This window comes from Roseomonas gilardii, assembly GCF_001941945.1.
Classification (GTDB): Bacteria; Pseudomonadota; Alphaproteobacteria; order Acetobacterales; family Acetobacteraceae; genus Roseomonas.
In genome coordinates, this window is sequence record NZ_CP015583.1 from 2,085,448 (window position 1) to 2,140,725 (window position 55,278).

Genomic DNA, 55,278 nt, shown 5'->3' on the forward strand with positions numbered 1-55,278 from the left:
GGACATCCGACCCGGCCTCTGGGGAATAGTTTAACGGTAGAACTCCCGACTCTGACTCGGGCAGTCTTGGTTCGAATCCAGGTTCCCCAGCCACTCCCAAATCCTTCAAAGTCTTCGAGTGCCACCGCCCGGTATGCGGACCACAAGGTCCACATGGCCGGTCCACCCTTTTGCTGGGCAGGACGCGGATGGCACCCATGGCCATTAACCTCCAGTTACGCGGCGCCGTGTATCGATTCAGGCGACGCGTACCCGACTCCCTCGTGGAGCGGATTGGCCGCAAGGAGATCATCCGCTCGTTGGAAACCTCTTCCCGGGCCGAAGCCGGTCTCCGGGCGCGCGTCGCTTGGTTGGCGACGGAGAGGGTCTTCGGGATGGTTCGCGCGAACAAGTCCTTGGAAAGGGCGCAGATTGATGAGTTGTTGCGCAGGCTGACCGATGAGGCGGTCCAGAACTCTCCTACTCGAGCGGAGCTATCCAGGGATTTCGAGCGTCTAGAGCCCAGGTATGTGGATCTGCTCTTCGGCGACGAGGGGCGTAGAGCCATCCTCTCCCATCCTGGCAAAGAGCAAGACCTAATCCTTGAGCACCTCGAACGCCTATTGGATGGCGCCGAGATCGCGGTCCTCAAGGAAGCCACCGAGACGGCTCAGACAGAGGCGCGGGTCCACGAGATCCGGCGGACGATGGCTGAGCGCGAACGGCGGGATATGCATTGGATGGCCTTGGCTGCCATGCTGATGCTGAAGGAGGAGCGCTCGGCCAAGGTCCCGACGTCCGCCGCCCTCCCGGCCTCAGAGGCAACGGCAGAGCCTAAGGATGCAGGCCGGAAGGAATCTGCGCCCGCCGCTCTGATGACCACAGGGGCATCGAGCCTCGCATTCCTTGCGCACCGCGATGCCTACCTAGCCAGCCGTGTGCTTGCCACCGACGACTTCCCCGCCCTGAAGCCTAACTCCATCAAACAGGCGACCAAGACTCTTGAGCTCTGGGCCGAGTTGATGGGGGACCGGCCAATTGCTGTGATCACCAAGGTCGAGGCCCGCCGCTTCCGCATCCTGCTTCGGACCCTGCCCGCCGCCTACGGCAAGGCGGTCCGAGCCGGACCCGTTTCGCTGGAGGCTGAGATCCAGCGAGCGCGGGCTCGGCAGGCGGAGGTCGATGGCCGAAACGCGTCCCTGGCACCTGACATGGAGCGCGAGGCGGACATCGCACTGGTCGGTCTCAGGACGGTCAAGCGACACTTCAGCGCGTTGAGCGCCTACTGGCAGTGGCTGGCTAACCATGGCTACGCGCCAGAGGACGCCAACCCGTTCATCGGCTTCTCGTGGCCGGGCGTCCGCAAAGGCCGCAAGGGGCGGGACATGTGGTCGGAGCAGGATCTCCGGACCCTCCTCACCTCCCCCCGCTTTGCCTCCGGCTCCGAGCGCGGCTCCTTCTGGTGGATCACCATCATCGGGATGTACTCGGGAATGCGGGTCGAGGAGATTGCCCGGCTCCGTATTCGCCAGGACATCCGGGACCTCCACGGCAGGCTTGCCTTTGTCGTCCAGGAGCAGTTGGGTGTTTGGAGCCCGAAGACTGAGGCAGGCGCCCGAATTGTTCCGGTCCACCCTGTACTGCTGAAGCTCGGCTTCCATGACTTCGTGGAGCGACGGGCGGCTCAAGGTCATCAACGACTGTTCTACGACCTGCCGCCGCGGGGGAAGGAGCAGAGCTACGGCGCCGACTTCTCCCGGGAGTTCTCCAAGTACAAGGCGGCGCTCGGCATCGGACCCGGAACAGTCTTCCACAGCTTCCGGCACTCGGTCCGCACGATCCTGACCAATGCGCCCGCGGACCAGTTCCGCGACGCCTGGATCGACGCCTTCATGGGGCATAGCGCTGACGAGGATGCTGACGAGGGGCGGCCAAAGCGTCAGTCGGTCGGCGTGACCGTCTACCTCAAGGCGGTGGACATGGAGAACCTCTGCAAGGTCGTCGAGGCCATCCGCTACCCTGTCGAGCCGACGCCATGAGCCGAGATCGCCATCGACCTGGCACCGGTCGGGCGACTCGAATCGGCCGCCAGGAGGCGCCACCGAAGGAGCCATGTAAGGGAGAAGCGGACGCCGCGCCGTACCGCTTGGTTGCCTCGACTGCTGACCTGGTCGTCTCTGGCGAATCCTTTCCGGGCCTTCCCCTCTTCAAGCCCAGGGACGCTCTTATTGATGCTGTGCCCTCCTTGTGGGTGCTCGCGGGGGTCAGGGAGCGGAGCTACAGCCTGAACACAGTGGAGGCTTACGCCACGGGCCTGCTCCTCTTCCTGAACAGCCAGGAGGTGGCTGCTCCCAATATCGGCTGGCAGCGCGCGACCAAGGACGACGTTGTCCGCTTCAAGCGCGAGCTTGCAGCACGCGGAAACGACGCCGACACGATCGCGCTGCGTCTCGCAGCCGTCGAGAACTTCTATGCGTGGGCAGAAACCCACGGCTTCGTCCGGGTCAGGCCGTTCAAGGTCAATCCGAAGGGTGAAGGACCCGCGCCGGTCGTCAAGGCGCCTCCAAGCACCCGGGCCCGCAAGGAAGTCTTCACGGAGGAGCAGTTCGAGCGGATCAGGGCCTGCATCGTCATGGACGACCCCATTTTGAGGCGGCGCGTCGACCTGATGTTCCGCTGGGGTTGGGGCGTAGGCCTTCGGGTGGCCGAGGTCTGTGGCCTGTCGGTGCGGAACCTTCGCCGGTCAGTCGAGGCCGAGGCACCCCCGCGCGCCCGCGGCAGGAGCCTCGGGGAAGCGTTTGCCGCCACCGCCGCCGAAGGATTTGTTCTCGACCTCGTTCCCGCCGCTACCAAAGGGGCAAAAGGGGGTGCAGTGCTGGTGCCCCGCGCCCTCATGAAGCCCACAGTGGAGTGGATCGACGGATCCCGCACTGAGTTTGCCAGAGCGGACGCGGACTGGGTTTTCGTCACCGAGGGCGGGAGGCCGCTAACCCCGGAGACGCTGGGACGATACTTCCTGGCAGCCGTCAAAGCCGCGAAAGAAGTGGGTTCTTTCCACTCCCTTCGGCACTCCTACGCGACGCGGGTGCTGTCGGAGTTCAATCGCCTCGGCCACCCCGAACTCGGCGCTCTCTTTGTCCAGAAGCAGTTGCGGCATGCCTACCGGGAGACGACCGAGCAGTACACGCACATGGTGCATATGCGGGACCATGCCATCACCGCTGGGATGGCCGTCAACCGTGCATTTGGTGGGAGGAACTGATGACGACACATGATCGCCTACCTTCCCGGCGCGCGAAGCTTCATGCGGAGAAGATCGCGTCTCTGTTGTCCCTCGGTCCTATTGGCAAGGTACTGGCCTCGCATTTCGAGGAGCGGGTATCCGCTGCTCCGCAGTCCACTGGCCAGACCGTCTGGACGCATGTTTCGGTGATCCGGGACGTCCTCTCAGAACGCGGCGGAACCATTGACGGCCCGATGTTCGATGCCTTGTACACGAGGCTTGAGGCCTCAGGCATGGCGCCCTTGTCGAAGGCTACGCTCTACGGAGGTGCGATGGGCATCGCCAAGCGGTTGATGGATGACGGCGCGATCCCCGCATTCAAGGTGCCGCGTCGCTACGCACACAAGGCGGTCCTCGCTGCAACGCCACCGCCGCGTCGCATGACCGATGGCATCGACCCCGACACGTCGGTTTCAGACCATCAGTTTCTGGAGGCTGTGGTCGACTTCGCCTATGCCGAACTCGAGACGTGGAATAGGAAACGCGCCCTTGCCGCCGAGATCGCGGAGGCGGGGCGGCTGGCCTACCAAGACATGCTCCCCCGGCTGGATGAGAGCCTCGGAAACAAGATGGACTCTGGTTGGGCCGGAGCATTGATTCGCGACCGCAGGGCTGAACTGGCGCGGGACAGCTTTCCAGTGGACGCGATGGGTCTGGCCTCCTTCACCTACTGCTACCTGTTCGCTCAGGAGGCCCTGGACGGCATTCCCTTGACGGCGAATGCGATGGCCCGTGACGGAGGACTGACACCTGCCGAGCGCAGATATGCTCGCAGGATGAAGTTCGTCTCGGGCAGCTACCCCGGGCTCTTCCCTTCGGTCCTGTGCCCGAGCCAGGATGAGGCGGCGGCTCTGGCGGTGCTACTTGCGGCCGCACACGTGAACGCCTTCTCGATTGCCGAACTACGTGCCGGTTGCCTGCGCCCAACCGAGAACCCGAATGTCTACGTCCTGGCCTGGCATAAGCGCCGGGCTGGAGGAGCCATGCACGGTCTGGCGTTCCCAGAAGGAGAAGACTTGGCAGCGGACCGCCAGTACGACGAAGTGGCCGATCCCAGCATCACGTATGACTCAGCCACAGGCGAGGTATCCCGCATTCTTCCTGACCGCGGACGTGCTGTCAGGGGACGCTCTGTCCCCGCTGTCATCCGGCTCTACAAGGACGGCGCTACTGCATTGCGTCGTGCCATGGGGTACCGCGAGGACGACCCCGAGGCGCCCCTCCTCCTGACACGGCCCGACAAGATGTACCCGGGCGAAAAGGCGGGCAACGTTTACCAGCCGAGCCTCGCCACGCTCACGCGTGCTGTCGAGGAATTCCGATTGCGCTTCGCTGAGGCGCGAACCGATGACATCCCAGGCGTGGCGGAAGCGCGATTCACCTTGAAGTCTATTCGTGTGTCCGCGATCCATCAGCATCTACGCGCCAGGCGGGATCCGGCAGCCGTCCAGACGACAGCGCAGCACAAAGGCCCAAGGGCGACGGCCTACTATCTCCGCCACCGGGAAAGCATGCAGATCCACTCCGAGGAGACGCGCCGGATTGTGGATGCGATGGAGACGGCGGTCCGTGAGAACAACCTTGTTGTCGGCTTGGCTGAGGCACCGCCAAATGTCCAGGACATTGGCCACGGTGCGGCCTGCCGGGACCGGTACACTGGCCAAATGCCGGGGCAGCGTGAGGGTCGCCCATGTGACTTCTTCATCGGCTGCCTGACCTGCGAACGTGCCGTGGTCGTTGCCACGCCCTTGAATTACGCACGCATCCTCCGTTGGCGCGACCATCTTCTCTCGTCGCGGAGGCGGCACGATGAGGCTCCTGCACGGTGGGAGCGCTGGATCGCACCACAGTTGCGGGTCATCGAGGATGCATTGGCCGACTTCCCTGCGGACGTGGCACTCGCGGGCAAGGAGATGGCATCGCGCCTTCGTCTTGATTTCGGAGCCGTCTGGTGATGCTGAGATCCCCGCAAGCGACGGTCCCGCAGCACGTCGACCTATTAGCCGATACTGTGGGCGCGACGATGCGCCTGCCGCCATGGGTCAGCGGCGAGGCATACCCGGATTGGCTTGTGCCGGTGCCGAACGAGACGCTCGTCTTTGTGGTGCATGTGCAGAACAAGGCAACCACCATGCGGCCAAGGCTCGACTTCTCGACTTTTTTCGAGGTCGAGGGGGCTCGCTGCACAGTTGCCGAGATCGGGCACCTGACAACGATTGCCCTCTGGACCATCTGGCTGCTCGGCACCGAAGGGCTGGGAAGCAAGCCGTGGAAGCCATCTTCTCTGCCGAATGCCTTCTACGTGCTGCGCAGGGCAAGCCAGTGGATGGCGCGCGAAGGCTTCGGGCGATGGGATATGCTCGGCCCCGATGACATCGTCCGCCTGAAGGAGCACCTCTATGCAGGCGGTCAGCGGAGCCTGCTTGGTCGGTGGGGTCGGCGTTATGCGCTGACCATTCTCAAGGTGCTTCATACCCTGCATCGGCGCTGGAGCTTGATTCCGGACGGGATCACTTTCGACCCTGAGGTGGACGACAAGGTCGTTGTGCGCCGCGTAATCCGGCGTGCGCGCGTGGACAACCCTGACCTGGTAGACAGTGGTCCAGGAGGTACGCGCTCTATTCCTTGGGATACGGCACAGGCGCTTCTCTCGACCGCTGTGACCATGGTCGAAACCATCGACGCCGATGCCGTGAATGACCTCGTCAACGAAGCACAGCAGGCTCTTTATCAAGCCAGAAGGGAGTTACCCCAAAAGCGTGTCGCAGCGTTCGTTCAAGCGCACCTTCGATGGTTTGGAGCAAGGCACCCTGTGGCCGGAAGGCTCATGGAGGCCTATGAGCTAAAGGGGGCTGGGGCCGCGATCGATCTCCATCGCGACTTGATGACCGCCTGCTACATCCTTCTGGCTTCCTTTGGCGCCCTCCGCATCTCAGAAGCGGCAGATCTACCGGCAGTTGGCTGCATCAACGAGCGTCCCGATGGCCCCTGGACGAACACGGTCATCATCAAGACGTCGGACGAAATCCTTGGTAGTAACGTGGCCCGGGTTGTTCCCCCGGTGGTCCGAACTGCTGTTGATACCGCACTTCGTCTGACGGCACCTCATCGGTCTGAAGAACGAACTGAGTTGCTGTTTTCCTATGACCATGACCGTGCCCTGGTCTCGCTGTTCAAGGCCAGGGTTGCCAAGGAGAGGCTGATCCAGTTCGCGAAGCGCAGGATGCCGGGGCATCCTGAATGGGCATACGCGACCCACCAACTCAGGAAGCTGTTTGCCCAACTCTATGTCCGGCGCTTCGAGGGTACACTCCCCGCTCTCCAGCAGCATGTGGGGCATATCTCAAACCGCATGATCGAGGCCTACCTGGACGACCTGGAGATCATCAGGATGATCCGGGACGACCAGAAGGATTTGACCTCGGAAATCATGGCTGGGGTCATGCTTGGCCGGTCGGCGGCTAGCGGGAAGCATGCTGAGGGGTGGCGGGCTGCGGGCATAGAGTACCGGGCGAAGAACATGACCGTCGCCGAGGTTTCGAAGGTAGTCCGCAGGCGCCTTGACGGAGAGCAGATGCACCTCGAGCCGACTGGCATCGGATACTGCGTCAGTAGCCCGGTCTCGGCCGCCAGCGGGCTGTGCGGCCAGAACTCTTTGGGCCTGCCTGACCATGCCAACCGCCAGGACGGCATGTGCTTGGCATGTGTCAACAATGTTAGCACTGAGGCGAACGAGAGCCAGTTGAAGGCAGAGTACGTCCTGCACCGGCAGATGGCCGAGAGCCCGGACGCGGCACCGCCTCTCCAGGAGGCCTCGCGGAAAAGGTGCCTACTCATCCAGCATCGTCTCCGGGAGCTCCAAGAGACACGGCAGGCTGCTCAGCCGGAAGCCTGCGCATGAAGTCCATGGACGCCCTCGTCCTGTCTCTGGACGACATTCTTGACAGTGAGCCGACGGACGGTGCTGCGGCCCCTGGTACCGCGCTGCCTGATGCGGCGGATGCCATCACGGAACCGCCGAGGAATCCTGAATGGCTCCGGTTCGAGGTGGATCTCAGACGTGGTCTCATCGCGGTGAAGCGCCAAGTCATGGGGATCATTGCTGCGGGAGAGCAGCCCAAGAAGATCACTGTTGCTTGGGTGCTGCGCGAGGCTGGGCGCGGACGGTCTCAGTTCTACGCGAAACATGCGGCGTTCGAGGTTCGTATTCTCCGCGCACAGCGAGCGGCCGAGCGGGTCGTGGCACTTCGAGCCAAGAAGGCGCAGCGCCAGCCGGGGAAGACCGAGTTGGCCCAGGAGAACAGACGCCTCAAGGTGAAGATCCAGGAGCTTGAGGCTCGCGAGATCTCTAAGCTGGCGGCGATCGCCTTCGAGCGCGCCTTCCCTCGAGATCTCGTCATCCTGAATGCGGAGAACGCCGCCCTGAGGGCGCAGGTCAGTCGGCTGGAAGAGGAACTCGCGTCTCTCCGATCTTATCTGAGGACCTATGACCGCCATCAAGGCCGGTCGGTGACGCGGGTTGGTAGGCTACATGAGGTCCCACTGCTGGGCAGTGACACACCGACCGAAGGCTGACATTTCTTGGCTACGTAGGGGACTTGGCGCCATCCTCGCCGCTCAACTTGCTGATGAGCTCTCCTCCCGCAGGCGTTCAAAGGCTCAGGTGGTATTCCAGTTAGGGCAGGCCGGACATCCGGGGATCTTCCACAGGCGGCCCTGAGCAATTTCGAGCGTATCTGCTGCCATCTTGGACTCCGAGGCAGACCGGACACTTTTTGAATCCGGGTATTTGCTATTACCCCGCCTCTGAAGCTCCCAGGCATTTCTGTCCGGACACGTATGCCGAGGACGGTGCTCCTGGCCGCCACGCAGCCGCCCATGGGCGGCTGCGTGGCGGCGCGACGAAGATGAGACGGCTCCCTTCCGCCTTCTCCCATCGTCGCACCGGCCAGGAACAAAGCACATGACTACCGTCCTCCACCAAGCGGCCGAGCACGCTCTCGGCGCCGCCTTGATCTCTCTCGGTCTCCAAGATGTTCCCGCGCGCCTACTTCCCTGTCCCAAGCCCGAGCTCGGGCATGCAGCCATCGGTAGCGCGCTCCAAGGCGCCAAGCTGCTGAAGCGGTCCCCCATGTCCATCGCCGCCGACATCGCAGTGGCCATGTCGGGTGCATCTGGCATTGCCAAGGCAGAGGTGGCGCCGCCCGGCTACGTGAACCTCACCTTCACGGACGACGCGATTGCCGCGGCTCTGGAGGCGCAGGCGGCCGACCCAAAATGCGGTATCCCCGGCGTCCCCGCCCCCGAAAAGGTGGTCATCGACTTCGGTGGGCCAAACATCAAGCCCATGCACGTGGGCCATCTCCGGTCGCTGGTCATCGGTGAGGCGTTGCGGCGGATGCTCGAGGCTATCGGCCATGACGTGGTGTCTGATATCCACCTCGGAGACTGGGGCCTGCCGAGTGGCATGATCCTCGCGGAGATCCGGCATCGGTTCCCGGAAGCTCCCTGGTTCGATCAGGCGGCCCAAGGTCCGTTCCCTGAGGAACTCCCGGTCAGCGTGGATGACCTGTCCTCCCTCTACCCACAAGCGGCGGCCGCCTGTAAGGCCGACGAGAGCCGGATGGAAGAGGCCCGGGCCACCACTGCTGCACTCCAGGCAGGCCAGCCCGGGCTGTCAGCCCTCTGGCGGTCCATCGTGGCGCTGGCCAAGGGCCGTATCCTCGAATCCTGTGACCGGCTCGGCGCCCACTTCGATCTCACCCTCGGAGAGTCCGACGCCCAGCCGGAGATCCCAGCCCTGCTTGCCTACTTGGAGGCCACCGGTGCTGCCCGGCGGGATGGAGCCGCCCTGCTCATGGACGTGGTGGCCTCTGAGGACCGGCACGAGGTGCCTCCACTCGTCGTGAAGAAGGGCGATGGAAGCGCGCTATACGCCACCACAGACCTAGCGACCATCCTGATGCGGCGGCGGGACCTCAATGCTGATCGCATCCTCTACGTTGTCGACGGACGGCAGCACCTGCACTTCCTTCAAGTCTTCCGGGCTGCGGTGAAGGCTGGCCTGTCCGGGGAAGCTGCTCTCGAGCACATCGCCTTCGGCACCGTGAACGGTCCGGATGGCAAGCCCTTCCGGACGCGGGCGGGGAATACGATGGGCCTCGTTGAACTTCTTGACCTCGCCAAGGAAAAGGCGCTGGCACGGCTAGCAGAGGGCGGGCGGTTGAAGGATTCCTCGTCGGAAGCACTGGACGATGCAGCCGACGCGATCGGCACTGCCGCGCTTCGCATCGCCGATCTCTCCTCCCATCGGACGACGGGCTATATCCTGGATCTCGACCGTGCCGTGTCCTTCGAGGGAAAGACAGGTCCCTACCTGCTCTACGCCCTCGTCCGGCTGCGGGCCATCCTGGCCAAGGCCGGGGCGGCTGGCGGGCACATTGTGCTCCAGCATCCGGCTGAGCGGCGCTTGGCGATCGCGTGTCTCGGCCTTGGGGATGCAGTGCATCGGGCCGTGAAGTCTCGGTCGCCCCACGAACTCACGGCCTGGACTTTCGACCTGGCTGCCGAGGTCAGCCGCTTCTATGCGGATTGCCCCGTGTTGGGGGAGCAGGCACCGGAGATCCAGGCCTCACGGATCACCCTCTGCTCCGCCGCCGAGACGGCACTGGGGGCATCGCTGCGGCTGCTCGGATGCCGGGTGCCCCCCGCGATGTAACGCAAAGCCTTAGCCGACTGGACGGCCTGCGGGTCATCGCCAACTCGTCGGCTGTTGCCTCGTATATCTTGTTGCCCCAAGCCACCGGCCGCGTCTCAGCGAAGCATCTGCGACGCCCCGTGCTCCATCTCCTCCGCCACCTCACTGCGGTGGAAGAGCCCCCCATCATTGACCAGGTACTCGAGCTCGCCGTCCGGAGCATGGATCCGGATGTCACCAGTCTCGTAGTCCGGCGCCAGATATCCTTGGCCCTCGATCCGGTCGGAGGCGGACGTCTTGATGACGTACCGGCCGCCCGATTCCTTGACGCCGACAAGGCCGACCTTGTGGACGAGCCAGGGGTCCTTACCCTCCTGGGCGCACCAGGAGAGATTAGGGTGTCCGGCGGAGACGGTCGACTGGAGCTTACGCAGCGCAACCCAGGACCAGCCTGGTATGGCTTCCAGCGCACGGATCCTGTGAGAGACGAGTTTGTTCTGGGCATAAGCTTTCCGACGGCCGCGCACCCAGGCTCCTAGTGAGAAGCCATCTTCCGCTTGGCCCGTTCTCTCTCGCTCAACGCAGCGGGGACACTTCCGGCCTGAGGTACCAGCGGTGGGGAATCGACGAGGCCCGTCAGCAGGCGCATGTCCTCAACCTCCACTGCGAACCCAGGAAGGCGGAAACTCTACCAGGGGGCGATACTCTCCCCGGAACTAGGTCGTCGGTGGCCGCGCCAGAAGGCTGAACCCTTGTGGCGGACCTGGGCCGCCCGGCTGGGCTGACCGATGGCTGGCGGGCCTACCCCTTCAGGGCTGATGCTTTGAGCTTTAGGGAAGCTTTAGCCAAGCCGGGCTCGCTCGCAACCGATGGTGGTCGCGGCCGTCGAGAGCTTCTAAAGGTAACCTACTGAAAACATTAGTTTTAATTTTAGAGGCACAGCGATCACGCGAAAAACTTTGTCGCCAGCATGGACAGGACCTACTGTTTAGTGGCTTGTATAGTTAGATGGATAGTCGAAGGAGGAGGGACACGTGATGGAACGGTTGAAGTTCGCGCCACTGCGCTACTCCCTCGCTATCGTCAGGTTCCCGCGCTTGCTCAACATGGAGCCGCATGTCGGCAACTTCCAAGAGCAGATCCGGCACCAGTACCCCCTGCCAGACACCTATATGAACCAGGGCCTGGTGGCTGAGGTCGGCCCAGAGGGAGTCCGGTTCAACCAGGTCCTCGACAAGCTGTGGCAGTTCGCCGACCCGGAGCGCAAGTATGCCTTGGTTCTGGGCTCTGACTTCCTGCTCATCCATGCTGGTGCGGCCTATGAGGGGCACGGACCGTTCCTGGACCGGCTCCGCGATGCGGTCTTCGCGCTGATGCAGACCCCGGGGATGGGAATCACGCACGCCACGGCCCTTGGACTGCGAGTGATCGACCTGGTTGAGCCGCGTTCTGGGAATGAGGAAACAGTCGCCCAGTACCTATGCCCCTGGGCCTTGCCCACCGCCGCGGCCGATATGGGGGATGGTGCAATCGAGATGCGCGAGGGGGCCTATATTGCCTCTTTCTCGACGCCTCATGGTGGGCTGCGCTTCCAGGCGTTGAGACGTCCGGGAGGGTCGTTCCCGGCCGACTTGGCCACTCCCTTTGTCCAGAACAACGGCTGGCTCCCGCAGGTGACTGCCGAGGATTTCGTGATTCTGGACATCGACCACTTTGCTGCCCTTGAGCCGCCGATCGCGCTGAATCCGGTCGAGCTCCGTGAAAAATTCGAGGGCTTGTACCTTTCCTCGCGAAAGGTGTTTGAATCCGCAGCCACTCCGTTCGCATTCGAGGTCTGGGGAAGAACAGGATGACGCTCGTTATCGCACAGGGATACAGCCCCGCCTTGAGGCTTCCGCCCGCCTTTTCTCCCAGCATCGCGAAGCTTCAGGCCGGAGGCAGCATGGCGAACTGGTTTGCCGGAGCCGTGGCTAATGCCGCCTTCCAATTGGCCACAGTCTTCGTCCCGTCCGTCGCTGCGCCCTTGCCTGCGCCAGTGCCGGTGCGGGCGGCAGCGCCAGTCCTCGCAACGCCCAAGCTGGCGGTCTCCACTGCCAGGGACATGGCGGGCATCCTCGTCAACAAGCTCGACTTCCCGATCACTGCCCTGTCGGACGTGCTCGATGTCGAGCGCAAGACGATCTACGACTGGCTGAAGAAGGGGTCCGAGGCCGGACACGAGAACGCGGAGCGCCTGCACCGCCTTGTGGAGGCCTTTGCCCAGGAGGAGCCTGGCTCCCTGCGCGTCTTTCACCGCTTTTGGAAGCGCACGCTGCCGGATGGCTCATCATTGCATGAGGTGCTGATGGCGCCGACCCTGGAGCCTGAGCGGATCCGGTCGGCGCTGGAGGCCCTCCGGCCCGCCGTGAACGCTGCCATCTCTTCTGATCGGGCGCGCGGTCCGGTATCCTATGAAGCGCCTCATCCAGCGGATCTGCTGTCCGAGTACCTGGAGGTTGGCTCCAGGTAACAGGCTGGCAGGGACTTCCGGGAATGGCGGACGCGGAATCAACGGCGGGCGAGCCGGACGGCGGGATTGAACAGGTCGACTGGCGGCAGTGCAGTCTCTGCACGCCGTCCGACCCCGCGATCCTGCCAGAGATCCTTGCCTACGAACCGGACAAAGATCTGCTCCTGATCGCCACGCAGACCTGCTCACTGGTTGGCAAGGGTGCGGAGCCTGCCTTCGAGGTCGTGGCTGTCCGCCTGATTGAAGAGTTCAACCCAGCGGCTCCTGAAGCCAAGGGGAAGATTACCCGCTTCCTCCAGCTTCCCTTGGAAGGCGGCGCAACAGGGCGCGGCATCCGTCTCGATGTTTCCCGCCGCGTCATCCTGCCGAGCGCGCATCTTCAGCAGATGAAGCCCGCCCAGGCCCAGGTTTCGGAAAGGGCGCTAAAGGCGTTCCAGGGCTGGATCGCTCGCTACTATGCCCGCATTGCTCTGCCCGACGAATTGGACCGCCGCCTGCGCAAGCGACAGTTCCATAAGAAAGTCGAGAAGGCCTTGGGCCAGATGCTGATGGATGGCACTGAGGCCTACAAGGTGCACACCGACGTCGACAGGATCTACATTGCCTGGAGCCCCGACAGCGAGCTTTCGGGGGATGATGTCTACACGGTCAAGGTGCTGATCGTGTGCAGGCGGCCCGGCACCAGGGACCACCTGCTGGACGAGTTATCGGGGCTGGCCAGCGGGGTGAAGAAGGCGCCGCTCGTGAACGGAGTGCGCATGGATGACCCTGACGTGATGCTCGCCAAGGAGGTCACCGTTGAGCACACATCCAAGATGACCAGGTTCACTTCCTTCGACGAATTCAGCGCGCTGGCGGAAGTCGCCAGAGCCATGGGCGACGAGTAGCCAAGCCGACAGCACCGGCTGTCCTGGAGCGCCGCCGACCGCACTGGGGAGAGGCCATGAGTCTGTACACGAAGAACGGTCGGCCCCTCCAGGTCTCTGGCAATACCGTCTACAGCCGCTCGGGTCAGGTCGTCGGCCGCATCAGTGGTGACAAGGTCTTCGGTACAAACGGACGCTACGTTGGGACCATCACGGGTGACCGCCTTGTCTATCGCTCTACCGATAGCGCACGCATCAGTTCACCATTCGCTGCGTCTAGCCGCGCCGGGTCGGCCACGGCAAACAGCGCGGGATCGGCTGCCTGGGGAGATGAGCCGGACATCCCGGACTGATAAGGCAACCGCCCGTCTGCATGCCGTACGCTGCCGTGAGTTGACACCGTGAAGTTTGTTGACCGCATGGCCAGATTGGCTTCTACGAACTAAGTTTTTTTCAAGCTTCGTACGTCAGAGGCACCCGCGGGCAAAGGCTTGTAGCCAGCATAACCAGGGTAACCTGGATACCCAGGGTATCCCGGATATCCAGGGTAACCGGGATACCCGCGGAATGGGCGGTTGAGAGCTACCAAACGATTCCCAACGATGGTGCCCAGATAGTTCCCATCGGTATCTGCGACGTCAGTATCACCCCAGGGAAGCCAGCCTACCCAATCACCGTCATCGTTGAAGACGAACTTGTCTGTGGGGCTGCGTCGAAAAGCGATCCAATCACCAGAAGAGTTGAACAGGAACTCAGTCACGTTGCTCTCCGGATTCCTTGTGTGTGGCAGAGGGAGTAGGCGTTGAAGACAGCGACCCTACCTCAAGGAATATATCGTGAGTTCATGCTTCAATTGGAAGTAGAGCAGTGCACGAGATTTTCCGTCAGGATGTCTCGATATCCGCCGTCGCCTCCAGCCTGCCGACCCTCACCTCCGGCTCCCGCCAAGTCACATGGAAGTCCGCGCGCCTCGCTGGCTGGCGCTCCCTCAGGTAGGCGTCGACCTCCTCTGACAGGCACTGCGGCGCCCCCCCTGTCTTCGTCATCTTCCTCAGGATCGGCTTCCAACGCCTCGTTGGTGACGAAGATGAGGTAGTCCGGCTGCACCCCGAGGAGCTCCAGTGTCCGCAGCATCATCACGCCTTCGATGATGACAGGGCGGTCGCGATGATGCCGGGCTCGCATGACCTCTCTGATCTCTTCGATCCGGTGGGTCACAGGCGACGTCGAGGACAGCCAGAGATCCGTCTCCAGCACCGGCATACCAAGCTGCCACGCCAGATAGCGCGCCACCGACGTCTTGCCCGCGCCATTCCGGCCATCGATGGCGATGGTGAGCGCCCGCCAGGGCAGGCAGAAGGAGCGCAGATGGGCAAGCAGGTCGCCTACGCCGGGTATCGGCTGCCTCGTTGGGATCATCGTTGTCTCCGTAGTGCTATGAATGGCCTTGGTGCTGTCATGACCGGCGCCGCCATTCATCGCCGGGCACATGAACGACCCGCCCGGCCTCCTCGGACCAGACAAGCCAGCCATCGACCTTGGCCTGGAGGTGGCGCAGGCGCTCAAAGAACTCTGGCGTCACGATCCGCATGCCGTCGCTGAACGGGCGGGCAGCGAAATCGCCCGAAGCGACCCAGTCGTAGATCCCGCGCTCCCAGCCATAGGGCCAACTGGCGGCGTCATGTGTTTCCGCGCACCAGCGCATGGCATCATGCAGGTCGAGCCTGGGGTTCCGGGTCAGCACGGCGGGGTAATCCGCCTTCCACTGCATCCAGCGTGCGACGAGCTCGGGAGCGACCAGGGGGTGCTGCCACGTCGTCCGCGCCCAGCAGAAGGCGCTCGACGGGGCAATGTAGAAGGGCACCACCAGACGAGCATCTGCCGCCAGTAGGGCATCAATGGTGTCGGCCGCCATCTCCTCAAAGCGGCGCCGTGTCTCAGCCTCGCCGTCCGTAAGGCTGAAGATGTCGTCCAGGTACTCGCACTGGTGCGCCAGCAGGTCGGCCCTGCTCCTCATGTTTGGCGCTCCGCCCGCACAATGGCTTCGACCTCGGCACCGGTCAGCACCTCCCGCTGGATGAGCTCAGCCGCCAGCTTGTTCAGGGTGGCCCGATGTTCCCGCAGCAGGCCGCAGACCTCTGCGTAGGCGCCTGCCAGACGCTCCTCAGTCCGTTGAGCAAGCTCGGGCCTTGTCAGCAGCAGGGTTGCCAAGTGCTGGTCATCCCAGAGGCCAAGCCAGAGCAGTGGCCGCCGCGACATGCCCATGGCCGTGTCCGCATTCACAGCCAACCAGGTCGCGCGGGCCAGATCACTGTTGATAGGGCCACCAGAGCCGCCCGTGACATGCCCCAGGACCACTTCCTCGGCGGCTCGCCCGGCCAGGAAACGGCGTAGATGCATGCTGAGCCAGGCTTCCGTAAGGTCGTCGCTGACGGTGTCGACGGCCACGTGACCGGCGCTCAGCGCGTCCTCGCGGATGGAGACGTACTTCAAAGTGCCGGGCTGCTCGAGTTCCTGGATCAGGGCATGCCCGGCTTCATGGACCGCCGGGACCACACGACCGCCAACCGGGCGCTGCACTGAAGTGCCCCGAATCTCCACCATCAGGTCATCCAGCACCATCGGGCGCCTGCCGTTGCGTGCCCGCCGCCGAGCACCGCGGACCCACTTCTCGCAATCCGCTCCAGTGCTGCCCTGGGCATACAGAGCAGCCTGGGTCAGGTCAGCGCCCGCCAAGTCCGCTCCCAGGTGGATCCTGAGGATGGCGGCCAGCGCCTGCCGGTCGGGCAGCGGGATGGTGATGGTGCGGTCCAGGCGGCCTGCCCGCAGGATAGCCGGGTCGATGAGCTCCGGGTGGTTCGTGGCGCCAACGACGACGACACCCTCGCGGCCCTGAAGGCCATCAAGCTGCTCCAGCAAGGCGCCGATAACGGCAGTCCACCAGTCCCGGCCTCCGGCGCCTCCTTGCCGTGTGTGCAGGCTGTCGAGCTCATCGATGAACATGATGCAGGGTGCGGCCTTGCGGGCCTCGTTGAAGGAGGCGGCCATCGCCCGAAGCAGGTCGCCGAGATGACCGTCCTTGGTCGACTGCCAGCGTGCATAGGAGGTGGCGACCAGCGGTACGCCGCAGGTTGCGGCCAGCGCCTTGGCGAAGGTCGTTTTGCCGGTGCCAGGAGGCCCTGCCAACAGGCAGCCGCGGTCGACGTCACGCCAGAGCAGCCGCCCGGCCGCGTAGTCCTGGAGGTCACGGGCGAGGTCCAGTCCCCAGGCTACCGCTTCATCCATGCCGGGCAGGCTGTCGAGGGAACCGCCAGGAGCGACTGCCGCACTCTTGCTGCGTGCGGCGATACGGGCGGCACGCTCCAGGAAGTCATCTGCCGACTGGCCAGAGCGGCGGGCCAGCCGCAAGGCCAGCGGCGAGATCAGCGCGCAGTTCTCTCGCGATGGCAGGGATGTTGGATGGCCGTTCGTGACCCACTGGGCGACCACCTTCAGACCCTCAGCATCCAACGGTTCCAGCACCAGGCGCAGGTCAGCCGCACGAAGCAGGTCAGGCGGCAGATAGCGTTCTGGCGCCTGGGACACGCCGAGGACGTTCTGCCCCTGCCATAGGCTGGTCGCGATGAGGTCATTCTCGTAGCTGGGTGGCTGACGGCGCTGGGATCCACCGCCACCCTCGAAGACCATCCACTCACCTGGCCGGACAGCGAGGTCGCCCAATCTGCCGCCGGAGCTCTTGCTGCTGGGCACGCTGACCACGTCGGTCCAGGCGCTGCTGACAGGCTCAATCCAGGCGGCCTCGGGCACCTCGATGATGACAGCACCCTGAAGGGTGGCGGCATCAACCTGATGGGCGGCCAAGGTACGGCGGAGGGCAAGGAGAGAAGCCGCTCGCGCCGGGTCTACCTGGCGGGCGGGGTCTTCCGAGTCCGGCTCGTCACCGAGCCGTTTGACGTGGATCTCGAACTCCGACTCGTCGAAGTCCTGATGGGGGTTGGGCATGCTGAACCCTGCTGGCGTGAGTGCGGGATGGCGGCACGGCGGGGCCGGTCGCTATTCGCAGGGGCGCAGTCCGGGTCAGGCACTCGGCCAACTCAGGCCTCCTCATCTCCAGGTAAGAACATTAAGAGAACGCTTGGGGCCCGACAAGGAAGATCGTGCGACGCCGCCAGGAGCCCTGGAACTTCAGGTCCGAATCGGCGCAGAGGTCCCATTGACCCCCGCGTTCACGCTGCCCTCCTTCCGGAGAACGGCGTGACGCATAGCGATTACTCGGGAATAGACCGCTTCATCGCCCTGCGCAGGCGCAGGGTTCGCAAGCTGTCTTCCATTGACCTCTGAAGGCTCGCCATCGAGTGCTCCTGGTGCAGCCTATCGCTCCTCGACGCTGTGTAGACGGCCAAGGAGCACCAGACGAGGAGGCCGATACCTATGGCAATGCAGAGGACGTCGCTGGTGGCAGGGGCGTAGGTTTCCATGGCTGACTCCCATCGCTCGGGCACCCTGGACTTGGCGGCTGAGCAGCGTCGACCGAGGCATCCAAGGTGGACCTGGGTCCTGACTAGGGCAACTCCAAGAACGCTTTGTCGCTTCAAAAGATGACAAGGTGCTCGGTAGCGGCGCCTCTATGTGAGGAGGGCCTTATGGCCAATCCCTGGACCAAGAAGAACCCGTTCCTGAGCATCATGCTGAGCGGCGCCAATGCCTGGGCCGGAGCCGCCCGCGGCATCATGACCGGCCAAGCCAAGCGCCAGCAGGCGGCTGCGACGCGTCAGAGCGCCAAACAGGTCACAGACTTCTGGACGGCAGCGATGACCGGCGCGGCGCCGAAGAAGCGGACCAGAAAGAAGCGGCCCTGAGAGACGGTCGATGTGCAATCTCTACTCGATGACCAGCAACCAGCGGGCCATCCTCGACCTGACGCGAGCCACGCGTGACAGCACCGGCAACCAGCCGCCGTTACCCGCCATCTATCCGGACAGCATGGCGCCTGTCGTGCGCCAAGCCGAGGATGGCGAACGCGAGCTCACAATGATGCGCTGGGGATGCCGGGGCCAGAGCAGTATGGCGGCCATCCCGTGACCAACATCCGCAACACCCGCAGCCCGCACTGGCGCCGGTGGCTCGGCCCGGCGCACCGTTGCCTGGTGCCGGTCACCTCCTTCTCCGAGTGGGAAGATACGAAGCCCAAGAAGACGCCGGTGTGGTTCGCGCTCTCGGAGGAGCGGCCGCTGTTCGCCTTCGCGGGCATCTGGACCCAGTGGACTGGCACCCGCGGCCCAAAGTCAGCCCCTGTTGAGGGAGAGCACGAACTCTACGGCTTCCTGACCTGCGACCCGAACGAGACGGTGGGTGCCATCCACCCTACGGCGATGCCGGTTCTGCTAACCACGCCGGACGAGATGGACACCTGGCTGGAGGCGCCGTGGGAGATCGCCCGGGAGCTTCAGCGGCCCTTGCCGGATGCCGATATGCTCATCGTGGCCAAGGGCAACCGAAAGGATCCGGCATAAGGGCGTTCTTAGACGCCCGCGGCTTGAGACTCGAGGTCACCGGGGTAGGAACAGGCCCTTGATGCAGGTGTCATTGCACACTGCAATCTGGGTGTGGGACTTCAGATAGAATCCGCCGTCTGGATAGACAGGCTCGCCTTCAGTAAACAGGCCGCGGACTGTATCGAAGGGAGCCAGTGCTTCGGTGCCGGGAGGCAGGTCGTCCTTCTGCTCCAAGATGGAATGGAGGCGGCGGATGACGGCGCAGTCCAGATTGCGAAGCAGCTTATCGTTGGTCGTGCTGCCCTTGATGTCCTTGTTACGCGGCAGCGCTAACCCGCTCTTCTCGTGCGAAGCTGCAAGGCTCTCATAAGCGATCTTCAGCCAGTCAAGGTTCTCGCGGACCAGAAGATCCAGGCAGTTGCCCAAGTCAATGACCGCGCCGAGAACGAACGGCTTCTCGTAGGCGCCGCGGGCGACCTTCTCCTCGGCCCACTCGCGGGCTCGTCCGGGATCACCCTCCCAGAAGTAGACACCCGGACCAAGCCAGTCGTAGTCCCTCTCGCTGCGCAGCAGGTTCACTTCCCCAGCAAGGGCTTTCCTGCCCACCTCTTCGTCGCAGCCGTGATAGCCGAGAACGAAGGAAGTAGCGTACCGGCTCAACTACGGACTGCGGCTGGCTTCTTCGCTGACTTCTTCGACGCTGTGCCGCCGTATTCAGGAGCAAGACGGCCATCAGCCAGCCGGATACCCTCGCGAACCAAAGCGGCCCGGGCAACATCACGGGTAGTCGTGTTCACCTCAGTGTACCGCCTGGCCATCATCTCGAAGGTCTTGCGTTGAGCTTCCGTCATCTACCGCTCCTGTCACCCAACAACCTAGTGCGCCTCGGGGCTGGAAACAACGCCTCCCTAGCCTCTCAGGAGCTTGGTTCCTGAGTGAGGCACTTCGTCGCGCATCTAGTAACTTATTGTTATGGCTTCACCTTCAATGACATGGAGGCGTTCCGTAGCCTCGCGCCACGGCTGATGAAGAGCTTGATACCTCCCCTCCAAGCATAGCCTTCCGGTAGGTCCAAGCAGCCCGCCATCCAGGCCAGGTCACTGAAGCCGAAACGTGGTGCCCTGTGTACAGGGCGCCGGGCGCTCAGCGGCGGACGAACTGCGCTCGCGCGACCATCCTGCGCCAAACTCCGTGACTCTGATGATCGCGCAGACCGGCTTGGGTCTGCTGAGCGAGGTCCTCCAGCGTCTGGCGCGCCTCCCCCGAGGCGTTATCAAGCTGGAGCAACTTGGCTTGGGCGTCGCTCGGGGCGCGATCAAGCCGCAGATAGCGACCGCCTCCGAGGCGGGCTTTGGCCTCTGCGATCCCATGAGCTTCCTGGACAGCCATCATCAGGTCGACAATGCCGCGGCCGCCCAGGCGCCCGAGAGTTCCCGGCACGCCGAAAGCGGCTGGAGTAAGAGTGCCGACCCCTCCCTGTGCGGGGGCACAGGTTCCTACCGAGAGGATGGCGAGCCGTTCCTCCGGCAAGCCAAGGCTGAAGGTGGCCTCGCGGATGGCCAGAGCGTCCGGCGCGTTGGCCGCAATGCCCCCGTCCACGAGATCCATGGAGGTGCCCCCCGAGCCCAGGCTCGCCCGATGTGAGGGGAAGTAGGTCGGAGCAGCCGAGGTCGCCATAGCAGCGTCCGCGGTAGACATGAGCGCAGTGGCGCCGCCGTCCCAACTCGACAGCACCACCAGTCTTGCCGTTGCAGGCGACACCGAGACGACCATGACGGGAGTCGGCGCCGCAGAGAGTGAGAGACTAGCCTGAGCGGGAAGGATCCGCTTCACGGCATCGCCGACCCGCCCACCGCGATAGGGCGGCCCAAAGGCGCGCCGTAATCCTGGGAGGGGATATCGTGGGAAGATCGCCGGGCCGTGCTCCCCGATCATGTCCGCCAAGGTGCGCGCAGGCACCCCGTGGGCCAAGCCAAGCGCCAGTATGCCGCCGATCGATGTTCCCGCGATAAGGTCGAAGATCCGGTTGCAGGGTGCACCAACCGCCTCTTCGACGGCTGCAAGCACGAGGGCGCTGTAGTAGCCACGGAAGCCGCCGCCTGACAGGCAAAGGAGCAGCGGCATTGTCTGGCGGGCTTCTGCCGCATCGTCAGGTGCCATGTGCACCTAGCCAGGTCGATGCAGGGACAAAGCGGACGCCAAGACCATCGAGTACTCTGATCGTTGCAGGATCGTCAGGACCTGGCCCGATCAGCGGCTTGAGGTGGGCGGCGGCCGTGGCGAAGACGAGAAGCTCGTCAGGCCCTAACTGCTGGGCGACATGCTGGGCGACCCCGTCATCATAGGCGGCAATGTTCACTTCTAGGGATCGGATCTGCGCCCAGATGTCCAGCGCTGGTTCGTCAGGATATGGGTATTGGGTAGGGTTAATCCTCGCCATCTGGCGGGCATGCATCTCTACCGCCTGGTATCCCTGCTTTCTAAGTTCCGGTGACGCGCCACTCTCTCCGAAGAACTGATCTTTCATGATGGCGTGGGAGAGCGGCGATACCCAGATTTCCTCAGTTGGTGAATTGCGGATGTACTTGGCGAGGGGGCTGTTCGCCCACAGCAAGCTGACACGCAGCCCGGCAGTCGTCAGGAAAAAGCCAGCCACAACCGTTCAGCCGGGTTCGCCAAGCAGTTCGGCGATGGCGCGCTCGCGATCCGCAGCCTTCTGCCGCTTCGGCAAGGGCCGGTTGAAGTCACCGGCACTCAGTTGCGCGGCTTCCGAAGCCGAGAACTCAACCGGCATCAGGTCACCGGCTCGTGGCTTCGCCTTGAGGGCTTCTTCAGCCAGTTCCATGATGACCTCGAGGACGCGCCAGTCGACCATCGCGACAGCCTCGTCCACCTTCCCCTGCTTCGAGATGACAGACACGAAACTCTCCCGCGTCCCATTCATCAGTCTGGGAAGCGCAGCCCTGGCACGCTCCACTGTGGCCTCAGTCAAAGGTGTCGCGTCTTTCTCCTCGCTGACGGGCTCCAAACCTACCCGTACAGCCAGCCCTGTGATCACTTGGCGGACGCGGTCAGCCAGGGAGCGGGCCAACTCATCGGGCGAGCTAGGCGTGCTGGCTTGGATGTGGACGAACTCGGCCACAGATACCTTGTCACCCGCCGAGCCCGCCAACTGCTGCTGGCCACGGATACGAAAGATGCGGTTCTCTCCCCTGCCTTGAGGCTGGCTGGGACGGGCGCTTCGAGCGGTCAGGAAAAACATGTAGCCTCCTTCGCCTGCGGGGCACCGGCCCACATGCTGTACAGCTAACACATAGATCTGTACATGTTTTCGCCCCAAGAGACAAGAATCCTCCGCAACCGCCACAGCGACGTGCGGTACTTCTTGATACCTCGCCCTCCAAGGCATAGCTTGCCGATATGCCCAAGCAGCCCACTCTCCAAGCCGTCCCTCGTCCCTCTCCGGACTTCACGGACCGGAGCTACTGGGCCGGAACCATCAAGATGGCCCTCAGCCGCTTCTTCGTGCTCCAGGTCCTGCACGATGGCCCGGCGCACGGCTACGACATCGCCCGAGCGGTTGAGCGGACCACCAATGGCTGCTGCTCGCCGTCCGAGGGTGCCCTGTATCCGACGCTCCGGGAGTTCGAGCAGGGCGGTTACCTGACCTCGGAAGCCGAGGTCGTCTCCGGCCGTGAGCGCAAGGTCTACACCCTGACCGACAAGGGCCGGGAAGCCTTCAAGGTTGGCCTGGAGGCCTGGATGGATGCCACAGCCGCCCTGACCGAAACCGGCCGCGCCGCCAAGGCCCGCCGCAAGGCCAAGGGCACCTGCCAATGCTGACCCTTGGCTTATTCGTATGCATCGCCCACCGAGGCATAACAAAGGGGAACGTCAGATGAGCTCCTGCTGCTCCGCCAAGCCTGCCCCTCAGAACAGGGCCCCTGAGCGCTCCGCGAGCCCCGGATCGCTGCCCGTCGCCATCATCGGCGGTGGTCCGGTCGGCCTGGCTGCCGCCGCGCACCTGCTGGAGCGCGGCCTGGAGCCGGTGGTGTTCGAGGCCGGACCTTCGGTCGGCACGGCGCCTCTGGACTGGGGCCATGTCCATACCTTCTCCCCCTGGCGGTACAATGTAGACCGGGCCTGCCGCGCGCTCCTGGAGCGGCACGGGTGGACGGCGCCAGATGCCGAGGTCTTCCCGACCGGCCGCGAGCTCGTCGAGGACTACCTGGCACCTCTGGCCGTCTTACCGGAGTTCGCCGCCTGCCTGCGTCTGAACACCCGGGTGACGGGCGTCGCACGGTTGCGGGCTGGCAAGGTTCGCAATGACGGTCGTGAGCAGCAGCCGTTCGAGGTCAGGTTTCAGACCGGGGGCCAAGAGGGCCGCCTGCTCGCGCGGGCCGTTATCGTGGCGACCGGCACCTGGGGACATCCCAATCCGGCAGGCGCTTCTGGCCTGCCCGCCATCGGTGAGCAATCAGCCGCCGACCGGATCCGCTACGGCATGCCGGACGTCCTGGGCGCCGAGCGAGGCCGGTACGCGGGCAAGCGCGTGCTGGTTGTCGGCTCTGGCCACTCGGCCATCGGCAGCCTCATCGACCTCGTCGCCCTGGCCGACCAGGCGCCGGGCACCACCGTCATCTGGGCGGCGCGCAGCCCTGATCTGACGCGGGCCTACGGTGGTGGCGCGGCCGACCAGTTGCCGGAGCGTGGCGCTCTGGGGCAGCGGCTGAAGGCCTATGTCGAGGGTGGCCGGGTGCAGTTGCTGGCGCCCTTCGCTGTGGAGGAGATCCGCCGCCAGACAGACGGCTCGCTAGATGTCCTCGATAGCAGCGGCCGGTCGGTTCAGGCGGACGAGATGGTGGTGGCCACCGGCCTGCGCCCTGAGCTCTCCATCCTGCGGGAGGTCCGCCTCGACCTGGATCCGGCGCTGGAGTGCCCGCGCGTCCTGGCGCCTCTGATCGACCCCAACCTGCACTCCTGCGGGACCGTCCGGCCGCATGGTGCCATCGAGCTCCAGCAGCCAGACAGCGGACTCTTCCTGGCGGGCATGACCTCCTACGGGCGGGCCCCGACCTTCCTGCTGGCCACCGGCTACGAGCAGGTGCGCTCAATCGCCGCCTTCTTGGCAGGCGACATCGAGGCCGCGCGCCGGGTGGAACTCGACCTGCCGCAGACTGGCGTGTGCACCAGCAACCGCGTGCTGCCTGCGGACGCTGACGCGGCATCCTCCTGCTGCACGCCTGCAACGCCCCAGGGCGCCTGCTGCGCGCCCAAGCCCGAATTGGCGGAGGATGCTCCGTGCTGCGGGACCGCAGCCCAGAAAGTGTCCGTCCCGGCCGAGCCTGCGGAATGAGCCAGGCCGCCATTCAGGCTCAGGCTGGCTCCACAGGTCCGGCGGCCAGCCGCAGCCGCCTGACCGTGGTCTCCGCCATCGGTGTCGCCCAGATCCTGGCCTGGGGAAGCAGTTACTACCTGCTGGCCGTGCTCGCCGGACCGATCGCCTCGGACACGGGCTGGCCGCTCACCTGGATCATGGGTGCCCTGTCCATCGGCATGCTGGTCTCCGGTTTGGCCTCCCCGCGCATCGGCCACCTGATCGACCGGCATGGCGGCCGCCCCGTGCTGGCAGCCAGCGCTGTCCTCCTCTCCGCTGGCCTGCTGCTGCTTGGGCTGGCACCCAGCCTGCCGGTCTTCGTGCTGGCCTGGGTCATCCTCGGGCTGGCCATGGGTGCCGGGCTGTACGACCCCGCCTTCTCGACCCTGGGGCGGCTCTACGGCGAGCAGGCGCGCTCCGCCATCACCCACGTCACCCTATTCGGCGGCTTCGCCAGCACGGTCTGCTGGCCGCTCAGCGCCTTCCTGGTCGACCATCTGGGCTGGCGCGGCGCCTGCCTGACCTATGCCGCCATCCACTTGGCCGTCGTGCTGCCGCTCTACCTGTTCGGGGTGCCGCGTGAAGCCGCTAAGCCCGCCACAGCACCCACGGCCGCCAAGGCTGCCGCGCCGTCGGGCCATGTGCAGGCGGGTCAGCGCTATGCCTTCGTTATGCTGGCGGCAGGGTTCACCCTGGCGGCGATCATCATGACTGTGCTCTCCGTCCACCTGCTGACCCTGCTCCAGTCGCAGGGACTAGCGTTGGCGGCGGCCGTCGCCTTGGGCACGCTGATCGGCCCGGCGCAGGTCGGCGCCCGCGTGCTGGAGATGCTGTTCGGCAAGAAGGCGCATCCCATCTGGAGCCTGGTCGCGTCCGCGGTGCTGGTGGCGGTCGGCCTGGGCATGCTGGTGGGCGCCCCGGGTGTCATGGCGGTGGGCATCGTCATGTACGGCATGGGCAGCGGCATCCGCTCCATCGCCCGCGACACGGTGCCCTTGGCCCTGTTCGGCAAGGAGGGCTACGCCGTGCTGATGGGCCGCATCGCCATGCCGACCCTCATCGCGCAGGCAGCCTCGCCCTTTCTCGGCGCCTGGCTGCTGGACAGCTTCGGCACGCAGGCGACGCTGGCTATCCTGTGCGGGGCAGCGATGCTGAACATCCTGATGGTGCTGGCACTCGTGCCCAATGCGCTCCGGCGTTCCTGACAGTCATCCTCCATCCAAGAAAACGAGGTTCCCGTGCCTGAACTGATCACAACCGCCCTCACCAATCAGCCCGCCGAGGTGACCATCCGGCCTGCCAGAGAGGCCGACATGGACGCTGTTGCCACCATCTATCGGCACCACGTGCTCCATGGCACCGCCACCTTCGAGACAGAGGCACCGACGGCCGAAGATATGCGGCAGCGACGCATCGCCATCACCGAACGCGGGCTGCCCTACCTGGTGGCCGAGGACACCGATTGTCGCGTGCTCGGCTACGCCTACGCGGGCGCTTATCGGCCCAGGCCTGCCTACCGGAATACACTCGAGAACTCGGTCTACATCAGCGAGGAGGCCCGAGGGCGCGGCATCGGCCGCCGCCTGCTCGAGGCCCTCATCCAGGAGTGCGCCGCACTCGGCTACCGGCAGATGGTGGCCGTCATCGGCGACAGCGCGAACGAGGCGTCCATCCGCCTGCACAAGGCGTTCGGATTTCAGCCGATCGGCACCTTGCGCTCGGTTGGCCGCAAGCACGGGCGATGGCTGGATACTGTGCTGATGCAGTTGGCTTTGGGGGACGGTGACGAGACGGCACCCGAGGTGGAGTAAGGGCCTTCCCCCTGACATCCTTCGCCAGCAAACTGGCGAAGGCGGTACTCGGCATGGTGGGAACCAGCCTCCGCATCAGCAAATGCAGATCAGCTTGGCGACGCTGCCGATTTGGCCGCTATGCCCGACGCAATGGCCGCCACGACCACTCACAGCAATCGACTGCTAGCCCATGGCCCTCCTTGCGCTGCGCCTAGGTAGTGGCCGCTGTTCCCGACAAGGTCTCAATCAGTGGGCATGTGGCCTGCTCCCCGGATTGACATTGCTGCACGGCACCATCCAGTACACGCTCCATCGCCTGGAGGTCGGCAATTCGGGAGCGGACATCCGCGAGGTGTGCTGCGGCGATGCCATGGACCTCGGTGCAGGCGCCTGCACCAAGTTCGAGGAGCGCGCCCACCTCGTTCAGGGTGAAGCCAAGCTCCCGCGCGCGCCGCACGAACCTCAGCCGCCTGATGTCCTCCTCACCGAAGAGGCGGTAGCGCCCCCGGCGGGCCGGTATTGGAAGCAAGCCAATCCGCTCGTAATAGCGGATCGTCTCGATGTTGCAGCCCGTCCGCCGCGAGAGTTCACCGATGGCAACGCCGCTCTGCCCCATCCCATGCGCCTCCTCAGAAAGGACTTGAGTCTGTAGTCGCTACAGACGGTAGGTAGGCTGCATAGCTGAGACAAGGAGGCCGACCGTGTCCGACACCCAAGTGAATGCTACCCCGGCACATGGGGCGGTCCAGGAAGCCGGTGCGATGGTGCTGACGACGACGGGCATCGCCGCAGCCTTCGGTGCGGCCTCCTGCTGTGCGCTGCCGATGCTTCTTGGCTCCCTCGGGCTGGGAAGCGCTTGGCTCTTCGGGCTGGCGGTCCTTCTGGGGCCGTACCGCACGATCCTGCTCGCCGCCGCAGCCGCGTGCCTGGCTGGCGGAGCGGTCCTGCTCTGGCGCCAGCGGGCAGCGGTTGCCTGCGAGCCGGGCTCCGCCTGCTCCCCCAACCCAGCCCTCCGGCTTGTCGTTCCGGCAGGTTTGGCGGTCGGGATCATCCTGTTGGTGCTCGGTTATGCGTACGTGTGAGGACCCGATGATCCTGGAGTCGACAATCACCTGCCCGCACTGCGGCACGGCGAGAACCGAGACAATGCCGACCGATGCCTGCCAGTACTTCTATGACTGCACCGGCTGCGGAACGCTGCTCCGGCCCAAGCAGGGCGACTGCTGTGTGTTCTGCTCCTACGGCACGGTGCCGTGCCCGCCTGTCCAGGTGGACGGGAAGGGTTGTTGCCACGCGGAAGATCCGCCGCCAGCGGCTGGCTGACCCTTTCCCCGCGTGGTCGGCAACGGCGGGATGACCGTCACTCCGCAGCAAGGCCGGGGTTGGCGGGCACCAGCCTCGGCACCCAGCGGATGTAGACCAGCATGGCGACGAGTTCGACGAGCGTCTGCGTCACCACCGCGGCAGGCAGCAGCGCACCGGCTTCCGGGATAGCGAAGGCCAGCGGCAGGACGACCAGGGAGTTCCGGGTGCCGCCGCTGAAGGTGACCGCCCTCGCCGCGCCCGCCTCCAGGCCCGCATACCTGGAGATGACGCTACCTACGACCGGCATCAGCGCGGCGAAAGCGACGTAGACCGGCACCAGCATGGCGACGGAGCCTGCCTGGGCCGCCACGTTCGGGGCAACGGCCGCGATGACCACCAACAGCACCACGGCCATCAGGGGAACGGGCAGCCATCCCATGGCGTCCGCGACCGCCTTCCCGGCGCCGAAGCGCGCCGCCCACGCCTGAGTGGCCGCGGCGAGAGCCAGGGGCACGGCGATCAGCCAGACGAAGGCTTCGATGAAGGGACCGGGCTGCATCATCGCCATGGCCCGCTCGCCGATGAACAGGCCGAGGTAGACGGGGAGCAGCAGCATCTGCGCCACCAGCAGCACCGGCGTCGCCGCCAGGATGAGGCGGGCGTCCCCGCGGCCGAGGTGGGTGAACACGACCACGTAGTCGATGCAGGGCGCCAGCAGCACCATCAGGACACCCAGGCGCAGCACCCATTGCTCGCCGGGCAGCATGGAAGCCAGGGCGAACGCCACCAGGGGCGCGGCAACGAAGTTCACCGCCAGCAGCGTCAGCAGGAAGCGCCCGTTGGCCAGGCTCCTTCGCAGGTCCGCCAGCGGCACCTGGAGGAAGGTCACGTACAGCAGGGCCGCGAGGGCGGGGTTGATGACCGCCCCCCACGCCGCGCCGGGCGCGGCGACGGCCGCGATCGCGCCCGCCACGACGGCGGCGAAGTAGATGGCGACTTGGTTCTCTTCCAGGCCGGTGCGGGTGATGGCCAAGTTGTCGGCTCCTCCGTGGTGAGCGGGCAACCGATGTCACGCCGCGGGTGTGGTGACGTGGTTAGGCTCGCCAGCCGCAGCAGGCAGCCCGCTTTGCAAGGACCGGAACGGAAAGGTCTTCCAGGAAGGTGCACCGGCTGGCCGGGCCCCGGCGCAAGCCGCCGTGCCATACCCCAGGAAGCCGCGCCCTCGCTGTGGCGCCTGCCCACCTGCTGCTCCTGCCAAGGGCAGCAACGATGGGCAGCGCCGTTATCATCATGCCTGTTGCATGCACCACCAAGCAGGCAAGCTGATAAGTTGATGGCGGCTATCGGTCGGACTGCTGTTCTCCCTGGCCTGCCTTATCAAGGTCGCTACGAGCATCACGGATGATTGCCCAGGCGGATTGCAGGAACAGCCCGGCGATGACGAACGCCACGGCGAGGTCTGGCCACGCAGTTTCGGTCCACCAGACCAGGCCCGCCGCGACCACCACGGCCAGGTTGCCGATGGCATCGTTGCGACTGAACAGCCAGACGGCCCGGACGTTGGCGTCGCCCTCGCGGTGCGGCATGAGGACCGCTGCGGAGGCCACGTTCACCACCAGCGCGACGGCGCCGAAGAGGCCCATGAGCTCGGCCTCGGGCTGGTTCAGCACCAGCACCCGATAGCCGGTGGTGGCGAGCACGCCCACGCCAAGCACGGCAAGAAACAGGCCCTGAATGAGGGCGGAGCGGGCACGCCAGGCGAGGCTCCAGCCGATCGCCAGCAGGCCAAGGAAGCTGATTAGGCCATCGCCGAGGAAGTCGAGGGCGTCCGCCTTGAGCGCCTGGCTGCCGGAGATGAAGCCGCCGACCATCTCCACCAGGCCATAACCGACATTGAGGCCGACCACGATCCAGAGCGCCCGGCGGTAGGCGGGCGTGATGTGGGCGAGGTCCTTGGGCAGGTCGTCGTCGTCGCTCATCCGATGCTCCCGAGCCAAGACCGTACCGATACGTTCAGGGGGTGCCGGATCTGAAATAGCGGACCGGCGCGGCGCCCATGGCCATCAAGATGTCGCGTGCTACGAGGTGACGGGCGCCTTTCGTACATTGGAAAGACCTCAGCACCGCCACCCAGATGCACGGCCCAAGATGACCGTGAGCTCAATGCTGGGATCGCTGGCCGCTTCGGAGAGGCCGTCCAAAACCGGCCGATCATTCTGCGTCCATCGCCCTGGCAGCGCTCGTTCGAAAGCGGTCAATCGGCAGCTTCAGGTATGAGGTGCCATTCGCTTCCGGCTTCGGCAGACGTCCGCCGCGGAGGTTCACTTGCAATGCAAAGAGCATCATCGCTGGCAGAGGAAGCGTTCGATCACGTTCCTCCCGCAGCCGAACGAACCCGTCCTCTCCGCCGCTGTCCCGTAGGTGAATGTTGGTTGCCCGCTGCTCCGCTACGGTGGACTCCCAACGCGGTTCGCGCCCGCCCGGACGGTAATCGTGGCCGGTGAAGAGGCGTGTCGTCGGTGGCAACGCGAGGATGCTCTGGATGCTGCGGTACAAGGCCCGCGCGTTACCACCAGGGAAGTCGGCTCGTGCCGTGCCCGCATCCGGCATGAAGAGGGTGTCATGCACGAACGCGGCGTCGCCAACGACGTAGGTGACCGAGGCCGCGGTGTGGCCTGGGGAAAAAATCACCCTCACTTCCGAGGCGCCAAGATTGAAGCAGTGACCATCTGCAAACATGTGGTCCCAATAGTCGCGGCCACCGACCTCGAGATCGGGGATGTTATAGATGTCCGACCAGATCGCCTGAACTGCGAGGGTCTGTTCGCCAATGCCTGTTGGCACGCCAAGGCGCTCGCCCAGGTAGGCGACGGCAGAAAGGTGGTCAGCATGCGGGTGGGTGTCGAGCACCCATTCCGGGATCAGTCCGCGCTCCCGGATATGGGTGGCAATCTCGTCGGCTGGCTGGGTCGCAAGGCTGCATGAATTGCGGTCGAAGCTTAACAAGGGATCGATAACCGCGCATTTCTTTGTTTGCGGATCCGCCACGACGTAGGAGACGCTTCCGGTCTGATCATCGTAAAAGCCCCGTACGATCGGCTGAGACGGCATTCTGTTCTCCCTGTTTTTGCGCGGTGTCGCGGAAGCCGCGATGGTGGCCACCTTGGGACACCGAGCACGATGTCTTTCGGCAAGGGCGCACCCGGCGAGGGCCGAGGAGCGCTAAACCCAGCCGGGCGGAGTTGCATGCTTCGCGGTGTGGCTGACGGCGTATTAGGCGCGCTTCTTAGAATCCGCGGCGCCGCTCATCCGATGCTCCCGAGCCAGGGGAAGAGTTGGAGCATCAGGATGGCGAAGTCAGTCAGGTGGCCGGTAATCATTGCCACCCCCATCGCCACCATGATGCCACCCGCCACGATCTGAAGAACGCGCCCGACGCGTCGCAGGCTGCGGAACGGGCCGCGTAGAAAGGCGTCGGCGAAGGCGGCCACCAGCAGGAAGGGCACGCCCAGCCCGGCCGCATAGGCGGCCAGGAGCATGATGCCGAGGTGGCTGATTTCGCTGGTGGCGGTCAGCGCCAGGATGGCGCCCAGCACCGGACCGATGCAGGGCGTCCAGCCGAAGGCAAAGGCCAGCCCGAGCACGTAGGCGGAGAGCGGCGTGCCGCCGCTGAGAGTCGGCATGAAGCGGAGGTCGCGTTGTAACGGCATCAATCGCAGAACACCCGCAGTCATCAGGCCGAACAGGATAACGACCACCCCGCCCACGATCCCAGCCTCGTAGCGGTAGCGCAGCAGGGCTTGGCTCAGCGCCGAGGCGCCCGCGCCCATCGCCACGAAGACGGTCGCGAAGCCCAGGACGAAGCAGAGGCCGAGGCCGACCGTGGCGAGGCGATCCGGCGCGGTGCGCTCGGCGGCGACCGAGCGCCCGGCGACATAAGAGACGTAGCCGGGCACCAGCGGCAGCACGCAGGGCGAGAGGAAGGAAACCATCCCCGCCAGGAAAGCGGTCAGGAGGCCGGACATCTGGAGGAGCGGGTTCACGCCGGTCCCGCCCTCAGGGTCGCGCCACGGAGGTCGGCGCGCCCGCCGGTTCGCGCCGCCCGCTGACGAGGAGCAGGAGCGCAACGCCGACGAAGATCGCGCTGTCGGCGAGGTTGAAGGCGGGCCAGTGGTAGCCAGCCACGTGGAAGTCCAGGAAGTCCGTCACGGCGCCGTGCCGCAGCCGGTCGACGACGTTTCCCAGGGCGCCACCGACGATGAACCCGATCGAAGCCGCCATCCCGGGGCGCCGGTCGCGCGTCGTCCAGACGACGAGGCCTGCGATGACGGCGAGCGCGAGGGAGGACAGGAGCCAGGGCGTCGCGGGGTGGTCCGCCGACAGCAGGCCGAAGCTGACGCCCCGGTTCCATGCCAGCACCAGGTTGAAGAACGGGGTGACGGGGATGACGCGGGGCGGATCCATGAGATGGGCCAGCACCCACCACTTCGTCGCCTGGTCCAGCGCGAAGGCCAGCGCGGCCGTCCCCGCGCCCCAGGTCCAGGCGAGCCGCGCCCTAAGCAGGCCCTCAGCCATGCGCCATGCCCTTGAAGCGGTACCCGAGCAGGCGCATGGCGTTGAGGGTCACCAGCACCGTGGCGCCGGTGTCGGCCAGCACGGCGGGCCAGAGGCCGGTGATGCCGACCACCGTCGTCACCAGGAAGACCGCCTTGAGGCCGAGGGCGATGGCCACGTTCTGGTGGATGTTGGCCAGAGTCGCGCGCGACAGCCCGACCAGGGCGGCCACGTCCACGACACGGCTGTTCAGCAGCGCCGCGTCGGCGGTCTCCAAGGCCACGTCGGTCCCGCCACCCATGGCGATGCCGACCGAGGCGGCGGCGAGCGCGGGCGCGTCGTTGATGCCGTCGCCGACCATGGCCACGGGCGCCTTTGCCTTGAGGGCGCCGATCTCGCGCAGCTTGTCCTCCGGCAGCAGCCCCGCCTTCACCTTGAGGCCGAGCGCTCCGGCGATGGCCTGACCCGTGCGGACGTTGTCGCCGGTCAGCATGACGGCCTCGACGCCGAGGGCGTCGAGCGCCCGGATGCCCGCGGCCGCGTCCGGCCGGGGCTCGTCGCGCACCGCGACCAGGCCAGTGGGCGCGCCGTCCACAGAGACGACGACCACGGTCTTTCCTTGATTCTCCCACTCGGCGACCGTCCGCGTTGCGTCAGCCGTGAGCGGCGCCTGAGCGGCAGCGTGGGTGGGTGAGCCGACCGTCACGCGCTTGCCGGTCACGACGGCTTCGACGGCCTTGCCGGGGATGGCGCGGGACTCCTTGGCCGGGCGGAGCGGGATGCCGTCCGCGTCCGCCCGCTCCAGGATGGCGCGGCCGAGCGGATGGCTGGAGCCGTTCTCCACCGCGGCGGCGAGGCCAAGCATCGTGCGTTCCGAGCCAGACAGGGCGAGGAGGTCGGTCACGCGCGGGCGTCCCTCGGTCAGGGTGCCGGTCTTGTCGAAGGCGACGGCGCGGATCCGGCCGATGGTCTCCAGGGCGCCGCCGCCTTTCACCAGCAGGCCCCGCCGGGTGCCGACGGCGAGGCCGGAGGCGATGGCCGCGGGCGTCGAGAGGACGAGGGCGCAGGGGCAGGCGACCAGCAGCAGCGCCAGGCCGCGGTAGATCCAGGTGTCCCAGTCCGCGCCGACGATAAGCGGCGGCGCGACGACAACCAGGGCCGCCACGGCAACTGCGATCGGCGTGTAGATGGCCGAGAACCGCTCGATGAAGCGGGCGGTCGGCGCCTTGGCGTCCTGCGCCTCCTCCACCAGGCGGATGATGCGGGCGATTGTGTTGTCGGAGGCAGGCTTCGTCACCCGGACCTGGAGCGCACCGGAGGCATTGATGCTGCCCGCGAAGACAGGGGCGCCCTCCGCCTTGGGAACGGGGATAGACTCACCGGTCACCGGGCTCTCGTCGACCTCGGATTCGCCCTCGGCCACATCGCCGTCGGCGGAGACGCGGTCACCCGGGCGGACCAGGACGAGGTCGCCGACCTTGAGGCTGGCGGCGGGCACCTCCCGTGCCGTGCCGTCTTCGATGCGCAGCGCGGTCCTCGGCACCAGGGCGCCGAGCGCCTCGATCCCCGCGCGGGCGCGCCCGGCCGCGATGCCCTCCAGGAGTTCGCCGACAGTGAACAGGAACACCACCACGGCCGCCTCGGAGGTTGCTCCGATGGCGATGGCGCCGACAGTGGCGATCGACATCAGCATCTCGATGCTGAAGGGCGAACCGGCGCGCGCCGCGGCGATGGCCTTCCTGCCGAAAAAGACGAGCCCGATCAGGGCGGCGGGTACGTAGGCCCAGTGGTCCAGCGACGGGACGGCGAGCGAAGCGGCGAACCCGGCCACCATGAGGGCGCCGATCGCCGCGGCAAGCCGCGCCTTCTTCCCCTTCCACCAGGGCTGGCGTGGGCGAACGAGCGGTACGTCGGCGGCGACCGCGCCAGGCTCGCCCGCGACCACCCGCGGCGCCTCGACCGGGGCGACGCCGTAGCCGAGCTTGCGGATCCCCTCCTCGACGGACGAACGCGGGGTCGCCGCCTCGTCCAGCCGGAAGGCCAGGACCTGGCTGTGGTAGTTGACCCGGATGTCCTCGGCCCCGCCGAAGCGGCCAACGGCAGTTTCGATCTTCGAGGCGCAGGACGGGCAGTCCATGCCCTCCACGTGGTATCGCAGGGCCGCCCTGGACTTGGGGGCTAGTTGAGCCGTTCCGCCGTCAGCCATGGCTGTCATCCTGTTCCTGTTGGTTACGCCAGGGCCGCGACACCGTAGCCCAGACCGCGGATCTTCTCCTCGACGGCCGAGCGTGGCGTGGTCGCCTCATTCAGGCGGAACTCCAGGGTCTGCGTCTTGTAGTTGACCTGGATGTCCTCGGCGCCGCCGATCTGCTCGACCGCACCCTCGATCTTCAGGGCGCAGCCGGAGCAATCCATGCCCTCCACCCGGTAACGCAGGTCGACCGATGTTCCTGCTGCCGTGTCACCATTCGCCATCGCTTGCCTCCTTCGCAGGTGGGTCCCCGCTGGTTGCGGGGAACTGATGACGTCTTATATAGACCCTGTAGTCGCTACAGGGTCAAGGTGATGTCTTTGGAGAACTTGCTGAACATCGGCGCTCTCGCCAGGGCGACCGGGACGAAGGTGGAAACCATTCGCTGGTATGAGCGTGTGGGGCTGCTCCCGGCCCCGGCCCGCAGCGCCGGGAACTACCGGACCTACGGCGAGGCCCACCTTGGCCGCCTGAGCTTCATCCGGCGTGCGCGGGACCTCGGCTTCTCGCTGGATCAGATCCGCACACTGCTCGACTTGGCCGAGGACCGCGAGCGCTCCTGCGACGCGGTGGACGTCATCGCCAGCGAGCACCTGGAGGATGTGGACCGGAAGATTGCCGACCTCCAGGCACTGCGCCGCGAACTGGATTCCCTCATCGGACAGTGCCGCCACGGCAAGGTGGCGGAGTGCCGCATCATCGAAGCCCTCGGTCCCAGCACTGGCGCCTGACCGTTCACACGGCTCTTCCCAGCCGTGTCCACTCCGGGCCGTTTCAGCGGTTGCCCGCCGGAACGGCCATGATCTTAGGCGCGGATCAGGCTCACCGTGTCACCGTTCGGGTCCTCGGGCGCCGGGGCCGGAGGCTGGCCCTGGGCAGGACGCGGCGCCGAGCGGGCTTTGTTGCTGACATAGGCGAGCCCCGTGCGCCGATCCACGGCCACGGTGTTCGGGTGCGTGCCGGTCTGCAGGCTCGCCAGCACGGTCAGCGCGCGCGTGTCCACCAGGCTGACCGTGCCAGCCCCACGGTTGGTGACATAGGCCAGCGCACCGTCGGTCGAGAAGGTGACGGCCAGCGCGCCCGCACCTGTCTCCAGCACCTTGACCGGCTGGCCGGACGCGGCATCCAGCACGGCCAGTTGGCCGCTCTTCTGGTTGGTGCAGAACAGGCGCCCGCTGGCGGCGTGGAAGGCCAAGTTGATTGGCCCGTCCCCGCCGGAGGCGAAGCGGCGCACCCCGGCGCGGCGGGCAAGGCTCACTTCCACCACCTCGTTCGTCTGCAAGGCGGCCACGAAGACCCGGTCTCCCGCAGGGTCATGGGTAAGGCCCGAGATACCCCCTTCCAGCCCTTCCGTGATGACGCTGGCGAGGGTGTTGGCAGCCGTGTCCACCACCCACACGGCGCTCGGCTTCTCCCGGAAGCCGAAGTTGGAGACGAAGGCGCGGTTGCGCGCCTCGTCCACGACGACCTGCCGCGGATGGTTGTTCTCGCCCTCGCCGATCTCCGTCTTGACCTTGCCGGTGCGGAGGTCAATGGCGAGCACCCTGCCTTTGCGCGTGCCGGTGCCGAACAGCATGCCGGTGCTGTCGTTCACGCCGAGGCCGAAAGCTGTGTTCGCGCCGAGCTCGATGGTGGAGCGGACCTCCAGGGTACGCGGATCCAGGCCAAGGATCTTGGCGTCGTCGGCGCCGCGCGGGCCGGTGCTCGCCACATGCACAAGGCCTGTGGTGGTGCTGACAACCAGTTCGCAGAGGCCGGGCGCCAGCTTCACGCTCTTCTCCACCGCGGCGGCACGCGCCGGTGCAGTCCGCAGGGCAAAGCCAGCCGCGCCGAGCAGCGCGAGCGCGTGGCGGCGGCGAAGCGTGGGCATGGCGGGATAGGTGACGGAGTTCGTGTTTGTCATGGCGGGCCTTTCCCGGTGGACGGGTAGCTGAGATTAACTCTCGTTAACAATAACGCGCCGCACCAACAATCCTGTCAGCTACCTGAGCCCGGCCTTCTCGTGGGCTTGGTGTCAGTGGAAACGTCTTTATCCGTTCACGAGCAGAGGTTGTCCTCTCTTGCCTACTGTCCGCACGAGAGCTCCAGCGCCTATCCGACGGCGCCCGAGAGCTTAGCCAAGTCCGCCTTGGCCTGCTTCTCCGCCCGCTCCTTGCGCTCGCTGTAGCGGTCGGTCAGGTGGCTCGAAATGTCACGAGTCAGCAGGGTGAACTTCACCAGTTCCTCCATGACGTCGACGACGCGGTCATAGAGCGGCCCCGGCAGCATGCGTCCCGCCTCGTCGAACTGCTCATGCGCTTTGGGCACGGAGGATTGGTTGGGGATGGTGATCATCCGCATCCAGCGCCCGAGCAGGCGCAGGGTGTTGACGCTGTTGAAGCTCTGGCTGCCGCCGGAGACCTGCATCACCGCCAGCATGCGCCCCTGGGTCGGACGGACGCCGCGGCTCTCCAGCGGCAGCCAGTCGATCTGGTTCTTCAGGATGCCGGTGACGGCGCCGTGCCGCTCCGGGCTGCACCAAACCTGGCCCTCGGACCACAGGGACAACTCTCGGAGTTCCGCCACCTTGGGGTGGTCGGCGGGTACGCTGTCGACCACCGGCAGGTCGCGGGGGTCGAAGACCCGCGTCTCGGCGCCGAGGCGGCGGAGGATACGCTCGGCCTCGAGGACCAGGAGGCGGCTGTAGGACCGCTCCCGCAGCGAGCCGTAGAGCAGCAGGATGCGCGGCGGATGCTGGCTCGCACCGGAGATGCCCAGCTTACCCAGGTCCGGCGTCTGGAGGTATTCGTCGGCCACGTTGGGGAGCGAGAGGTCGAGGTCGGAGGGCATCAGGGTCTCCCCGTCGTCAGGAACTGTTGGATGGCGTGGACGGTGTCGCGGGCGGACCGGGTGATGCCCGCCAGCGTCGCGGAGGCGGCGCCGGTCCAGTCGCCATAGCCGAGCAGCCAGAGACGCCGCTCGCGCGTGGCGCGGCCGTGTTCGACGGCGACGTGACCCTCCGCCGTCAGCACGCCCAGATGCGCCAGGTGGCTCAGGTTCGCCCGGAAGCCCGTGCACCAGATCACAGCGTCCACGGCCGTACGCGTGCCATCCGGCCAGACCACGCCGTCTGCCACAAAGCGGGAGAACGGCCGGACCGTGTAGAGCACGTCCAGGTCCCGGGCCTCTCGCACGGACGGCACCATGACGATGTCGCCCAGGCCACCCTTCGGCAGATCCGCCTCCCGGCCTTCCATCTGCGCCCGCACCCGCTCTGTCGCGCGCTCGAACAGCACACGGCCGTCCACGCTATCCGGCAGGAAGCGGGGCGGCTCCAATGTGACCCAGGCCGTCTCCGCGACCTTGGAGACCTCGGCCAGGATCTGCGCGCCCGAGTTGCCGCCACCCACCACCAGCACGCGCTGGCCTGCGAACTCGTCGGGGGAGCGGTAGGCAGAGGAATGGACCTGCCTGCCCTGGAACAGCGCTCGGCCGGAGTAGGGCGGAATGTAGGGCTGGCTGGCGCCCCCGGTCGCGCTGATGACCGCCTTCGCCAGCCATGTGCCGCGGTCGGTGCGCACCGACAGCCCGTCCGGCGAGGTCAGGATGTCCCTGACGCGCACCGGCCTCTGGATCGGCAGGCTGTACCGCTGCTCGTACTGCTCCAGGTAGTCGACCACGTGGTCCCGGGTGGGGTAGCCGCCCGCAGATGGGGGCATGGGCCAGCCAGGCAGCGAACTCATCTGCGCTGGCGAGAACAGGCGGAGGGAGTCCCAGGCGTCCGGCCAGGCGCCGCCCGGTCGGTCGTTGGCGTCCAGGATCTCGAAGTCGATGCCCTGACGGCGCAGGAAGTACCCGGCGGCGAGGCCGGACTGCCCGCCACCGATGACCACGACGTCGCGGAAGACCCGACCGCTCATGGCGCGCGGACCACGGGCAGCCAGAGCGCCAGGGCGGCCAGCACGGCCAGCAGCACCGGCGGCGTGATGACGAGGCCGACCCTCATGTACTGCCCCCAGGTGATGGTGGTGCCCTTGCGCGCCAGCACGTGCAGCCACAGCAGCGTCGCCAGGCTGCCGATGGGGGTGAACTTGGGGCCGAGGTCGCAGCCGATGACGTTGGCGTAGACCATGGCCTCGCGGATGGCGGGCGGGATGCCCTCGGCCTGCTCGATGGCCAGGGCGCCGACCAGCACGCTGGGCATGTTGTTCATCACCGAGGAGATCAGCGCAGCGCCGACGCCGGTGCCGATAGTCGCCGCCCATAGGCCATGCCCGGCCAGCCACTCCAGCGTGCCAGCCAGGTGGTCCGTCAGCCCAGCGTTCCGCAGGCCATAGACCACCAGGTACATGCCCAGCGAGAAGACAACGATCTGCCATGGCGCCTCGCTCAGCACCTTGCGGATGGAGACCACGGCGCCGTTGCCGCCCCGGTGCCAGCGCCCGGCCAGCACCAGCAGCACCAGGGCGGCCGCGCTGGTCACCGCCGCGACCGGCACGCCGAGCGGCGCCAGGACGAAGTAGGCCAGCAGCAGCACGGCGAGCAGCGGAAAGGCCGCCCGGAAGACGAGGTGGTCGCGAATGGCGGCGCTCGGCCGCTCCAACTGGTCCAGCGCGTAGGCGGCGGGCACCTGGCGCCCGTAGTAGGCCCAGAGCACGGCCAGCGTCGCGACGAGGGCCACCAGGTTCACCGGCACCATGACGGCGGCGTAGCGGCCGAACTCGATGCCGAAGTAGTTGGCCGAGACAATGTTGACGAGGTTCGAGATCACCAGCGGCAGGCTGGTAGTGTCGGCCACGAAGCCGCAGGCCACGATGAAGGCCAGCGTGGCGCCTGCCGAGAAGTTCAGCCGCAGCAGGATGGCCATGACGATGGGCGTCAGCAGCAGGGCCGCGCCGTCGTTGGCGAAGAAGGCGGCGATGAGCGCGCCCAGCACCACGATCAGCGGGAACAGCCGCCGTCCGTTGCCGCCGCCCCAGCGCGCCACGTGCAGCGCGGCCCACTGGAAGAACCCGGCCTCGTCCAGCAGCAGCGAGATGATGATGAGCGCCACGAAGGTGAAGGTGGCATCCCAGACGATGCCCCAGACCACCGGCACGTCGGCCCAGCCGATGACGCCGGTCAGCAGGGCCAGCGCGGCGCCGCCCATGGCGCTCCAGCCGATGCCGAGGCCGCGGGGCTGCCAGATGACCAGGACGAGGGTGAAGACGAAGATAGCCAAGGCCAGCATGTAGAGGGTGCTCTCAGACTTCAGGGCGCGCCAGGATACCCGCTCACCTGGGACGGAGCGGTGCAGTACGTCGTCGTCAAGGGGGGAGAAGGCGCGGACGCCCGGCTCTCAGATCAGGCGGCGGCCCTGCTCATCGACCACCGGCTCACCACCCTCTTTCGCGTAGGCGCCCTGCTGCGGGTTCGGCAGGATGTCGAGCACCGCCTCGGACGGCCTGCACAGCTTCACGCCGAGCGAGGTCACCACGATGGGACGGTTGATGAGGATGGGGTGCGCCATCATGGCGTCGAGCAACTGGTCGTCCGTAAGAGACGGGTCGCCAAGGCCAAGCTCTGCATAGGGCGTGCCCTTCTGGCGCAGCACGTCGCGCACCGACACGCCCATGCGCTGGATGAGGCCCTTGAGTTCCTCCCGCGTCGGCGGCGTCTTCAGGTACTCGATGACCTGCGGCTCCTCGCCACTGTTGCGGATGAGGGCCAGGGTGTTGCGAGACGTCCCGCAGGCCGGGTTGTGGTAGATGGTCACGTTGCTCATGGGACAGCCTTCTCTTGCGGGCAGCAGGGCAGCAGGTCGGCGATCAGGGGCTGGCACAGGTCGGCGCGGCCGCCGCAGCAGTCCCTGACCAGGAACAGCATCATCTCGCGCAGGCGCTCCAGGTCGGCCCGATAGACGATGGAGCGGCTGAGGCGCTCGGAGCGGAGCAGGCCAGCGCGCGTCAGCACCGCCAGGTGCGTGGACATCGTGTTCTGGGGAACGTCGAGTTGCCGGGCCACCTCACCGGCGGGCAGGCCGTCCGGCTCATGCCGGACCAAGAGCCGGAAGGTTTCCAGGCGCGTGGACTGCGACAGGGCACCGAGGCAGGCCAGGGCGTCATACGATTCCATATATCTGGTATTGCCGATATATTCCCGATGTCAAGCCGGATTGGCGGCCCGAATGAATGCCAGAAGTGCCGCATGCTTTGTCCGTCGGGTCGATACGGCCGCCCGCCGCCTCCATGAAATATCTTGTCACACTCGGGCAATCTTCGGCTCGCACTCGGCCGCCATCCTGACCCCGTCACATCGAGCGTGGGCCTTGCCTTTCCCGCGCCTGCACAGACCGGGGAAGCCTAGAGATGCGTCTTGTCACCTCCGTCGCGGCCGCCGCCCTGGCCCTCCTCGCCGTCGCGGGCCAGACCTGGCCCGCCGCCGCGGACCAGTCCTACCAGGAGTTCGGCACCCTCGGCCGCGCCCAGGACGTCAAGCGAACGATCGACATCGTCATGCGCGACAACAGCTACCAGACGCAGCGCATCCAGGTCCGCGCTGGCGAGACCATCCGCTTCCGGGTGCGCAACGCGGGCGAGCTCCTGCACGAGTTCAACATCGGCACCGCCGCCATGCACCAGCAGCACCAGCGTGAGATGCGGGCCATGTTCGAGAGCGGCATGATGTCGGCGACCCGCAAGGACGCCATGGCAGGCATGGACCACTCCAGCATGCCGGGTATGAACCACGGCGCCATGGGCCACGGCGGCATGAACCATGGCGGCGCTGCGATGCGTCACGACGACCCGAACGCTGTCCTGGTTAACCCAGGTCAGACCGAGGAAATGATCTTCAAGTTCACCAAGGCCGCCGAACTGGAGTTCGCCTGCAACGTGCCGGGCCACTACGAGTCCGGGATGGTGGGCAACGTCGTCTTCTCGCGCTGACCAGCCAGCAAGGCCACGCCGCGCCGTCGCGGCCAAGGATCGAACGATGACCAACAACATGCTGAGCAGGCGGCAGGCGCTGAGCCTTGGGGTCGCCGCCCTGGCGTTCCCAGCCGCCCCTGCTGCCCTGGCACAGCCCGCCGTCGGCCGGGTGATGCCGCGCGAGTTCAACCTGACTCTGTCCCACGTGACGGCCAACATCACCGGGCGCCGCCGCCCGGCCATGGCCATCAACGGGCAGATCCCAGGACCCGTCCTGCGCTTCCGCGAGGGCGAGGAGGTGGTGATCAATGTCACCAACCGGCTGCGCGAGCACACCTCGATCCACTGGCACGGCCTGATCCTGCCGAGCAGCCAGGACGGCGTGCCCGGCATCAGCGACGGCTTCCAAGGTATCGACGCAGGCGGGACGCACCAGTACCGCTTCCCGCTCGTCCAGGCCGGGACCTACTGGTACCACAGCCACTCGGGCTTGCAGGAGCAGTCCGGGATCTACGGCTCCATCGTTATCGACCCCGCGACGCCGGAGCCCTTCGGCTACGACCGCGACTACATCATCCAGTTGTCGGACTGGACGGACGAGACGCCGAGCCACGTCATCGCCAACCTGAAGCGTGACCCCGGCTACTACAACTACAACAAGCGCACCCTGGCCAGCCTGGTCGGTGAGCTCCGCCGCGCGCCAGACGGCGCCGCCCGCTCGGCCATCGTCTCCGACCGCATCATGTGGGGCGACATGCGGATGGACCCGACCGACATCGAAGATGTCGGCGGCTACACTTATCTCGTCAACGGCCACACTCCGGCGCAGAACTTCACCGCAGTGTTCCGGCCGGGCGAGACGGTACGCCTGCGCTTCATCAACAGCGGGGCCATGTCCCACTTCGACGTGCGCGTCCCCGGCCTCGAGATGACCGTGGTGCAGGCGCATGGCAACAACGTGCGCCCGGTCACCGTGGATGAATTCCGCATCGCCCCGGCCGAGACCTTCGACGTGCTGGTCCGCCCGCGCGACGGGCGCCAGTACCAGGTGCTGGCGGAGTCCATGGGCCGCCAGGGTTTCGCGCAGTTCAGCCTCGCCACCCAGGAGGGCATGCCCGCCCTGCCGCTGCCGCCGCACCGCCCGCGCCCGGTCCTGACCATGGCTGACATGGGCATGAACTACGGGCCCAAGGGCCTCGACCGCGGCACGCCGATGCCGGAGGTGGACGCGCCCGGCCACGTCGCGCCGATGGACATGGGCGGCATGGACCACTCCGCCATGCAGATGCCCGCCGGAGGCTCCCAGGGCATGCAGCACGGCTCCATGGGCGGGATGAACCACGGGAGCATGGCCGGGATGGACCATTCCTCCATGGCGGGCATGGACCACTCGGCGATGCCGGGGATGGACCACTCCAACATGGCCGGGATGAACCATGCCGGGATGGCTGGCATGAACCACGGTGCCATGGGCGGCATGGACCACAGCGCCATGGGCCATGGCGGCATGGCGATGCCAGATCCGCTGGTGAACGACGTCGGCGCGCCGCCGGGCGCCCGCGTGCTGTCCTACCGCGATCTGCGGGCCGCGAAGCCGCTCTACCCGGTGCGCGAGCCCACCCGGATCATCGAGATCCGGCTGACCGGCAACATGGAGCGGTACTTCTGGTCCATCAACGGCAACAGCTTCAGTCAGGCGCAGCCCATCCAGTTGCACCTCGGCGAGCGGGCGCGCTTCCGCTTCGTCAACGAGACCATGATGAACCACCCGATGCACCTGCACGGCATGTGGATGATGCCGCAGGTCGGCAACGGGGCGGAGAATCCCTTGCTGCATACGGTCAACATCAAGCCCGGCTCGACGGTCGACGTGGACATCGAGGCCGACGCGCCCGGCGGCTGGGCCTTCCACTGCCACATGCTCTACCACATGGAGACCGGAATGATGCGCAAGGTGTCGGTCGTGTCGATGCCCCGCACGGCTGCGGCGCGGTGACGGCCATGAAGACCAAGAGCATCCTGGCCGCCGCCGCCTCTCTGGCCGTGCTGACCTGGGGCGTCCTCCAGGCCGCACCGGCGCAGGCGCAGGCCATGCAGCACAGCACCGAGCCGCCGTTCAGCCACGAGATCTTCACCGGCGCGGTTCTGTTCGAGAAGCTCGAATACGGCTGGGGGCTGGACGGCCCCAACATCGGCCGCTGGGATGGGCAAGCTTGGTATGGCGGCGACGTCAACCGCGTCTGGCTGAAGACCGAGGGCGAGACGTCTCGGAACGGGACCGTCGAGGGCGCCGAGGTCCAACTGCTCTACTCCCGCCTGCTCAGCTACTACTGGGACTTCCAGGCCGGTGTCCGCTACGACATCCGTCCCCGGCCGGACCGCTTCTATGGCGTCATCGGCCTCCAGGGGCTGGCGCCCGGCATGTTCGAAGTCGACGTCCAGGGCTTCGTCAGCGAGAAGGGCGACCTCTCGGCGCGTGCCGAGGTGTCCTACGATGCCTACATCACCCAGCGGCTGGTGCTTCAGCCCAACGTCGAGGTCAACCTAGCGCTCCAGAAGGTGCCCGAGCTTGGCGTCGGCAGCGGCTTCAATGACATCGAGGCCGGGCTGCGCCTGCGCTACGAGGTCACCCGCGAGGTCTCGCCCTACATCGGCGTCAGCTACGAGCGGAAGCTCGGCGATACCGCGCGCTACGCCCGCAATGAGGGCGAGGACGTCGGCGGCTGGGCCTTCCTGACCGGCATCCGGCTGTTCTTCTGAAGCCGGTCATGGTGCTCCGCACGCCCCCCGCCGCGATGGTGACCTTCGGCCGTCCCGGCGTTTACCCCGTGCGGTGCACACCCCACTCTGGGCTGGGCATGGTCCTGACCGTGATGGGAGACGCCGACATGAACGAACTCGCAGCGCAGACTGCATCCGCCGATGCCGCCGGTCGATCCTGAGACCGAGCGGGAGGCGCGGGCCGCCAGCCCGCTCCCCCCCGAGGCCCACATCCTCGTCGTCGAGGACGACGGCGAGATGCGCACGCTGATCGCCAAGTTCCTGCGCCAGAATGGCTTCCGGGTGACGGGCGCGCGGAACGGCGCGGAGATGTGGGACACCATCGCCCTTGCCCCGGTGGACCTCGTGCTGCTCGACGTGATGCTGCCGGGCCAGTCGGGGCTGGACCTGTGCCGGATGCTCCGCGCCAGGTCGGAGGTTCCGATCATCATGGTGACCGCACGTGGCGAGGAGGCCGACCGGGTCGTAGGCCTGGAACTTGGCGCCGACGACTACCTCCCCAAGCCGTTCGGCCGTCCGGAACTCCTGGCGCGCATCCGCGCCGTGCTTCGTCGTGCGCAGGGAGGAGCCGCGCGGATGGGGCTGGTGACCGGCGACCGCATGGTGTTCTCCGACTGGGTGCTCGACACCCGACGCCGCGAACTGGCGGCGCCGGACGGCTCGGCCGTCGACCTGTCGAGCGGTGAGTACGACCTGCTGCTGGCCTTCTGCGAGCATCCGCAGCGCGTCCTGTCGCGCGACCAGTTGCTGGACCTCGCGCGCAACCGGATCTCGGACAGCATCGACCGCTCAGTCGACGTCATGGTCAGCCGCCTCCGCCGCAAGCTGGAGCCGCTGCCAGACAGTCCCTCCATCATCAAGACCATTCGGGGCGCGGGTTACATGTTCGTCCCCGCGGTGGCCCGACAGTGAGACGCCTGCTGCCCAGCACCCTGGCTGGCCGCATCATCCTGGTGCTGCTGGTCGGCCTGATGGCCTTCCACGTGGGTAGCCTGTGGCTGCACCAGACGGGCAGCGACATCCTGCTGGGCAGCACGCAGCAGAGGGTCACCGCCGAGCGGGTCGCCGCCGCCGCGCGTGCCGTCGGCATGGTGCCGCCGGAGGCCCGCGAGGCCGTGGCGCAGGCTCTGTCCTCGCCGGGTTTCCAGGTGCGCTGGCAACCCGGTGCTGTGGAGGGCACCGTCGCGGCCGAGGACCTCACCATTACGGGCCACCGGGAGGCCCAGGGCACGGTCGGCCTGCCGGAGGGCGGCTCCCTCTGGTACCACGCCGACCCGCTGCAAGCGCAGCCGGAGCACGCCACGCTGCTTTCCACCACGGCGATGGCGGTCGGCATCCTGGTGCTGGGACTGCTGGTGGTGCGCCTCATCGCGCGGCCGCTGCGCGAGCTTTCCAGCGCGGCCGACCGCATCGGCAGGCCGGGGCAGACGGTCACCGTCCCCGAGGAAGGTCCCCGCGAGGTCCGGCAGGCGGCCCAGGCATTCAACCGCATGCAGGCGCGCATCGACCGCCTGATCGCCGATCGCACCCAAGCGCTTGCCGCTGTCAGCCACGACCTCCGCACGCCTCTGGCGCGCCTGCGCCTGCGCGCGGGCTTCCTGGACGACGCCGAGGTGCAGCAGCAGATCGACGCCGACCTCGACGAGATGGACGCCATGATCGGCTCCACGCTGGCCTACCTGCGGGGCGACGAGGAGCAGGAGGAGGTGCGGTCCGCTGACATCGCGGCGATGCTTCAGACGCTCTGCGGCGACGCTGAGGACATGGGCAAGGCGGTGACCTACGAGGGTCCGCCGCAGGCGCGGCTGCCTTGCCGGGCCATCGCGCTCAAGCGTGCCTTCGCCAACGTCATCGACAACGCGGTGAAGTACGGGACTTCGGCCCGGGTGGTGCTGGCCGACCGCGGCCGGGAACTCGTGATCCACGTCGACGACGCCGGACCGGGGGTGCCGGAGGAGCAGTTGGAGAGTGTCTTCCAGCCCTTCTACCGCCTCGAGGAATCCCGCAACCGCGGCACCGGCGGCTCGGGGCTCGGTCTGGCCATCGCCCGCCAGGCGGTCGGCCACCACGGCGGCTCGGTGACGCTCCAGAACCTCGCGGGCGGCGGCCTGCGCGCCAGCATCCGCCTGCCCAGGCTCGCCTAGGAGAATGACGATGCCCGCCCGAAGCACGCGCCGGAGCTTCACCACTGGCCTGCTCGGCCTGGCCGCGTTGCCCACGGCCTGCGGTGGCCCGCCCAAGGTGGAAGCTTGGCGGGACCGCACATGCGGCTGCTGCGGCGGCTGGGTCGAACACCTGCGGGCCGAGGGCTTTGAGGTGGACGACAAGGTGGTGGACGCCGTCGGCCCGCACCGGCAGGCGCTCGGGACGCCTCCCAACCTGATGTCGTGCCACGCTGGGAAGGTCGGCAGCTACGCCCTGGAAGGCCATGTCCCGGCCGCCGCCATCCGGCGGCTGCTCAAGGAAAGGCCCAGCGGCGTCGCCGGGCTATCCGTGCCCGCCATGCCGGTCGGCGTGCCGGGCATGGAAGTCCCGGGCGCGGAGCCCTCGACCTACGAGGTCGTCGCCTTCGGCCGCGACGGCTCTTGGCGGCCGTGGATGCGCTTCTGCGGCCTGGAGGCCGTGTGAGCGCGGCCGCCACCTTCGCTTGCGGCGGGCCGCCCGAGTGCCTGCCTTCACCCCACGTCCTGCACGGCGCGTCGGTCGCGGCGCCTGGCCTCCGACCCACCGTGCAGCGTCGTCACCCTGGCTGGCCGCGGCGGGCCGGGGCGCCCGAAGAACCCCTGCCACCCCTAGGAGGACACATGGTCCACATCACATCGAAGGCGATCGGCAAGGTCGCCTTGGCCGCGACGCTGCTGCTGGGCGTCGCCGCCTGCGCGCAGCCCGGAGGCCCCCGGCAGCGACCCCGACCTCGTCGCAGATGTCCCTGACCCCGGCGCCGAGCACCCCGCCGGGCTCGTCCGCCGCCACGGCCACCTCGGGCGCCCAGGGCGGCATGGGCTCCATGCCCGGCCACGACATGTCCAGCATGCAGGGCCACAACATGGGTGGCATGGGCGGCATGAACATGCAGCAGATGATGCAGCACTGTCAGCAGATGCGGGCCCAGGCCCAGCGGGGCTCGCTGTCACCGGAGATGCAGCAGATGATGCAGCACTGCCAAATGATGAACCACTGACCCCCGGGGCGGGGCGCCCCCGGGCGCCCCGTCACGCGACATCGGCCAGCGGCCTCAGGCGGCCACCTGGTTGGCGTAGCCCGCCTGCTCGATGGCCGCGGCGAGTTCCGCCTGCGGCACGGAGGAGGTGACGGTCACCCGCCTGTTTTCGACGTCGGCGCTAAATCCGGCCGACGCGTCCTTGGACTTCACGGCGCGCTCCACCTTCTTGGCGCAGCCGCCGCACTTCATGCCGGGAACCTCGAAGCGGTACATCGTGCTCTCCTCGCGAGTGACCGCGCCACAGGTGGGGCTTGCCCCCGTGGGAAGGTCAAGGCGCTGGCCGAACCCTTGCGGCGCCTTGACCTTCCCACACTGGGAAACTCCATCTCAGCCCAATGGAACGGCCACGGCGGCCGTAGGGAGTGCCGCAGATGGACGAGCGTCATCACGATCACCACCATCACCATGGCCACCATCACGGCCATGATGTGCCACCGGCCGTGCACCCGGCCAACAACAACGCGCCCAAGGTCCGCGACCCCGTTTGCGGGATGGAGGTCGACCCGGCCAAGACGCCGCACCACGCACATCACGGCGGCGCCGCCTTCCATTTCTGCTCGGCGGGCTGCAAGTCAAAGTTCGAGACCGACCCCGACAGATATCTGAAGGCAGAGAAGGTGGCCGCGCTGACGGCGGCGGAGAAGGCCGCGATCTACACCTGCCCGATGCACCCAGAGGTCCGCCAGCAGGGCCCGGGCAACTGCCCAATCTGCGGCATGGCCCTGGAGCCGCTACAGGTTACCGCCGAGGCCGCGCCTAACGCGGAACTCGCCGACATGACGCGGCGGTTCTGGGTCGGCCTGGTCCTGACCCTTCCCATCCTTGTGCTGGAGATGGGTGCGCATATCCCGGGCCTCGACATCCACCACCTGGTGCCGTCCAGGGTCTCTGTGTGGCTCCAGTTCCTGCTCGGGACGCCCGTGGTGCTCTGGGCGGGTTGGCCGTTCTTTGTGCGCGGCTGGCAGTCGGTCGTGAACCGCAGCCTGAACATGTTCAGCCTGATCGCGCTCGGCACCGGCGCCGCCTATCTCTACAGCCTGGTCGCGACCTTCGCGCCCGGCGTCTTCCCCGAAGGGTTCCGCAGGATGGACGACACGGTCGCCGTCTACTTCGAGGCTGCGGCCGTCATCACCGTCCTGGTGCTGCTAGGCCAGGTGCTGGAACTGCGCGCCCGCGAGCAGACCGGCGGCGCCATCCGCGCCCTGCTCAACATGGCGCCCAAGACCGCGCGCCGCATCCGTGCGGACGGCTCGGACGAGGAGATTCCCTTGGCCGAGGTGCATGCGGGTGACCGGCTGCGCGTGCGGCCGGGCGAGAGCGTGCCGGTGGATGGCGAAGTGCTGGAGGGGAGCGGGGCCGTGGACGAGTCCATGGTGACCGGCGAATCCCTGCCGGTCGAGAAGCAGCCCGGCGCCAAGGTCATCGGTGGCACGGTGAACGGCACCGGCGCGCTGGTGATGCGGGCGGACAAGGTCGGCTCCGACACCATGCTGTCGCGCATCGTCGCCATGGTTGCCGAGGCGCAGCGCAGCCGGGCGCCCATCCAGCGCATGGCCGACACGGTGGCGGGCTGGTTCGTCCCCGCCGTCATGGCCATCGCGGTCATCGCCTTCGTCGCCTGGGCGGTCTGGGGTCCGTCGCCAGCGCTCTCCTACGGGCTGATCGCCGCTGTCTCCGTGCTCATCATCGCCTGCCCCTGCGCGCTCGGCCTGGCCACGCCCATGAGCATCATGGTCGGCGTCGGCAAGGGCGCGTCCGCAGGCGTGCTCATCAAGAACGCCGAGGCGCTAGAGCACATGGAGAAGGTCGACACGCTGGTGGTGGACAAGACCGGCACGCTGACGGAAGGCAAGCCGAAGGTCGTGGCCGTGGTTCCGGCTCCCGGCCTGACCGAGGCCGAGGTGCTGCCGTTGGCGGCCAGCCTGGAGCGGTCCAGTGAGCACCCACTGGCGGCGGCAGTCGTGGCCGCCGCCAAGGAGCGCGGCATCGCCTTCGGCGAGCCCGCCGACTTCGCCTCCGTTACCGGCAAGGGCGTGACCGGCATCGTAAGCGGGCGCCGGGTGGCGCTGGGCAACGCGCGGCTGATGCAGGAGCTCGGGGTGGACCTGGGTGGTCTCGCCGCCAAGGCCGACGAACTCCGGCGCGAGGGCGGCACGGCGCTGTTCCTGGCGGTGGACGGAGGCCCGGGCGGCGTCATCGCGGTCGCCGATCCAGTCAAGCAGAGCACCCCCGCAGCGCTGGAGAGCCTGCGCGCCAGCGGCATCCACATCGTCATGCTGACCGGCGACAACCGCACGACGGCGGAAGCGGTGGCCCGCAGGCTCGGCATCGATGAGTTCCAGGGCGACGTGCTGCCCGAGGACAAACACCGCATCGTCCGGGAGCTCCGGGCCCAGGGGAAGGTTGTCGCCATGGCGGGCGACGGGGTGAATGATGCCCCGGCGCTGGCCGAAGCCGATGTCGGCATCGCCATGGGCACCGGCACGGACGTTGCCATGCAGAGCGCGGGTGTGACGTTGGTGAAGGGCGACCTCGCGGGCATCGCGCGGGCCCGGACACTGAGCCGAGCGACGATGAGGAATATCAGGCAGAACCTGTTCTTTGCCTTCGTCTACAACGCGGCTGGGGTGCCCTTGGCGGCGGGTGTGCTCTACCCGGTGTTGGGCCTGTTGCTCAGCCCCATCGTCGCGGCCCTGGCCATGGCGCTGAGCTCCGTCTCGGTGATCGGCAACGCGCTGCGCCTGCGGACCACGCGCATCTGACGGGCGTGGTCGAGGGGAACGCAAATTGACCGACCGCTCCACCACCGACGGTTTCCGGGGCACGTCGCCCGCGGACCTGCCTCCTATGTCCGGCGAGGGGCGGCACGTCCTGGTCGTCGAGGACGACGAGGATCTCCGCAAGCTCCTGCTCTCCCTGCTGCGCCGGAACGGGTTCCGGGCCACCGGCGCCCGGGACGGTGTCGAGATGCGGCGCCTCCTGGCGGCGGCGCCGGTGAACCTCGTCCTGCTCGATGTGATGCTGCCCGGCCAGTCGGGATTCGAACTCTGCCGCGACCTCCGCGCCGAGGGGCGGGTGCCGGTGATCATTCTCACTGCTTTGGCCGAGACCTCGGACCGGGTCATTGGACTGGAACTGGGTGCCGACGACTTCGTCGTGAAGCCAGCCGATCCCCGCGAACTGGTGGCCCGCATCCGCGCTGTTTTGCGCCGGGTCGAAGACCAGGAGGGCTCCCCGGGTGCGCTGGGGCATGAGGTGGCGCGCTTTGCCGGGTGGTCCCTGCACACCAGGCGGCGCGAACTGCTCCGGCCGGACGGGGTGGCCGTCGAACTGACGAGCGGCGAGTACGACCTCCTGCTCGCCTTCGTCGAGCGGCCGCAGCGGATCCTGACGCGCGACCAACTCCTGGACCTCGCCCGGAACCGCCCTTACGGCGGGCTGGACCGCTCCATGGACGTGCAGATCAGCCGGTTACGCGCCAAGCTGGGTCCTCGTCCGCACGAGGATGGTGAGCCGGGCCTGATCAAGACCGTGCGGGGCATCGGCTACCTGCTATCGAGCCCCGTGGAATGGTCGGCGTGAGGCGCTTCATCCCGCAGTCCCTGGCCGCCCGCACGCTCGCGGCACTGACGGTCGGCTTCGCGGTTCTCTTCGCGGCCATGATCGGGGTGCACGACATCCTCCTCCGCCAAGCGGTGGAGCGCGGGACCGAGGAACTGCTGGCCCACCGCCTCGCGACACTGATGGACGCCGTGGGCGCCGCGCCCGAGGCGGACCGCGACCACGTGGCGCACGCCCTTTCCCGGGTGGACCTGAGCGTGCACTGGCGGCGCGACCCGGCGCCCACGCCCGAACACCCTCTTCCGGGTGAGTGGGGCACTCTGGCAGCCCGCACCCTGGCCTTGTCGGGCCTCGCCACCGAGGTGCGGGTCCGCCCCGGGCGCCACGACGCGACATCGGACCGGATCGTCGACATCGCTGCCATGGCGCGCCTCCAGGATGGATCCTGGCTCGACGTGGAGATCGCCTCCCTCAACGTCCTGTCCGCCGACAGGAGTGCGCTGCACCTCTATGCGGCCGCCATCGGCCTGGCGCTGCTGGTGGCCGTAGGCGTCGCCGCGCGCTCGGTCTCGGCGCCGGTTGCCGCCCTGGCAAGGACCGTCTCCGGCATGGACATCGAGCGCGCGGCGCCGCTCCTGGCAGCCTCCGGCCCCCGCGAGGTGAGGCAGTTGGCCGAGGCGCTGAACGACATGGCCGCCAGGACGCGCGACGCGTTCCGGCAGCGGACGCTGGCCCTGGGCGCGCTGTCGCACGACCTAATGTCGCCGATCGCCCGCCTGCGCCTGCGCGCCGAGGAGATGCCCGACGAGGTCCGGGAGCCGGTTCGGCGCGACCTTGCGGAGATGGAGACCATGGTCTCAGACGTGCTCGCCTACCTGCGCGGGGGGCATGCTGGTGAGGCCGTCCAGCCGCTGGCGTTCACCGCGCTCCTCCGCACCGTCGTGGACGAGTTCGCCGAGGCGGGCACCCCCGTCCGGGAGGGGCGCATGGACGAGGAGGCGGTTGCATCGGTGCGGCGCGTCGCTGTGAAGCGGGCCGTGACCAACCTGGTGGCCAATGCCGCGCGCCATGGGCGCGATCCCTGGGTGGAGGTTGAGGCCCACGCCGACGACGTGCTGGTGCGGGTCGGCGACCACGGTCCCGGCATTCCGCCGGAGGATCTGCCAAGGGTTACCGAGCCGTTCTTCCGCGGCGACCGCACGCGTGCGGCGGGCGGCGGGAGCGGCCTCGGCCTCTCGACCGCGCGCGCCATTGTCGAGGCCCACGGCGGCGGGCTAGCCATCGAGAGCGCCGCGGGACGCGGGACGGTGGTGACGGTGCGGTTCCCTCGTGGAACTGTCGGCGTGGGCTGCAATAAAGCGTTGTAATTGGCCGACGATCCCGACGTCCGCAGCGATCGTTAAAGCAGGCGTCGAGAACGATGTTCACCGGCCGTGTCACGCGCGGTCGGTCTCGGGGCATCGCGTCCGACCAGAGCAAAGGACCGAAGCCGATGACGATCGACCGCCGCGCAGCCCATTCGGCCGCCCTGGCTATCATTGCGGCCCCGCTCCTGTGGGCTGCGCCCTCGCTGGCGCAGGGCGCCAGTCAATCCGCGACCGGCCAGGGTGCGGCCGCCCAAGGCGCCACAGCCGGGTACCACGCCGCCATGGAAAAGATGAACCGGGAGATGGCGGCCGAGGCCCCCTCTGGTAACGCCGACCGGGACTTCGCGAGCATGATGGCCAAGCACCATCAAGCCGCCATCGACATGGCTCGCGTGGAACTCGAGCATGGCCGCGACCCCGAGATGCGGAAGATGGCCGAGGAGGTCATCCAGAAGCAGCAGCAGGAGATCAGCCACCTGCGGACTTGGCTGTCCCGGCAGCCCGCGAGGTGAGGTCGTCCATGTTCGCCGTGTTCCCGACGTGGGTAGCAGCCCAGCAGCAATAAAATGGTGGGAAAACGCCGCTGCGGGGTGTCCACTGCCTGCTTATTGAGGGGGTCGGATGATCGCCGGGGCGGCAGGCCGCGGCGAGCGCTGACAGGAGATTTCCATGCTTTCTCGCTCCACCTTCCTCCGCCACGGCATCCTCGCCGCCGCCCTCGGCGTCCTGGTTCCCGGCGCCGCCTCCGCGCACGCGATGATGCACTCGTCCGACCCGGCCGACGGCGCAACGCTGAACGCGTCCCCCCGCACGCTCAGCCTGGCCTTCACCGAAGACTGCCGCGTGACCGCGTTGCGCCTGCTCGACGAGGGCGGCCGGGAGCACCAGGTGCGTCGCGAAGGTGGCCGGGCTGCGTCCAGCCAGGTGACGGCAACGCTGGTGGCTCCCCTGCGTCCCGGCGCCTATCGGCTCGAGTGGCGCGCGATGGGCGACGACGGCCACGTCATGAGCGGGGCGGTGCGGTTTGCGGTGAACGCGGCCCGGTGATCCTCGAACTGCTTGGGCCTGAGCCGGACCTGCTGCGCGCCCTCTCCGTGGCGCTGCGCTTCGCCTACTACGTGTCGTGCCTCGGTGCGGCTGGCCTTGCCATCTTCGCCATGGGCTTCGGGCGCCTACAGGACGCCGGTGACGTCGCCGCATGCCGCCGCCTGACCCTGGTCATGGTGGCGGCGGGATTGGGCTCGAGCCTTGCTTGGCTAGCGGCCCAGGTCGCCCTGGCGTCGGATGGCGATCCGTTCGACGCCGAGATCTGGGAGATGATGCTGGGTTCGCGTCCCGGCATGTCCGTGCTGGTCACCTGGGCGGGCCTGCTGGCCGTGGCGCTGGCGACCCGGATTGGACGCGCGGCCTGGCCGCTCGGGGCCGCTGGCGTGCTCGCGGTCGCCGCAAGCTTCACGGCGGTCGGCCATACGACGCAGCACCAGCCACGGTGGCTGCTGGCCACGGCGCTGGTGGTGCACCTGCTTGCGGCGGCCTTCTGGGCGGGCAGCCTGTGGCCCCTCCTGATCGCCTCCAAGCGAGCGGGCCCGGGGGCCGTCACCGTGGTCGAGGAGTGGGCGCGGGCAGCCTCCTGGGTCGTCGGTGGTCTTATCCTGGCCGGTGTGACGCTGGCGTGGCTGTTGGTCGGACAACTGGACCTGCTGGTGACCACCGCCTACGGCTGGGCCCTGCTCGTCAAGGTCGCGCTGGTCGGCGCCTTATTGGGTTTCGCCGCCTGGCACCGCTTCCGACTGACTCCAGCCCTGGCTGCCGGGGCACCGGGCTCCGGCGCCCGCCTCGCAGCTTCGATCGGCTGGGAAATCGTTGTGATGGTGCTGGTCTTCTGGGCCGTTGCCGAGATGACGTCGACCAGCCCGCGCCCCGAGGGCGTGTAGCCAGCCGCGTGCCAACGCGGAGCGCTGGCCATGTCGGCGCGGCGCTCCGTGCGTGAACCACCTGTCCGCTGGACCCAGCCGGGCGTCGACGCGGAAGGCTCCCCGGTGCCTTGTCCCAGATCAAGGCGCGGGCACGGACCGGAGGGCAATGATCCGGATGTGGGAAGGAGATCCAAGATGCATGACCATGCTGATTCCTCTTGGTGGCGCAGCCGGACCGGCATCGCCGTCATCGGGTTCGCCTTGATCGCCGCGTTCTATGTCCTGCGGGAGCACTACGCGCACGTCCTCGGCGTGCTGCCGTACCTGCTCCTGCTGGCCTGCCCCCTGATGCATCTGTTCATGCACCACGGCCACGGCGGGCATGCCGGTCACGGGGAGGCGCGCGACGACGTCAGGCCGGGAGTGGAGCGCGGTGGGAGTTCCTCGTTCGGCCCTGGCCGCGGCTGACGGCGATCGTACAGGATCCTCGGCAGCCGCAGGCGTCTTGCCAGGTCAACGCAACCCGGCCGTGGCTCCGGCGGCCACTCTGACGCCCTGGTGGCCCAGGTCGGGACGGCGTGTCCCGGATCGCCGCCTTGTGCGGCTGGAAGCGCAACCCGGCCTGGATTGACGCCTTACTGGGGTACCAGTGGAGCGGACGAACCGATGCGCCTGACGGCGAGCGCAATCCAAGCTGTAGTTGTTCTGGCGCTCACCCTGTGCGTGTCCCTGCTTGCCGTGCCCGCTTCGGCCCATCGTGGTGCCCCCATGGCGTCCGCCGTCCCGGTCGCCATGCAGGCCTCCGTCCATGCGGGCCGTCCGGCACCCGCGTCCCAGGCCATGCGCTCATCCGGCCCCGCCATGAAGGGCCGAGGGACTGGGAAGAAGTGCTGCCCGAACTGCGGTGACGACGGCATGCGGCCCGGGTGCTGCACCCTCGGGCATTGCGGGAGCGGCGCCGCGCTGCTGCCGACGACGAGACTTCAGGCCGCGCTCCTGGTCAGCCGTGGCGGCTTCTTCGCCACGCCCACGGCGGCGGTCGTGGGCATCACGCCGGACCTTCCCTCTCCACCACCCCGATAGGGCGCACCAAGCCGTCCGCGGAGCCAATGGCCCGCGGATGGCGGAGCGTGGCCTTACCGCTGCCGAGAGGGCGCGGGACCAAGCCAGCGCTCCACCTGGACCGGCCGTCGGCCCGGCGCACGGGTCGGCGAGCCTTCCCTCATGGAAGCCCTTACGGAGAAGAGAAATGCATCAGATGACCCCCGCCATGCAGGCCTGCATCGAGGAATGCCTGCGCTGCCACTCCACCTGCCTCGGCATGGCCATGAACCACTGCCTCGAGGCGGGCGGCAAGCACGTAGAGCCGCAGCACTTCAGGCTCATGATGGCTTGCGCCACCATCTGCCAGACCTCCGCCAACATGATGCTGAT

General features: G+C 67.1%; 58 protein-coding genes, 1 tRNA gene and 1 pseudogene (1 of these 60 only partly in view). 36 read left to right on the forward strand and 24 right to left on the reverse strand.

The window, feature by feature from the left end; genetic code table 11:
• Window positions 1–19: 19 nt before the first annotated feature.
• The 7 genes from RGI145_RS09465 (at window position 20) to argS (ending at window position 9,980) form a co-directional block, all read left to right on the forward strand.
• Window positions 20–93: transfer RNA gene (locus RGI145_RS09465), tRNA-Gln, on the forward strand.
• A 104-nt stretch (window positions 94–197) separates the two neighbouring features.
• Entirely contained in the window at window positions 198–2,018 is a 1,821-nt protein-coding gene (locus RGI145_RS09470) for a DUF6538 domain-containing protein (protein WP_075798168.1), read from the forward strand.
• 212 nt (window positions 2,019–2,230) lie between these two features.
• Window positions 2,231–3,241, forward strand: a complete 1,011-nt coding sequence (locus RGI145_RS09475) for a tyrosine-type recombinase/integrase (protein WP_237183283.1) — start codon at window positions 2,231–2,233, stop codon at window positions 3,239–3,241.
• The gene (locus RGI145_RS09480) at window positions 3,241–5,217 is read left to right on the forward strand and encodes a hypothetical protein (protein ID WP_075798170.1); all 1,977 of its coding nucleotides are present in this window, start codon (window positions 3,241–3,243) and stop codon (window positions 5,215–5,217) included. Before RGI145_RS09475 ends, RGI145_RS09480 begins: the two co-directional genes overlap by 1 nt.
• Window positions 5,217–7,163, forward strand: a complete 1,947-nt coding sequence (locus tag RGI145_RS09485) for a site-specific integrase (RefSeq protein WP_019460614.1) — start codon at window positions 5,217–5,219, stop codon at window positions 7,161–7,163. The genes RGI145_RS09480 and RGI145_RS09485 overlap by 1 nt, the downstream gene beginning before the upstream one ends.
• Window positions 7,160–7,837: a hypothetical protein gene (locus RGI145_RS09490; RefSeq protein WP_019460613.1), complete on the forward strand. Its 678-nt coding sequence runs from the start codon at window positions 7,160–7,162 to the stop codon at window positions 7,835–7,837. The genes RGI145_RS09485 and RGI145_RS09490 overlap by 4 nt, the downstream gene beginning before the upstream one ends.
• Window positions 7,838–8,225: 388 nt before the next feature.
• Window positions 8,226–9,980 (forward strand): arginine--tRNA ligase, encoded by a 1,755-nt coding sequence (argS, locus tag RGI145_RS09495; protein WP_019460612.1) that lies wholly within the window; start codon window positions 8,226–8,228, stop codon window positions 9,978–9,980.
• Between the two features lie 95 nt (window positions 9,981–10,075).
• On the opposite strand, the gene RGI145_RS09500 is transcribed toward argS, so the two are convergent.
• Complete coding sequence (locus tag RGI145_RS09500; protein WP_019460611.1) at window positions 10,076–10,486, reverse strand: hypothetical protein; 411 nt, start codon at window positions 10,484–10,486, stop codon at window positions 10,076–10,078.
• 510 nt (window positions 10,487–10,996) lie between these two features.
• Here RGI145_RS09500 and RGI145_RS09505 point away from each other — a divergent pair.
• The 4 genes from RGI145_RS09505 to RGI145_RS09520 are packed head-to-tail and all read left to right on the forward strand — an operon-like array spanning window position 10,997 to window position 13,687.
• On the forward strand, window positions 10,997–11,812 hold the full coding sequence (locus RGI145_RS09505) for a TIGR04255 family protein (RefSeq protein WP_019460610.1): 816 nt from the start codon (window positions 10,997–10,999) through the stop codon (window positions 11,810–11,812).
• Complete coding sequence (locus RGI145_RS09510) at window positions 11,809–12,468, forward strand: hypothetical protein (RefSeq protein ID WP_019460609.1); 660 nt, start codon at window positions 11,809–11,811, stop codon at window positions 12,466–12,468. The genes RGI145_RS09505 and RGI145_RS09510 overlap by 4 nt, the downstream gene beginning before the upstream one ends.
• A gap of 23 nt (window positions 12,469–12,491) precedes the next feature.
• Window positions 12,492–13,355 carry a hypothetical protein gene (locus tag RGI145_RS09515; protein WP_027297179.1) on the forward strand — a complete coding sequence of 288 codons (864 nt, stop codon included), beginning with the start codon at window positions 12,492–12,494 and terminating at the stop codon, window positions 13,353–13,355.
• A gap of 56 nt (window positions 13,356–13,411) precedes the next feature.
• On the forward strand, window positions 13,412–13,687 hold the full coding sequence (locus tag RGI145_RS09520; RefSeq protein ID WP_075798171.1) for a 4-fold beta flower protein: 276 nt from the start codon (window positions 13,412–13,414) through the stop codon (window positions 13,685–13,687).
• 496 nt (window positions 13,688–14,183) lie between these two features.
• On the opposite strand, the gene RGI145_RS25015 is transcribed toward RGI145_RS09520, so the two are convergent.
• Genes RGI145_RS25015 through RGI145_RS09535 form a run of 3 tightly spaced genes read right to left on the reverse strand, consistent with a single transcriptional unit; the run spans window position 14,184 to window position 17,336 of the window.
• On the reverse strand, window positions 14,184–14,753 hold the full coding sequence (locus RGI145_RS25015; protein ID WP_115359244.1) for a nucleoside/nucleotide kinase family protein: 570 nt from the start codon (window positions 14,751–14,753) through the stop codon (window positions 14,184–14,186).
• A gap of 37 nt (window positions 14,754–14,790) precedes the next feature.
• Window positions 14,791–15,351, reverse strand: a complete 561-nt coding sequence (locus tag RGI145_RS09530) for a hypothetical protein (protein ID WP_019460606.1) — start codon at window positions 15,349–15,351, stop codon at window positions 14,791–14,793.
• Window positions 15,348–17,336: an AAA family ATPase gene (locus tag RGI145_RS09535; RefSeq protein WP_075798173.1), complete on the reverse strand. Its 1,989-nt coding sequence runs from the start codon at window positions 17,334–17,336 to the stop codon at window positions 15,348–15,350. Before RGI145_RS09535 ends, RGI145_RS09530 begins: the two co-directional genes overlap by 4 nt.
• Window positions 17,337–17,977: 641 nt before the next feature.
• On the opposite strand from RGI145_RS09535, the gene RGI145_RS09545 reads away from it, so the two are divergent.
• Entirely contained in the window at window positions 17,978–18,193 is a 216-nt protein-coding gene (locus RGI145_RS09545; RefSeq protein WP_019460603.1) for a hypothetical protein, read from the forward strand.
• A gap of 10 nt (window positions 18,194–18,203) precedes the next feature.
• A pseudogene (locus RGI145_RS09550) lies at window positions 18,204–18,847 on the forward strand (SOS response-associated peptidase).
• 36 nt (window positions 18,848–18,883) lie between these two features.
• Here the strand turns inward: RGI145_RS09550 and RGI145_RS25735 are convergent.
• The 5 genes from RGI145_RS25735 to RGI145_RS09570 form a co-directional block, all read right to left on the reverse strand.
• Window positions 18,884–19,489: a hypothetical protein gene (locus RGI145_RS25735; RefSeq protein WP_026033102.1), complete on the reverse strand. Its 606-nt coding sequence runs from the start codon at window positions 19,487–19,489 to the stop codon at window positions 18,884–18,886.
• Window positions 19,486–19,680, reverse strand: a complete 195-nt coding sequence (locus RGI145_RS25020) for a hypothetical protein (RefSeq protein WP_075798175.1) — start codon at window positions 19,678–19,680, stop codon at window positions 19,486–19,488. Before RGI145_RS25020 ends, RGI145_RS25735 begins: the two co-directional genes overlap by 4 nt.
• A 292-nt stretch (window positions 19,681–19,972) precedes the next feature.
• On the reverse strand, window positions 19,973–20,989 hold the full coding sequence (locus RGI145_RS09565; protein ID WP_081798711.1) for a patatin-like phospholipase family protein: 1,017 nt from the start codon (window positions 20,987–20,989) through the stop codon (window positions 19,973–19,975).
• Window positions 20,979–21,485 carry a hypothetical protein gene (locus tag RGI145_RS25025; RefSeq protein WP_156878486.1) on the reverse strand — a complete coding sequence of 169 codons (507 nt, stop codon included), beginning with the start codon at window positions 21,483–21,485 and terminating at the stop codon, window positions 20,979–20,981. Before RGI145_RS25025 ends, RGI145_RS09565 begins: the two co-directional genes overlap by 11 nt.
• Before the next feature lie 6 nt (window positions 21,486–21,491).
• Window positions 21,492–22,091 (reverse strand): hypothetical protein, encoded by a 600-nt coding sequence (locus tag RGI145_RS09570; RefSeq protein ID WP_075798176.1) that lies wholly within the window; start codon window positions 22,089–22,091, stop codon window positions 21,492–21,494.
• A 242-nt stretch (window positions 22,092–22,333) separates the two neighbouring features.
• On the opposite strand from RGI145_RS09570, the gene RGI145_RS09575 reads away from it, so the two are divergent.
• The 4 genes from RGI145_RS09575 to RGI145_RS09590 are packed head-to-tail and all read left to right on the forward strand — an operon-like array spanning window position 22,334 to window position 26,017.
• The gene (locus tag RGI145_RS09575) at window positions 22,334–22,672 is read left to right on the forward strand and encodes a PadR family transcriptional regulator (protein WP_208863953.1); all 339 of its coding nucleotides are present in this window, start codon (window positions 22,334–22,336) and stop codon (window positions 22,670–22,672) included.
• A gap of 55 nt (window positions 22,673–22,727) precedes the next feature.
• On the forward strand, window positions 22,728–24,185 hold the full coding sequence (locus RGI145_RS09580; protein ID WP_019460597.1) for an FAD-dependent oxidoreductase: 1,458 nt from the start codon (window positions 22,728–22,730) through the stop codon (window positions 24,183–24,185).
• Window positions 24,182–25,411: an MFS transporter gene (locus RGI145_RS09585; RefSeq protein ID WP_019460596.1), complete on the forward strand. Its 1,230-nt coding sequence runs from the start codon at window positions 24,182–24,184 to the stop codon at window positions 25,409–25,411. The genes RGI145_RS09580 and RGI145_RS09585 overlap by 4 nt, the downstream gene beginning before the upstream one ends.
• 33 nt (window positions 25,412–25,444) lie before the next feature.
• Window positions 25,445–26,017: a GNAT family N-acetyltransferase gene (locus RGI145_RS09590; RefSeq protein WP_007002444.1), complete on the forward strand. Its 573-nt coding sequence runs from the start codon at window positions 25,445–25,447 to the stop codon at window positions 26,015–26,017.
• A 193-nt stretch (window positions 26,018–26,210) separates the two neighbouring features.
• Here the strand turns inward: RGI145_RS09590 and RGI145_RS09595 are convergent, their stop codons facing one another.
• Window positions 26,211–26,615, reverse strand: coding sequence for a MerR family transcriptional regulator (locus tag RGI145_RS09595; protein ID WP_007002445.1), 405 nt, complete (start codon window positions 26,613–26,615; stop codon window positions 26,211–26,213).
• Between the two features lie 145 nt (window positions 26,616–26,760).
• Between RGI145_RS09595 and RGI145_RS09600 the strand changes: the two genes are divergently transcribed.
• Together RGI145_RS09600 and RGI145_RS26110 are read left to right on the forward strand one after the other, a co-directional pair.
• Window positions 26,761–27,081 carry a mercuric transporter MerT family protein gene (locus RGI145_RS09600; RefSeq protein ID WP_007002446.1) on the forward strand — a complete coding sequence of 107 codons (321 nt, stop codon included), beginning with the start codon at window positions 26,761–26,763 and terminating at the stop codon, window positions 27,079–27,081.
• A gap of 64 nt (window positions 27,082–27,145) precedes the next feature.
• Window positions 27,146–27,322 carry a GDCCVxC domain-containing (seleno)protein gene (locus RGI145_RS26110; RefSeq protein ID WP_007002447.1) on the forward strand — a complete coding sequence of 59 codons (177 nt, stop codon included), beginning with the start codon at window positions 27,146–27,148 and terminating at the stop codon, window positions 27,320–27,322.
• A 37-nt stretch (window positions 27,323–27,359) separates the two neighbouring features.
• On the opposite strand, the gene RGI145_RS09610 is transcribed toward RGI145_RS26110, so the two are convergent.
• From RGI145_RS09610 to RGI145_RS09640, 7 genes are all read right to left on the reverse strand, one after another.
• Window positions 27,360–28,337 carry an arsenic resistance protein gene (locus RGI145_RS09610; protein WP_007002448.1) on the reverse strand — a complete coding sequence of 326 codons (978 nt, stop codon included), beginning with the start codon at window positions 28,335–28,337 and terminating at the stop codon, window positions 27,360–27,362.
• A 307-nt stretch (window positions 28,338–28,644) separates the two neighbouring features.
• Window positions 28,645–29,283 (reverse strand): cation diffusion facilitator family transporter, encoded by a 639-nt coding sequence (locus RGI145_RS09615; RefSeq protein WP_007002449.1) that lies wholly within the window; start codon window positions 29,281–29,283, stop codon window positions 28,645–28,647.
• A 232-nt stretch (window positions 29,284–29,515) separates the two neighbouring features.
• Window positions 29,516–30,466 (reverse strand): MBL fold metallo-hydrolase, encoded by a 951-nt coding sequence (locus RGI145_RS09620; RefSeq protein ID WP_306302903.1) that lies wholly within the window; start codon window positions 30,464–30,466, stop codon window positions 29,516–29,518.
• 143 nt (window positions 30,467–30,609) lie between these two features.
• Entirely contained in the window at window positions 30,610–31,347 is a 738-nt protein-coding gene (locus RGI145_RS09625) for a cytochrome c biogenesis CcdA family protein (RefSeq protein WP_007002451.1), read from the reverse strand.
• Between the two features lie 13 nt (window positions 31,348–31,360).
• Window positions 31,361–31,879 (reverse strand): signal peptidase II, encoded by a 519-nt coding sequence (gene lspA, locus RGI145_RS09630; RefSeq protein ID WP_007002452.1) that lies wholly within the window; start codon window positions 31,877–31,879, stop codon window positions 31,361–31,363.
• Window positions 31,872–34,064, reverse strand: coding sequence for a heavy metal translocating P-type ATPase (locus RGI145_RS09635; protein ID WP_457485300.1), 2,193 nt, complete (start codon window positions 34,062–34,064; stop codon window positions 31,872–31,874). The genes lspA and RGI145_RS09635 overlap by 8 nt, the downstream gene beginning before the upstream one ends.
• 23 nt (window positions 34,065–34,087) lie before the next feature.
• On the reverse strand, window positions 34,088–34,333 hold the full coding sequence (locus tag RGI145_RS09640; RefSeq protein WP_007002454.1) for a heavy-metal-associated domain-containing protein: 246 nt from the start codon (window positions 34,331–34,333) through the stop codon (window positions 34,088–34,090).
• 90 nt (window positions 34,334–34,423) lie between these two features.
• On the opposite strand from RGI145_RS09640, the gene RGI145_RS09645 reads away from it, so the two are divergent.
• A complete protein-coding gene (locus RGI145_RS09645) occupies window positions 34,424–34,840 on the forward strand; it encodes a MerR family transcriptional regulator (RefSeq protein WP_007002455.1) in 417 nt (138 codons plus the stop codon).
• A gap of 74 nt (window positions 34,841–34,914) precedes the next feature.
• Here RGI145_RS09645 and RGI145_RS09650 read toward each other — a convergent pair whose 3' ends face one another.
• From RGI145_RS09650 to RGI145_RS09675, 6 genes are all read right to left on the reverse strand, one after another.
• Complete coding sequence (locus RGI145_RS09650) at window positions 34,915–36,012, reverse strand: YncE family protein (protein WP_007002456.1); 1,098 nt, start codon at window positions 36,010–36,012, stop codon at window positions 34,915–34,917.
• Between the two features lie 188 nt (window positions 36,013–36,200).
• Entirely contained in the window at window positions 36,201–36,938 is a 738-nt protein-coding gene (arsH, locus tag RGI145_RS09655; RefSeq protein ID WP_019460588.1) for an arsenical resistance protein ArsH, read from the reverse strand.
• The gene (locus tag RGI145_RS09660) at window positions 36,938–38,008 is read right to left on the reverse strand and encodes an ArsO family NAD(P)H-dependent flavin-containing monooxygenase (RefSeq protein ID WP_019460587.1); all 1,071 of its coding nucleotides are present in this window, start codon (window positions 38,006–38,008) and stop codon (window positions 36,938–36,940) included. Before RGI145_RS09660 ends, arsH begins: the two co-directional genes overlap by 1 nt.
• Complete coding sequence (locus RGI145_RS09665; RefSeq protein ID WP_019460586.1) at window positions 38,005–39,318, reverse strand: arsenic transporter; 1,314 nt, start codon at window positions 39,316–39,318, stop codon at window positions 38,005–38,007. The genes RGI145_RS09660 and RGI145_RS09665 overlap by 4 nt, the downstream gene beginning before the upstream one ends.
• 108 nt (window positions 39,319–39,426) lie before the next feature.
• Window positions 39,427–39,852, reverse strand: a complete 426-nt coding sequence (arsC, locus tag RGI145_RS09670) for an arsenate reductase (glutaredoxin) (protein ID WP_019460585.1) — start codon at window positions 39,850–39,852, stop codon at window positions 39,427–39,429.
• Window positions 39,849–40,202, reverse strand: coding sequence for an ArsR/SmtB family transcription factor (locus tag RGI145_RS09675; protein ID WP_019460584.1), 354 nt, complete (start codon window positions 40,200–40,202; stop codon window positions 39,849–39,851). The genes arsC and RGI145_RS09675 overlap by 4 nt, the downstream gene beginning before the upstream one ends.
• Window positions 40,203–40,435: 233 nt before the next feature.
• On the opposite strand from RGI145_RS09675, the gene RGI145_RS09680 reads away from it, so the two are divergent.
• From RGI145_RS09680 to RGI145_RS09710, 8 genes are all read left to right on the forward strand, one after another.
• Complete coding sequence (locus RGI145_RS09680; protein ID WP_019460583.1) at window positions 40,436–41,014, forward strand: cupredoxin domain-containing protein; 579 nt, start codon at window positions 40,436–40,438, stop codon at window positions 41,012–41,014.
• Window positions 41,015–41,060: 46 nt separating this feature from the next.
• Window positions 41,061–42,992, forward strand: a complete 1,932-nt coding sequence (locus RGI145_RS09685; RefSeq protein WP_019460582.1) for a copper resistance system multicopper oxidase — start codon at window positions 41,061–41,063, stop codon at window positions 42,990–42,992.
• A 5-nt stretch (window positions 42,993–42,997) separates the two neighbouring features.
• Window positions 42,998–43,756, forward strand: a complete 759-nt coding sequence (locus RGI145_RS09690; protein WP_037252131.1) for a copper resistance protein B — start codon at window positions 42,998–43,000, stop codon at window positions 43,754–43,756.
• Window positions 43,757–43,791: 35 nt separating this feature from the next.
• Window positions 43,792–43,938 (forward strand): plastocyanin/azurin family copper-binding protein, encoded by a 147-nt coding sequence (locus RGI145_RS26185; RefSeq protein ID WP_370688508.1) that lies wholly within the window; start codon window positions 43,792–43,794, stop codon window positions 43,936–43,938.
• Window positions 43,919–44,689, forward strand: a complete 771-nt coding sequence (locus tag RGI145_RS09695) for a response regulator (protein ID WP_019460580.1) — start codon at window positions 43,919–43,921, stop codon at window positions 44,687–44,689. Before RGI145_RS26185 ends, RGI145_RS09695 begins: the two co-directional genes overlap by 20 nt.
• Complete coding sequence (locus RGI145_RS09700; RefSeq protein ID WP_019460579.1) at window positions 44,686–45,921, forward strand: ATP-binding protein; 1,236 nt, start codon at window positions 44,686–44,688, stop codon at window positions 45,919–45,921. The genes RGI145_RS09695 and RGI145_RS09700 overlap by 4 nt, the downstream gene beginning before the upstream one ends.
• Before the next feature lie 10 nt (window positions 45,922–45,931).
• A complete protein-coding gene (locus RGI145_RS09705) occupies window positions 45,932–46,405 on the forward strand; it encodes a DUF411 domain-containing protein (RefSeq protein WP_237183255.1) in 474 nt (157 codons plus the stop codon).
• A gap of 295 nt (window positions 46,406–46,700) precedes the next feature.
• Window positions 46,701–46,958 (forward strand): hypothetical protein, encoded by a 258-nt coding sequence (locus RGI145_RS09710; RefSeq protein WP_237183256.1) that lies wholly within the window; start codon window positions 46,701–46,703, stop codon window positions 46,956–46,958.
• A 54-nt stretch (window positions 46,959–47,012) separates the two neighbouring features.
• Here RGI145_RS09710 and RGI145_RS09715 read toward each other — a convergent pair whose 3' ends face one another.
• Window positions 47,013–47,213 carry a heavy-metal-associated domain-containing protein gene (locus RGI145_RS09715; protein WP_019460576.1) on the reverse strand — a complete coding sequence of 67 codons (201 nt, stop codon included), beginning with the start codon at window positions 47,211–47,213 and terminating at the stop codon, window positions 47,013–47,015.
• Between the two features lie 158 nt (window positions 47,214–47,371).
• Between RGI145_RS09715 and RGI145_RS09720 the strand changes: the two genes are divergently transcribed.
• The 8 genes from RGI145_RS09720 to RGI145_RS09755 form a co-directional block, all read left to right on the forward strand.
• Window positions 47,372–49,762, forward strand: a complete 2,391-nt coding sequence (locus RGI145_RS09720; protein ID WP_019460575.1) for a heavy metal translocating P-type ATPase — start codon at window positions 47,372–47,374, stop codon at window positions 49,760–49,762.
• A gap of 85 nt (window positions 49,763–49,847) precedes the next feature.
• Window positions 49,848–50,582: a response regulator gene (locus RGI145_RS09725; RefSeq protein WP_019460574.1), complete on the forward strand. Its 735-nt coding sequence runs from the start codon at window positions 49,848–49,850 to the stop codon at window positions 50,580–50,582.
• Entirely contained in the window at window positions 50,570–51,928 is a 1,359-nt protein-coding gene (locus tag RGI145_RS09730) for an ATP-binding protein (RefSeq protein WP_019460573.1), read from the forward strand. The genes RGI145_RS09725 and RGI145_RS09730 overlap by 13 nt, the downstream gene beginning before the upstream one ends.
• A 125-nt stretch (window positions 51,929–52,053) precedes the next feature.
• A complete protein-coding gene (gene copM, locus RGI145_RS09735) occupies window positions 52,054–52,440 on the forward strand; it encodes a CopM family metallochaperone (protein WP_019460572.1) in 387 nt (128 codons plus the stop codon).
• 157 nt (window positions 52,441–52,597) lie between these two features.
• The gene (locus RGI145_RS09740; protein WP_019460571.1) at window positions 52,598–52,975 is read left to right on the forward strand and encodes a copper resistance CopC family protein; all 378 of its coding nucleotides are present in this window, start codon (window positions 52,598–52,600) and stop codon (window positions 52,973–52,975) included.
• Window positions 52,972–53,862 carry a CopD family protein gene (locus RGI145_RS09745; protein ID WP_019460570.1) on the forward strand — a complete coding sequence of 297 codons (891 nt, stop codon included), beginning with the start codon at window positions 52,972–52,974 and terminating at the stop codon, window positions 53,860–53,862. Before RGI145_RS09740 ends, RGI145_RS09745 begins: the two co-directional genes overlap by 4 nt.
• A 177-nt stretch (window positions 53,863–54,039) precedes the next feature.
• Window positions 54,040–54,312 (forward strand): DUF2933 domain-containing protein, encoded by a 273-nt coding sequence (locus RGI145_RS09750; protein ID WP_019460569.1) that lies wholly within the window; start codon window positions 54,040–54,042, stop codon window positions 54,310–54,312.
• 781 nt (window positions 54,313–55,093) lie between these two features.
• Window positions 55,094–55,278, forward strand: partial view of a four-helix bundle copper-binding protein gene (locus RGI145_RS09755; protein ID WP_019460568.1) — the 5' portion only. 148 nt of this gene lie beyond the right edge of the window; the window shows 185 of its 333 coding nt (coding positions 1–185); the start codon lies at window positions 55,094–55,096; its stop codon lies beyond the right edge, outside the window.

Coding starts and splice junctions, on each gene's coding strand:
- RGI145_RS09515 (WP_027297179.1), top strand. CDS start 12,492: ATGGCGGACGCGGAATCAACGGCGGGCGAGCCGGACGGCGGGATTGAA.
- RGI145_RS09470 (WP_075798168.1), top strand. CDS start 198: ATGGCCATTAACCTCCAGTTACGCGGCGCCGTGTATCGATTCAGGCGA.
- RGI145_RS09695 (WP_019460580.1), top strand. CDS start 43,919: ATGCCGCCGGTCGATCCTGAGACCGAGCGGGAGGCGCGGGCCGCCAGC.
- RGI145_RS09675 (WP_019460584.1), bottom strand. CDS start 40,202: ATGGAATCGTATGACGCCCTGGCCTGCCTCGGTGCCCTGTCGCAGTCC.
- RGI145_RS09480 (WP_075798170.1), top strand. CDS start 3,241: ATGACGACACATGATCGCCTACCTTCCCGGCGCGCGAAGCTTCATGCG.
- RGI145_RS26185 (WP_370688508.1), top strand. CDS start 43,792: ATGGTGACCTTCGGCCGTCCCGGCGTTTACCCCGTGCGGTGCACACCC.
- RGI145_RS09635 (WP_457485300.1), bottom strand. CDS start 34,064: ATGGCTGACGGCGGAACGGCTCAACTAGCCCCCAAGTCCAGGGCGGCC.
- argS (WP_019460612.1), top strand. CDS start 8,226: ATGACTACCGTCCTCCACCAAGCGGCCGAGCACGCTCTCGGCGCCGCC.
- RGI145_RS09585 (WP_019460596.1), top strand. CDS start 24,182: ATGAGCCAGGCCGCCATTCAGGCTCAGGCTGGCTCCACAGGTCCGGCG.
- RGI145_RS09545 (WP_019460603.1), top strand. CDS start 17,978: ATGGCCAATCCCTGGACCAAGAAGAACCCGTTCCTGAGCATCATGCTG.
- RGI145_RS09645 (WP_007002455.1), top strand. CDS start 34,424: ATGTCTTTGGAGAACTTGCTGAACATCGGCGCTCTCGCCAGGGCGACC.
- copM (WP_019460572.1), top strand. CDS start 52,054: ATGACGATCGACCGCCGCGCAGCCCATTCGGCCGCCCTGGCTATCATT.
- RGI145_RS09710 (WP_237183256.1), top strand. CDS start 46,701: ATGTCCCTGACCCCGGCGCCGAGCACCCCGCCGGGCTCGTCCGCCGCC.
- arsH (WP_019460588.1), bottom strand. CDS start 36,938: ATGCCCTCCGACCTCGACCTCTCGCTCCCCAACGTGGCCGACGAATAC.
- RGI145_RS09685 (WP_019460582.1), top strand. CDS start 41,061: ATGACCAACAACATGCTGAGCAGGCGGCAGGCGCTGAGCCTTGGGGTC.
- RGI145_RS09530 (WP_019460606.1), bottom strand. CDS start 15,351: ATGAGGAGCAGGGCCGACCTGCTGGCGCACCAGTGCGAGTACCTGGAC.
- RGI145_RS09580 (WP_019460597.1), top strand. CDS start 22,728: ATGAGCTCCTGCTGCTCCGCCAAGCCTGCCCCTCAGAACAGGGCCCCT.
- RGI145_RS09570 (WP_075798176.1), bottom strand. CDS start 22,091: ATGTTTTTCCTGACCGCTCGAAGCGCCCGTCCCAGCCAGCCTCAAGGC.
- RGI145_RS09690 (WP_037252131.1), top strand. CDS start 42,998: ATGAAGACCAAGAGCATCCTGGCCGCCGCCGCCTCTCTGGCCGTGCTG.
- RGI145_RS09640 (WP_007002454.1), bottom strand. CDS start 34,333: ATGGCGAATGGTGACACGGCAGCAGGAACATCGGTCGACCTGCGTTAC.
- RGI145_RS09680 (WP_019460583.1), top strand. CDS start 40,436: ATGCGTCTTGTCACCTCCGTCGCGGCCGCCGCCCTGGCCCTCCTCGCC.
- RGI145_RS25020 (WP_075798175.1), bottom strand. CDS start 19,680: ATGACGGAAGCTCAACGCAAGACCTTCGAGATGATGGCCAGGCGGTAC.
- RGI145_RS09505 (WP_019460610.1), top strand. CDS start 10,997: ATGGAACGGTTGAAGTTCGCGCCACTGCGCTACTCCCTCGCTATCGTC.
- RGI145_RS09510 (WP_019460609.1), top strand. CDS start 11,809: ATGACGCTCGTTATCGCACAGGGATACAGCCCCGCCTTGAGGCTTCCG.
- RGI145_RS09520 (WP_075798171.1), top strand. CDS start 13,412: ATGAGTCTGTACACGAAGAACGGTCGGCCCCTCCAGGTCTCTGGCAAT.
- RGI145_RS09715 (WP_019460576.1), bottom strand. CDS start 47,213: ATGTACCGCTTCGAGGTTCCCGGCATGAAGTGCGGCGGCTGCGCCAAG.
- RGI145_RS09595 (WP_007002445.1), bottom strand. CDS start 26,615: ATGGGGCAGAGCGGCGTTGCCATCGGTGAACTCTCGCGGCGGACGGGC.
- RGI145_RS09660 (WP_019460587.1), bottom strand. CDS start 38,008: ATGAGCGGTCGGGTCTTCCGCGACGTCGTGGTCATCGGTGGCGGGCAG.
- RGI145_RS09485 (WP_019460614.1), top strand. CDS start 5,217: ATGCTGAGATCCCCGCAAGCGACGGTCCCGCAGCACGTCGACCTATTA.
- RGI145_RS09565 (WP_081798711.1), bottom strand. CDS start 20,989: ATGGCACCTGACGATGCGGCAGAAGCCCGCCAGACAATGCCGCTGCTC.
- RGI145_RS09535 (WP_075798173.1), bottom strand. CDS start 17,336: ATGCCCAACCCCCATCAGGACTTCGACGAGTCGGAGTTCGAGATCCAC.
- RGI145_RS09490 (WP_019460613.1), top strand. CDS start 7,160: ATGAAGTCCATGGACGCCCTCGTCCTGTCTCTGGACGACATTCTTGAC.
- lspA (WP_007002452.1), bottom strand. CDS start 31,879: ATGGCTGAGGGCCTGCTTAGGGCGCGGCTCGCCTGGACCTGGGGCGCG.
- RGI145_RS09705 (WP_237183255.1), top strand. CDS start 45,932: ATGCCCGCCCGAAGCACGCGCCGGAGCTTCACCACTGGCCTGCTCGGC.
- arsC (WP_019460585.1), bottom strand. CDS start 39,852: ATGAGCAACGTGACCATCTACCACAACCCGGCCTGCGGGACGTCTCGC.
- RGI145_RS09725 (WP_019460574.1), top strand. CDS start 49,848: ATGTCCGGCGAGGGGCGGCACGTCCTGGTCGTCGAGGACGACGAGGAT.
- RGI145_RS09600 (WP_007002446.1), top strand. CDS start 26,761: ATGGTGCTGACGACGACGGGCATCGCCGCAGCCTTCGGTGCGGCCTCC.
- RGI145_RS09650 (WP_007002456.1), bottom strand. CDS start 36,012: ATGACAAACACGAACTCCGTCACCTATCCCGCCATGCCCACGCTTCGC.
- RGI145_RS09575 (WP_208863953.1), top strand. CDS start 22,334: ATGGCCCTCAGCCGCTTCTTCGTGCTCCAGGTCCTGCACGATGGCCCG.
- RGI145_RS09665 (WP_019460586.1), bottom strand. CDS start 39,318: ATGCTGGCCTTGGCTATCTTCGTCTTCACCCTCGTCCTGGTCATCTGG.
- RGI145_RS09740 (WP_019460571.1), top strand. CDS start 52,598: ATGCTTTCTCGCTCCACCTTCCTCCGCCACGGCATCCTCGCCGCCGCC.
- RGI145_RS26110 (WP_007002447.1), top strand. CDS start 27,146: ATGCCGACCGATGCCTGCCAGTACTTCTATGACTGCACCGGCTGCGGA.
- RGI145_RS09720 (WP_019460575.1), top strand. CDS start 47,372: ATGGACGAGCGTCATCACGATCACCACCATCACCATGGCCACCATCAC.
- RGI145_RS09615 (WP_007002449.1), bottom strand. CDS start 29,283: ATGAGCGACGACGACGACCTGCCCAAGGACCTCGCCCACATCACGCCC.
- RGI145_RS09750 (WP_019460569.1), top strand. CDS start 54,040: ATGCATGACCATGCTGATTCCTCTTGGTGGCGCAGCCGGACCGGCATC.
- RGI145_RS25015 (WP_115359244.1), bottom strand. CDS start 14,753: ATGATCCCAACGAGGCAGCCGATACCCGGCGTAGGCGACCTGCTTGCC.
- RGI145_RS09730 (WP_019460573.1), top strand. CDS start 50,570: ATGGTCGGCGTGAGGCGCTTCATCCCGCAGTCCCTGGCCGCCCGCACG.